Origin of the sequence: Streptomyces sp. HB132, assembly GCF_016909575.1 — a bacterium.
GTDB lineage: Bacteria > Actinomycetota > Actinomycetes > Streptomycetales > Streptomycetaceae > Streptomyces.
Map to the genome: position 1 here is coordinate 570,883 of NZ_JAFBGA010000002.1, position 56,717 is coordinate 627,599.

Here is a 56,717-nt window from a genome sequence, read left to right on the forward strand (position 1 = left end):
CGCCGCCCCGGCCGCCGCCCACGAGCAGCACCCGTACACGCCGCCGTCGCCGCAGCAGCCCCCGGCCGGCTCGGCCGGATGGCCGCCGCCCCCTCCGGCGGTCCCCTCGTACGCGGACGGCGGCGGCTCCTCTCCGACCTGGGGAGCCCCGGTGCCCTCCGATCCCGAGCCTCCGCGCAAGCGCCGGGCGAGCGGTCTGGTCGCCGCAGTGGCGGTGGCCGCGCTGGTGGCGGGCGGCGTCGGCGGGGCCCTCGGCTACTGGGCCGCCGACAGCAACGACTCCGGCTCCTCGTCCGGGTCGACCACCGTCGCGGCCTCCAACAGTCCGAAGGACTTCAAGCGCGAGGCGGGCACGGTCGCGGGTGTGGCGGCGAGCGCGCTGCCCAGCGTGGTCACCATCGACGCGCAGTCCGGTGACGGCGAGGGCGGTACGGGCACCGGCTTCGTGTACGACAAGGAAGGCCACATCCTCACGAACAACCACGTGGTGGCTTCCGCGGCGGACAGCGGCCAGCTGACCGCGACGTTCTCCAACGGCAAGAAGTACGACGCCGAGGTGGTCGGCCGGGCCCAGGGCTACGACGTGGCCGTGCTGAAGCTGAAGAACGCTCCGGACGGACTGACCCCGCTCGCCCTCGGCGACTCCGACAAGGTCGCGGTGGGTGACTCCACGATCGCGATCGGCGCACCGTTCGGTCTGTCCAACACGGTCACCACCGGCATCATCAGCGCGAAGGACCGCCCGGTCGCCTCCGGTGACGGCTCCAGCAACAAGAACTCCTACATGAGCGCCCTGCAGACCGACGCCTCGATCAACCCGGGCAACTCGGGCGGACCGCTGTTGGACGCGGGCGGTGCCGTCATCGGCATCAACTCGGCCATCCAGTCCACCAGCGGCGGCGGCGTCGGCCAGTCCCAGGCGGGCTCCATCGGCCTGGGCTTCGCCATCCCGGTCAACCAGGCGAAGAACGTCGCCGAGCAGCTGATCAGGACGGGCCAGCCCGTCTACCCGGTGATCGGTGCGACGGTGACGATGGAGGAGAAGACGGGCGGCGCGGTGATCTCGGAAGAGGGCGCGGGCGGCACCCCCGCCGTCACTCCGGACGGCCCTGCGGCCGATGCAGGGCTGAAGGCGGGCGACGTGATCACCAAGTTCAACGACACGGTGGTCGAGAGCGGCCCGACGCTGATCGGCGAGATCTGGACCCACAAGCCGGGTGACAAGGTGACGCTCACCTACAAGCGCGACGGCAAGACGGCGACAGCCGAACTCACCCTGGGCGAGCGCAAGGGCGACAGCTGACCGGCTAGGCTGTTCCACGCATCGAGCCGTCCCCGGGCCACCGGGGCGCGGCGCCGACGCGGGGTGGGTTGCCCGAGCGGCCTAAGGGAACGGTCTTGAAAACCGTCGTGGCGCGAGTCACCGTGGGTTCAAATCCCACACCCACCGCAGCAGAACGGCCCCTGACCAGCGATTCCGGTCAGGGGCCGTTCGCGTCTTCTGGGTCATCTGCTCCGCGGGTCCCGGTCAGATCCCGCGTGATCCGGCACGTGAAGGGCACGTCCGGGTCAGCCCCGAGACACCAGCTCGATCGTCACGGGTGCCGCTGAATCGAGGTAGATCGTGTCCACGTCGTCCTCGGAAAGAGCCTCGCCGGGGTAGTCGGCCGGCACTACGCCGAGCATCGTGTGAGGGCGGGGGAGCCAGCCCACATCCTGTGGAGGCTCGCAGCGGTGGATACCGGTGATCCGCACCAGCGTCTCGGGCATGCCCACGAGGCAGCTGTCACCGGCGTGCAGTTTCCATGGCTCAGGGTCGGTTTTGAACAGACTCGTGGTCCAGTCCGGGGAGTCGGGGTCCGTCGCGAAGGCCCTCTGGCCGTTCCACCTGAACTGAGACTGTGGATCGATCTGGGCCCATGGCCACTCGACGGCGACGTCGAATGGGAACACGTCGACCACTCGGCCCTGCGCCGGCGGGCAGCTCACTCGTAGAACGTCGCCAACCCGGAAGTCTTGATGCAGCCCGTTCTTGCCCATGCTGCCCCTTGCCGTTGTTCGCTCCGAGAGCTGCACGGTACCGACTGCCTCAACCGCGGCTCGCACCGGCGGACATCTCGGCTACAGACTTAGCCGCACATTCCGACTCTGCTGGAAGCCCGGCGCATCGTTCAGGGGGCTCCGCACCGAGTGATCTCCCCATCGAGCTCCTCGCCTCTGCGGGAATTCGGACCGGCGGGGCATTCGGACCGGCGAGGCCTTCGGGCTTCGGCTTAGCCAGGTGTACGTAGACAGGTGTCTCGCTGTGCGTGGATGAGAACCTGGCCGAGCAAATGAGGGCGCTTCTCTTCGGCGCCTCGACCCTCTCTGGTCTCCTCGAATCTCCTCGAACCAGAAAGACGAATCCGACAACTGGAATCCACGACTTGTTTTCCGGTGTGTCCTTGAGGGGCACATATTCGAATGGGTGATATGGGCGTGCGATAACATGCGACCCTGCTGGTCTACAGAGGGGGAATTTGTGAAGAAGGCGTACATATATCTCGTAGCGGCATGTGTTCTTGTGACAGTCTCATGTGGAGGGAGTGGTCCGATCGAAACTTCCCGTCTGACGGATCGGGAGAGAGAGTGGGTCGAGTTCTCCTATACGCGCGAGAAGAATGAGGACACCAAACGGATGTGGGAACAGTTGCCGGCCGAAGGGGGCGAGTCTCATGTCAAGCAGCAGCGTCTCAGGCTGTGTGGTGACACGGCGGCGGTGATGCGGAGCCTGAAGGAGGCGGGCACCACGGCAGAAGAAATGCAGGAATACGAGGCGAATCTTGGGGAACTCCTCTGCTGACTAAGGCCGCCCGGACGTGTGGCAGCCACCCTCCAGCCGCGGCAACCCGGAGATGAGTGAAGGCCCCGCCGATATCAGTAGGGGCCTTCACGAAAACAGTTCTGCTCCAGGCCGCTGCGTCTCCGAGTATTCTCAGCGGGAATGTGTCACGGGATCGGTGTGGGGCCATCGTCACCAGCCCGATGTGAACACCCTGCTGACAACACCATCCTTCTGGTTTTCCCGGCATCCACCGCTTCTCACGGCCCCCGATCGGCTGTCCGGCGCGGGCGTCGTTATCGTCAGCGTCGCCCGTAAAGCGCCCGAGGTTATCCGCCGAGCGGTGTGCGGTCCATACGGCCAGGTCGAAACGGCCCTCTGCGGGTCGGCTTCTCGAACTCGGCCGCCGACTCAGCCCCTTCTCAATCAGATCGTCCCCCGGAGCTGCTGACCTTTTCGTGAGCCTTGCGTAGAAGCGGAGAAGTGCTGTGAGGCCGTGGCCCACCTTCGTCGGGTCCACGCCGGAGCTGCTCCACGGGAGACTCCGTCATGCCCCACCGAGGGAAGGGGCGACGAGGAGCGCGGGGTCAGGGTGTCCGGCGCGGGGTGGTCAGGCGTGCCGCGGAGGCGATCGCGGCGCGGGCCTCCTGTTCGGTGAGGCCGGTGCGCATCGCCGCGTCGGTGAGCGCCTCCGCGAGGTCGTCGCCGAAGCCGTGTTCGTACGCGCGACAGGCGGCCCAGAACAGGCGGGTGTTGCGCTGGCCCTCGTGTGCCTCCCGTACGAACTGGACCAGTCCCTGACCCTGCCGGGCGGGGGGCGTCCGGCCGGCGGGGTGGGCGGGGTGTTGCCGGGGCGTCAGCAGGCGCAGGAGGCCGCGGGGGCAGGGAGCCGGTATCAGGTGGGCCGTACCGGGGGCGAGCCGGTAACGGCCGTGGGTCGTGACCGATCCGGGGCCGACGAGGTAGCCGCCCGCCCCGCGCACGTCGATTCCGGGAGCGAGGCGGCCTGCGGAGTTGGACACGGAGGCGCCGGACGGGCCGGTCAGCCAGAGGTGTCGGCCTCCGCTGGGCGTGAGCACCGTGACGGTGGCGGGGATGGTGAACAGGTGCTGGAGGGCCAGGTGTTGGAGCGCGGCCACGGAGTCGTTGCCGTGATCGGTGTCGATGTCCAGATCGATGCCGATCAGACGGTGCGGCGGTCGGCCGCAGGCGATGCCGTAGCCGGTTGCCCTGGGTGCTGCGGCGAAGAGGGCGCGGACCGCGGCCGGGTCGGTGGTGGCGTCGTGGACCCCGTGACCGGGCAGCCCGCAGGCGCCCCGGCAGTGCACGGGCGCCCTCTCGTCGCGGTGAGGTGAGCGCAGGGCGGGGAGCTTGGTGGCGGACAGCGGGAAGACGGGGAGCCCGCGTTCGGCGGCGGAGAGCGCGTGGGCCAGGGCCAGGGTGGCGGTCTGCCTGTCGGTGGTGGCCATGGAGCTATTTTCGTACAGATGTTCGAGAAAGGGAAGGGGGGAGGTCTGCTCGGGGTGGAGTGCCCCTTCTCTGCGGGGTTTACCGGGGGTTCGTCATACGTGCGAGGGAATCGCGCAGCATGGGCGGTTCGCCGGGGATGCGAGGGGAAGTTTTGCTCCCGCGACGTCGTGACCAGCACCGAGGCGGTCGGCCAACTGCTTCGGAACCAGCCGTACCAAGCCGCATCTTCGGTTCCTGGAGGAAATTGACATGGCAAGTATCCGTACCGCTCGCGCCCTCGCCGTCGTCGCCGCTCTGCCTCTTGCCGCCGCCTTGTTCGGAGGGGTCGCGATGGCCGACAACGGTTCGTTCGCGAAGGACGGATCGAACGCGGCGGTGGCGACCATCGGGTCCGGTGGTGTCGGTGGGAACAACTCCGGCAATTCGTCCACGTCGCAGCAGCAGGCCGTCGGTCTCGGCGCGTCCAACCACAGCAACTCCGCCCAGGTGACCGGATCGGCCTTCACGGTGATCGACCAGTCCACGGACATCATCGCGGTCAACTTCACACCGCTCTGGTGAGCTGAGAGGGGTGGGCCCGTGCGGCGGTGGCCACGGCCGCTCCCGCGCGGGCCGCTCCCGCGCCGTGCCGGGTTGTTTCCCGGAGCGGGGCCCTGAGGTGCGGACCCTGAGGCGGGTGCGCTGTTCCTCCACCTTCAGGAGGTCGGCCCCGCCGGGCGCCTACAACCTGAGGCGGACGTGGCTTCGGGACCTGGGGCCGATCCCCTCGTCCGCGCCCGCTCCTAGCGTGGAGGAATGACCACGCCAGTCTGCACCGGCGCCTCCAGGGCGGTCGCTGCCACCGCCGGACACCGCCGTTATCCGTCGTTCTCGTCGTACGTGCGGGCCAGGGGCCCCGTGCTGCTGCGCACCGCGCGGTCACTCACCGCGAATCCGAGCGACGCCGAGGACCTGCTGCAGACCGCCCTCACCAAGACCTACGTCGCCTGGGAGCGGATCGAGGACCACCGGGCGCTGGACGGGTACGTCCGCCGCGCACTGGTGAACACCCGGACCTCGCAGTGGCGCAAGCGCAAGGTCGACGAGTTCGCCTGCGGGGAGCTCCCCGAGAAGGAGGCCCCGCCCGCGCCGGACCCGGCCGAGCGGCAGTCGCTGCACGACGCGATGTGGCGGGCCGTGCTCAAGCTCCCGGACCGGCAGCGTGCGATGGTCGTCCTGAGGTACTACGAAGACCTCAGCGAGGTCCAGACTGCCGAGGTGCTGGGGGTGACCGTCGGGACGGTCAAGAGCGCGGTGTCGCGTGCGCTCGGGAAGCTCCGCGAGGATCCGGAGCTCACCCCGGTCCGGTGACCGAGGCCCCCGCTACCGGCGGCCCGGCCCCGGGAGCCCGGTGACCAGGCCCCTTCGGGCACCGCCCCGCAGTCGCCCCTCAGTCCGTCCTGCGCCCGGATCTGCCGGCCGACATCGATTCGTACTCCCGGGAGTAGTGACATACCGCTTGGTATGTGAGCAGAATCAACGCACCCTTACTGCCGCGTAGCGCCCACCGGGAGGACGCCGTGCTGAGCACCATGCAGGACGTACCGCTGACTGTGACCCGCATCCTGACCCATGGGATGACCATCCACGGGAAGTCGCAGGTGACGACCTGGACCGGCGAGCCGGAGCCGCAACGGCGCACTTTCGCCGAGATCGGCGGGCGCGCCTCGCAGCTGGCGCACGCTCTGCGTGACGAGTTGGGCGTCGTGGGCGACCAGCGCGTCGCGACCCTCATGTGGAACAACGCCGAGCACGTCGAGGCGTATCTGGCGATTCCCTCCATGGGCGCCGTACTGCACACGCTCAACCTACGGCTCCCCGCCGAGCAGCTGGTCTGGATCGTCAACCACGCCGACGACAAGGTCGTCCTCGTCAACGGTTCCCTGCTCCCGCTGCTGGCACCGCTGCTTCCCCACCTGCCCTCCGTCGAGCACGTGGTGGTGGCAGGCCCCGGCGACCGCTCCGCGCTCGACGGCATCACGCCCCGGGTGCACGAGTACGAGGAGCTGATCGCGGGCCGTCCCACCTCCTACGCCTGGCCCGAGCTGGACGAACGCCAGGCGGCGGCCATGTGTTACACGTCCGGGACCACCGGGGACCCCAAGGGCGTCGTCTACTCCCACCGCTCCATCTACCTGCACTCCATGCAGGTCAACATGGCCGAGTCGATGGGTCTGACCGACAAGGACACGACCCTTGTCGTGGTGCCGCAGTTCCACGTGAACGCGTGGGGGCTGCCGCACGCGACGTTCATGACCGGCGTCAACATGCTCATGCCCGATCGCTTCCTGCAGCCGGCCCCGCTCGCCGACATGATCGAGAAGGAGCGCCCGACGCACGCCGCCGCCGTCCCCACGATCTGGCAGGGGCTGCTGGCCGAGGTCACCGCCAACCCGCGCGACCTCTCCTCCATGGCCAGTGTCACCATCGGCGGCGCCGCCTGTCCGCCCTCCCTGATGGAGGCGTACGACAAGCTAGGTGTCCGCCTCTGTCACGCCTGGGGCATGACGGAGACGTCGCCGCTCGGCACCATGTCCAACCCGCCCGCAGGGCTGACCGAGGAGCAGGAGTGGCCGTACCGCATCACCCAGGGCCGCTTCCCGGCCGGTGTCGAGGCGCGGCTGACCGGCCCCGGAGGCGAACACCTGCCGTGGGACAACGAGTCGGCGGGGGAGCTGGAGGTCCGCGGCCCCTGGATCGCCGGTGCGTACTACGGCGGTGCGCACGGCGAGGACCTGCGTCCCGAGGACAAGTTCAGCGAGGACGGCTGGCTGCGGACGGGGGACGTCGGCGTGATCAGCGGGGAGGGGTACCTCACGCTGACCGACCGTGCCAAGGACGTCATCAAGTCCGGCGGTGAGTGGATCTCCAGTGTCGACCTGGAGAACGCGATCATGGCGCACCCGGATGTGGCCGAGGCCGCGGTCGTCGCGGTCCCCGACGAGAAGTGGGGCGAGCGTCCCCTCGCGACCGTCGTCCTCAAGGAGGGCGCCACCGCCGACTACGCGGCGCTCAGGACCTTCCTCGCCCAGTCCGTCGCCAAGTGGCAGCTGCCCGAGCGCTGGACGATCGTCCCGGCGGTGCCGAAGACGAGCGTGGGCAAGTTCGACAAGAAGGTGATCCGCAGGCAGTACGCCGACGGCGAGCTGGACATCACACAGCTCTGAGCCGCGACGCCCCGGAGGGGCCCTGCCCCGTGCCGACGGCGGCCGGGCAGGGCGTCCGAGGGCTGGGTTCGGGCGGCACACGACGAGGGCGGTACGGGAACACCCGTACCGCCCTCGTCGTAGGCGCCCGCCCCCTTCGTCGGGGAGCGTCAGTTCGTCCCTATCTTCGCCAGCAGATCCACGATCCGGGACTGCACCTCGTCGCTCGTCGAGCGCTCGGCGAGGAAGAGCACCGTCTCGCCGGAAGCGAGCCTCGGAAGGTCCGCCTCCTCCATGCCTGCCGAGGTGTAGACGACCAGCGGCGTGTGGTTCAGCGAGCCGTTCGCACGGAGCCAGTCGATGATTCCGGCGCGGCGGCGGCGTACCTGCATCAGGTCCATCACCACCAGATTCGGACGCATCCGGGTGGCGAGGTCGACCGCCTCGCTGTCACCCGCCGCCCGTGCCACCTGCATGCCGCGCCGCTCCAGCGTCTCCGTCAGCGCCAGGGCGATCTCCTCGTGTTCCTCGATCACCAGCACCCTCGGCGGATGCTGGTCGCTGTCGCGCGGGGCGAGCGCCTTGAGGAGCACGGCCGGGTCGGCACCGTAGGCCGCTTCCCTGGTCGCCTGCCCCAGACCGGCCGTCACCAGCACCGGGACCTCTGCCGCAACCGCCGCCTGACGCAGCGACTGCAGCGCCGTACGGGTGATCGGCCCGGTCAGCGGGTCGACGAACAGCGCGGCGGGGAACGCCGCGATCTGGGCATCGACCTCCTCGCGGGAGTGCACGATCACCGGACGGTAGCCGCGGTCGCTGAGGGCCTGCTGCGTCGAGACGTCCGGCGCCGGCCAGACGAGCAGCCGGCGCGGGTTGTCCAGCGGCTCCGGAGGCAGTTCGTCGTCGACGGGCTGCGGCTGCGGCCGGTTGGCCACCTCTACGGCGCCCCCGGGCCCGTCCAGCGGCTCAGGCCCCTCGGCTCCCTCGTCGGGGGCCCCTATCGCGTACGAACGGCCCTCGGACGCGGGAGCAGACATCAGCCGGCCGGACCCGCTGCCCTGCACCGTGTTTCCCTGCGCCTGCGCCGTGGGCTGCGGAGGCGCGGGGACCGGAGCGGGCTGCGGAGGCGCGGGAGCCATGGCGGGCGGGGCCGGGTGCTCGGCCTCGGGCGGGGCAGTGAGCTTACGGCGCCGGCCGGCACCCCCGAGCGTCTGGTTCTGCTGGTGCGCGAGGTGTTGCGCGAAGGGCACGCCCTGACCCAGCGTCCGCACGCTGAACGCGCGGCCCTGGGTCGAGTCCGAGGATGCCGGCATGGGCGCCTCGGCGGGCAACGGCTGGCGCCGTGCGTCAGGGACGGGTGCCGGCGCGTCGGTGTCGGCCGGGTGCGGCTCCGGCGCGGAGGCGGAAGCCGGCGCGGACGCGGGGCCGGCCGGAGCGGCGATGGTGCCCGTGGTGTGGGTGGTGCCGGCCGATCCGGCCCAGGGCCCGTCACCGGCCGGATCCGTGTCGTCCTCATGAGCCGGTGCGGCCTGTTCCTGCGCCGGGCCACCGCTCTGCGCCCAGTCGGGCTGCGGAGGAACGGCGGGCAGCGGCTGGCCCGGAACGGGGTGGCCCGGGCGGGCCACCGGCTCCGGAGCATCCGAGGGCCGTGCCCGTCGGCGGCCGGACGGCGCGGGGTGCGGTTGCGGCGGGGTGTGATCCGCGTCCGGCACGGTCCGTACGGCGTCGTGGCGCTCGGGCAGCGAATCGTCCCCGGCCGTGACCGGCTGCGCGCCCGAGGGCACGGGCCGGGGCGGGGCCGGTGCGGGGACGGGTTGCGGGGCGGATGCGGCCGGGCTGCCCGCGGACGGTGCCACGACAGGTGAACCCGGAGCCACCGGCGGGATCCGGTCCGCCGCCGCGGGCGGCAGCGCGAAGGCCGTACGCGGCCCCGTGGGCTCGGCCGCCGCGGCGCGTTCCTGCGCCGCGGCGAGAGCCCGGCGGGCCCGTCGCCCTCCGGGCTGCTGCGCCTGCTGACCCGGAGCCTCGGGTGAGGCGAGGGCGGGCAGCGCGGGCCGGCCGCCGCCCTGCTGACCGGTCCGTCCGGAGGCGTTCTGCGGAACGCCCTGGGGCGGCACCGTCTGTCCGCGCTGAGGGCGTCCGCCACCCCCCTGCGCACCCTCGGCCGCCGTGACCACGGATCCCTCCGAGGGGGCGGAGGCCGCCGCGGGGAGCGCCAGCGCCTGCCGGGGCTGCTCCGCCGGGGCTGTCGCGCCCGACTCCGCGGGGCTGGGCCGGCCGCGCCTGCGACCGGAGCCCTCGCTCCGCTGAGGCTGGGTCAGCTCCTCCTCCTGCTGCTTTTCCTGCGGGGGTGTGGAATCACGGCGTGCCCGGCGCCGTCCGGTCGGCTCCGCCGCCGCGGTGTCGCCGGACTCCGGAGCGTCCGCCTCCGCGTCGGCGGGGCCGTCCAGGAACGCGTCCGTCGACGCCCGGCGCGCGCGGCGGCGGCCGCCCTGGGGAGCGGGCTCCGGTACGGCGACCTCCTCGGCCCCCGGTACGGCGATCTCCTCGGCCACCGGTACGGCGGTTCCCTCGGCCACCGGGAGCGGCTGGGGCGCGACGGTCCCGGAGCCCGTGCCGAGCGGCACCTCCAGGACGTACGCGCTGCCGCTCATGCCGGGCATCTCGTGGGTCTGGAGCACACCGCCGTGCGCGCGTACGATCCCGCGGACGATCGGCACATGCACCGGGTCGCCCCCGGCGAACGGCCCACGCACCTCGATGCGTACGACGTCACCGCGCTGCGCCGCGGCCACGACGACCGTGGAGTCGACGTAACCGCCGCCGGGCACCGGCCGGGCCTTGCCGGTCGAGTCGACACCGGCCACGTCGGCGACGAGGTGGGCGAGTGCCGTGATCAGCCGGCTCGCATCGACCTCGGCCTCGATCGGCGGTGCGTGCACCGCGAACTGCGCACGCCCGGGGCCGATCAGCTCGACCGCGCCGTCGATGCCCGCGGTCACCACGGCGTCGAGCAGCACCGGCTGCTTGACGAGATCCTCGGCGCCGGTGTCCAGGCGCTGGTAGCTCAGCACGTTGTCGACGAGCGTCGTCATGCGCGCGTAGCCGGCAGCCAGGTGGTGCAGGATCTGGTTGGCCTCGGGCCAGAGCTGACCGGCCGGGTCCGCCGCGAGGGCCGAGAGTTCGCCGCGCAGTTCCTCCAGCGGCCCACGCAAGGACTCGCCCAGCACGGCCGTCAGCTGGGTGTGCCGCGCGTCGAGGCCGGTGAGGCGCTCCCTCTGCTCCTCCAGCTCGGAGGCGTACCGCTCGGTCCGGTCCGCGCTCTCGGCCGCGTGCTGTTCGGTGAGCTCGGCGACCTCCGCACGGTGGTTCTCGGTGAGCGCGGCGACCTCGCTCCGGTGGCTCTCCGTGAGCTCGGCGATCTCGGCGGCGTGCCGTTCGGCCAGCCCGGAGACCTCACCGGTGTGCTGCTGTGTCAGTTCCTCGAACGGCCTGCGGTCGGTGAACGTCATGACGGCGCCGACCAGCTGGTCCCCGTCGCGCACCGGCGCGGTCGTCAGGTCCACCGGCACCTGGGCACCGCTCTTGGACCAGAGCACCTGCCCGCGCACCCGGTGCTTGCGGCCGGACCTCAGGGTGTCGGCGAGCGGCGACTCCTCGTACGGGAACGGGCCGCCCTCCGCGCGGGAGTGCAGGATCAGCGGGTGCAGCTCCTGGCCGCCGAGGTCGCTGGCGCGGAAACCGAGGATCTGTGCGGCGGCGGGATTGACCAGGACGACCCGGCCGTCCGTGTCGGTGCCGACGACACCCTCCGAGGCGGCCCGCAGGATCATCTCGGTCTGGCGCTGCGAACGGGCCAGCTCGGCCTCCGTGTCGACCGTGCCGGAGAGATCCCGTACGACGAGCATGAGCAGCTCGTCGCCGGTGAAGCTGGAGTGGATGTCGTTGTATCCGGCCTGACCGCTGTCCAGGGAGGCACTGGTGACCTCGACGGGATAGTCGGTGCCGTCCGTCCGGCGCGCGATCATCCGCGTCGGCTTCGTCCTGCCCTGCTCGTCCGCGGCGTCCGGCGTGCGCATCGACCCCGGGATCAGCCGCGAGTCGAACTCGGGAAGCAGATCGAGCAGTCCACGTCCCACGAGAGCGGTGCCCGGGGTCTCGAACATCTCGAGCGCGATGGTGTTGGCGTTGACGACCGTGCCGTTGCAGTTGACGAGCAGGAGCCCGTCCGGGAGGGCGTCGAGGATGGCTGCGAGGCGAGCAGCGCCTCGGGATGGCCTGCTGCTCACGAGACGCTTCCTCCCTGAATACCGCACCTTGCCGACAGCGGGCCCCATCCTGCCCCTCGGGCCTCAGGCTGTCACTGGAGGAGTCTAAAGGCAGGGAGCGCGTGGCGGGCGGCGGATGAGGGGGAGCTCTCACCAAGGTTCTGTGCACACGGTGTACGCCGGGGGCCCATGTCGTGAGCGTGAGCGCCCCCTCTGACGTGCGTCGATGCGCCGCGACAGGGGTTCGCAGACGGCCCGAAGTGCCCCTGGAGCGTGGTTGAACGGGCGCCGGAGGCGGCCTGCGCGCGCCCCCGGGTGCGCCGTCCCACCCGGGCAGAGTCCCGGCGCACGCCGCGGCCGAACCGGTTACCTCGCGGAGGGGAGCACCGGCACCAGATCGTTCCACCGAGAGATCTCGCAGCCGTTGGCCCGGCTGAACCGGGCGTCGATGTCGGTCCCCTGCCAGGTGCCCTGCACCCGGGCTGCGGCCGGTCCGCCGGCCTGCTGGGTGCACATGGCGTTGCGGTCCGTGGCCACGAAGGGGTTGTCCCCCGCCTCCGCGGCCTCGTCCAGCAGGTCGCAGGCACGCTGCGCGGCGGGGTGGCTGCCGCCCGCCGGGCCGCACTCCAGCTCGAAGGTCCCGTCGGCCGCCGGGTTCCCGGACTCCGAGACCGTCACGGTGAGCCGGGTCCTCGCGTCCTGCGCCGCCGGCCAGTCCCCCTGGAGCAGGGGGAGAGGGGGCAGCGGTACGAGGGGGGACGCGGCCGTGGCGAAGGGCGCGGCGGCGGACAGCGCGGCGAGGGACGCGACGGCGGTGAGGGTGAGACGGCGCAGCATGCGGGGCTCCTGTTGTTCTGGCGCGCCCTGGAGCGCGCCGGCCTGTTCCGGTGCGCGCCGGGTGAGGGCGAGCGCGCCGGGGACATGGGTGTCGGGGCGGAGGGCGGAGCCCTCGTTCTCTCTAACGCTCCTTACGCCCGCACGTTGCGCAACTCATGGGGGGCCGACCGGAAAAGCGGCTTCCGAACGTCTGACCGGGTCTGCGGTGGAAGCCCGCGCGGCGTGGTCGGCTGAGGACGAGGTGGAAGCCCGGAACCGTGCCCGGCCGGGTGCGCAGGGGAGGACTGGCGGTGCCTGGTGGCCGGAGCACTCGCCGCAGGGCGCTTTGCCTCGCCGCCCACCTGCCTAGTACCGTGGGCGGCGATTGGTGACAGCGCGCTCGACTGTGTCATCATCTGCACGCACCACTCGCGCTTGCGCGAGGTGTGCTGGAGGCGTCGCCTAGTCCGGTCTATGGCGCCGCACTGCTAATGCGGTTTGGGTCTTAAAGCCCATCGAGGGTTCAAATCCCTCCGCCTCCGCAGGATCCCGAAGCCCCGTGCCCCCGGCACGGGGCTTCGGTCTTCCCTGGCTGCGCGAACTTGCTCCAGAGTGGCGTTTTCGCAGCTCAGACCCGGTTTGGCTAATGGATTTCGCGTCACGGCACAGGTCATGTAATGTTGTTCTCGCAACGCCGACCGGGGAGAAAAAAACCGGGAAGCGGGACCGAGGCCCAGGCCGAGGACACGCACTCGTAGCTTAACGGATAGAGCATCTGACTACGGATCAGAAGGTTGCAGGTTCGAATCCTGCCGAGTGCACAGCAGGCCAGAGGCCCCCAGGAGAAATCCTGGGGGCCTCTCGCGTTTTCCGCCTTCGCCGTGGCGGTACCTGTACCGCTCCTCTCCGGGGAACCGGCCGAGTGAGGCTGACGGGTGAGGGGGCATCACGCCCGATGGCCAGGGCCGGGACGGCCGGGCCGGCTCACTTCGACCGCGGGGCGACGGAGCCTCGGGGCCGGCCGGGTCAGGCCGACTCCTTGGCGGGCGCAGTCGCTCCGGCTCGCTCCCGCACCACGCGGCGGCGCCGGACCGGAAGTCCGAACGTCGGGTTGCCGACCCCCCAGGCCGCGCCTTTGCAGACCAGCTCCTTGTAGACGGCGGCGAGCCGTCCGGTCAGGGCCGCACGGACGGCGCGGTCGTCGGCGGTGACGTACTGGATCAGGCCTTCCCTGCGTCCCAGGGAGATGCACTGGTTGAAGTAGCGGATCGGCACGGTCGGAAGCTTCGCGCCGGTCAGGCGTGCCGCGATGGCGTCGGAGGCCTGCAGCGCGGTGAAGCCGCCTGAGGCGCACGACATCCGTAGCGGCTTGTCTCCGGGGCCCATCGCCATGGCGGCGTCGCCGATGGCGTAGACGTCCGGGTGCGAGGGCGAGCGCATGGTTCCGTCGACCACGATCTGGCCCGTGCCGGTGACTTCCAGGGTGGTCGCCCGTGCGATCGGGTGGACCGCGAAGCCGGTCGTCCACACGGTGGCCGCGGCCGGGATGTTCTCGCCGTCGGCCGTGGTGACGTGTCCCGCCTCGACGGCGGTGACTGCCGTGTGTTCGTGCACGGTGATGCCGAGCCCGGCGAACACCTTCCGCACGTGCCCGCGGCCTCTGGGTGAGAGCCAGTCGCCGAGCGTGCCGCGGGCGACGAGGGCGACATCGAGGTCCGGGCGGGCCTCGGCGATCTCGGTCGCTGCCTCCAGGCCCGTGAGGCCGCCGCCCACGACGACCACGGGTTGACCAGCGTCCAGACCGGCGAGACGCTCGCGCAGGCGGAGCGCTCCGGGACGCCCGGTGATGTCGTGGGCGTGCTCGTCGGTGCCGGGGACGCCCTGGGTGTTCCAGCCGCTGCCGAGGGCGTACACGAGGCTGTCGTACTCCAGGTCCTCTGTGTCGGTCGCGCCGGGGGCGCTGACGGTGACGGTCCTGCGGTCGACGTCGACGCCGGTGACCTTCGCGAGCTTCAGTTCGACGCCGGTGCCGGCGAACATCTCCGCGAAGGTCCGCGGTTCGAGGTCCTGGCCGACCGCCAGCTGGTGCATCCGCACACGCTCGACGAAGTCGGGTTCGGCGTTGACGAGGGTGATCGAGACGTCCTCGCGGTGGAGGCGCCTGGCGAGGCGGCCGGCGGCTACGGCTCCCGTGTATCCGGCTCCGAGGACGATGATGCGGTGCTTCATTTTCCTGCTCCTGTCTCGCGGGTTCGCCACTTGAACCGGACAGGTCCCCGTTTCCTGACAGAGCCACGATGTGAAGCACGTCACGTCGTGGTCAGAAGGGGATGAGCAGGGGTTCCCCGTGATCGGAGGTCGCCCACTGCCGAGTCGCGCGCTCGAGCTTGTCGGGGTTGACCTGGCTGCGGAACGCGGCGATGCCGTCGGCGGTGATCTCCAGGCACATGACGGCGATGACCCGGCCGTCGAAGACCACCACGAGGGCGGGGGTGTTGTTGGCGGACGCGGCGTAGACCGAGGGGGAGCCCCCCACGAGGGCCCGCTTGGCCTTTCCGGGCGTGAACATGCCCCGCATGAACCTGGCCACCGCGAGTGCGCCCTCGAACGGTGTGGCGCGGGCCGGTACCTTTCCGCCGCCGTCGCCGATCGAGACGGCGTCATCGGTGAGCAGCCGTAGGAGGGGCTCTGTCCGGCCGCCGGCGGCGGCCGTGAGGAACTCGGCGACGATCCGGCGGGCGGCGGTCTCGTCGATCTCGGTGCGGGTCCTGCCCTCCGCGACGTGCTTCTTGGCGCGGTGGAAGATCTGCTGGCAGGCGGCCTCTGTGATGTCGAGGATCTCCGCGATCCTCCGGTGCGGGTAGTCGAAGGCCTCCCGCAGCACGTACACGACCCGCTCGTTCGGTGTGAGGCGTTCCATGAGGGTGAGGACCGCGTACGACACGGACTCGCGCTGCTCAGCGGTGTCGGCGGGGCCGAGCATCGGGTCCCCGGCGAGCAGGGGCTCGGGCAGCCACTGGCCCACATAGGTCTCGCGCCGGGCGCGGGCCGAGGTGAGCTGGTTGAGGCACAGGTTGGTCAGGACCTTGGTCAGCCAGGCCTCGGGGACCTCGATGCGGCCGGTGTCGGCGGCCTGCCAGCGCAGGTACGTGTCCTGGACGGCGTCCTCGGCATCGCTCGCGGAGCCGAGGAAGCGGTAGGCGATGGCCTTCAGGCGGGGCATGGAGGCCTCGAACCGCTCCATGTCGTTCATGGTCGGAGCCATGGCCCGGATCCTAGCCCTCGTGGCGGGTGACCGGCCGCGCGGTGCGCGGTGCGCGGTGCGGGCGCCCGACCGGGCTGGAGGCTTTTTCTGGAAATTCATTCTAGAAAAAGTTCGCCCCGCGACGTGGCCGCGTCTGTGATGGCGTGGCGTCGGCCGGAAGTCCTCGTCCGTTAGGGTCTCCACGCGTCTCGTGGCGCGAGCTGAGAGGGGCGGCATGGGTGGCTGGCGGTGTACCGGGCTGCGCTGGCCCCACGGTGAGCCCGTGCTCGGCTGGGCGCGGAGCGACGGGTCCGGGCGGGGGCGGGCGAGCGTCCTCGCGTACGGCAGGGAGCTCGGGTTCCGGGCCGGGGCGGAGCGGACCTGCCTGGGCGCGCGCGGGAACCCGTGCCCGGTCGCGGCTGCGGTGCCCGCACGGAGCACGGGGGCGCGGTGCGCGGAGTGCGCGCGGCTGGACCGGGCGCACTCGGTGGCCGCCGACACGATCGCCGACGACCCGCGGACGTACCGCGTCTATCTGGCCTGGTTCGGTCCGGGCATGGTCAAGGTCGGGATCACCGGTGAGGCACGGGAGGCCGCCCGGCTGCGGGAGCAGGGTGCCGTGGTCTTCAGCTGGCTGGGGCGTGGGCCGCTGATGGCCGCGCGGCGTACGGAGGAACTGCTGCGCTCGGCGCTCGGGGTGCCCGACCGGATCCCGTACGGGCGCAAGCGTGCCGCGCGGGACGTGCTGCCTGGGCCGGCGGAACGGGCCGCCGAGATCGAAGCGCTGTACGGGCGGGCGGCGGCGCTGGAGGGCGCCGGGTGGCCCGAGGCGCTGGAGCGGCTGCCGTTCGAGGCGGTCGACCACGCCGGGGTGTTCGGGCTCGACGGAGCGGGGCCCGCGGCGGGCGTGGTGACGGAGCTGGTGGGCGGCGGTGCGGTGGCCGGGAGACTGGTGGCGGCGGCCGGGCCCGACCTGCATCTGGAGACCGCCGACAACGGGATCGTCGTGCTGGACACGCGGCTGGTCACCGGCTGGGACCTGGTGGGCGCCGACGCGCGGGCGGGGCTGAGCGTGCCGGTCGCGGCCGTGGGGGCCGGTGGGGTGCAGGACGGGCTGTTCTGACATCGTCACCGGAGATCGTTCCGGGTGACGCGAGGCAGGTGGGGCGGATGAGCAGCGACGACCGTGACCGTGACGACGTCGTGCGGTTCTGGCAGCGGCTCGGGCTGCCCGGGATCATCGACGTCCACACGCACTTCATGCCGGAGCGGGTGCTCAGCAAGGTGTGGGCGTACTTCGACGCCGCGGGACCGCTGACCGGGCTGGAGTGGCCGATCACCTACCGGCGGGACGAGGACGAGCGCCTCGCGTTGCTCCGCTCGTTCGGCGTGCTCCGGTTCACCTCGATGCTCTACCCGCACAAGCCCGGCATGGCGGGATGGCTCAACGGCTGGGCCGAGGCGTTCGCGGCCCGGGTGCCCGACTGTCTGCACACCGCGACGTTCTTCCCGGAGGAGGGCGCGGAGCGGTATGTGCGCGAGGCGGTCGAGGCAGGCGCGCGTGTCTTCAAGGCCCATCTCCAGGTGGGTGGCTACGACCCGAACGATCCGCTGCTGGAGCCCGTGTGGGGGCTCTTGGCGGAGGCAGGTGTCCCGGTGGTGACGCACTGCGGTTCCGGGCCGGCTCCCGGCGCGTACACGGGCCCCGAACCGATCGGACGGCTGCTGTCCCGCCATCCCCGGCTGAAGCTGGTGGTGGCGCACATGGGGATGCCGGAGTACGGGGAGTTCCTGGAGTTGGCGGCGGCCTACCCCGGGGTGCGGCTCGACACGACGATGACGTTCACGGACTTCACCGAGGGCCTCGCACCGTTCCCGGCGGGTGAGCGCGGTCGCCTCGCCGATCTGGGGGACCGGATACTGCTCGGCACGGACTTTCCGAACATCCCGTATCCGTACGCCCATCAGCTGCACGCCCTGGAACGGCTCGGCCTGGGCGACACGTGGCTGCGGGCGGTCTGCCACGGGAACGCGAGCGAGCTGTTCCGCCAGGCATGAGGGCCCTCCGACGCGTTTCTCAGGAAATTCACAGGTAGGCGAAAGCTCATTCTCACGGCCGTCTCACAGGCTTGAGGCCATGACGACGACCTCGCCCCAGGGGCGTACAGAACTCCTCAGGCCCGACCACAGCCCCGTCCGCGTACTGGTCGTGGACGACGAGGCTCCGCTCGCCGAGCTGCTCTCGATGGCCCTGCGCTACGAGGGGTGGGAGGTGCGCAGTGCCGGGGACGGTGCGGGCGCCGTCCGTACGGCACGCGACTTCCGCCCCGACGCGGTGATCCTCGACGTGATGCTCCCCGACATGGACGGGCTGGCCGTGCTGGGCCGGCTGCGGCGCGAGATCTCCGACGTACCGGTGCTGTTCCTGACCGCGCGTGACGCGGTGGAGGACCGGATCGCCGGGCTCACGGCGGGCGGCGACGACTACGTCACCAAGCCGTTCAGCCTGGAGGAGGTCGTGGCGCGGCTGCGCGGACTGATCCGCCGCTCCGGCACGGCGGCGGTCCGCAGTGAGTCGACGCTCGTCGTGGGTGATCTGGTGCTGGACGAGGACAGCCACGAGGTGAGCCGGGGCGACCACTCGATCCACCTCACGGCGACCGAGTTCGAGCTGCTGCGTTTCCTGATGCGCAACCCGCGCCGGGTGCTGAGCAAGGCACAGATACTCGACCGGGTCTGGAACTACGACTTCGGCGGCCAGGCCAACGTCGTCGAGCTGTACATCTCCTACCTGCGCAAGAAGATCGACGCGGGGCGCACCCCGATGATCCACACCCGTCGCGGGGCCGGGTACCTGATCAAGCCCGGGGAGTAGCCGCGTGAGCAGGAGGAGCGCACACCGCCCCTGGACGCTGCGGACCCGGCTCGTCGTGTACGCGGTCACGCTCATCGCGGTCGTCGCCGCCGTGATCGGTTCGGTCACCGCGATCGCGTTCCAGAGCTACATGTACGGGAAGCTGGACGGCCAGCTGCGCGACATCACCAGACTGGCCGAGGGCCGTCCACCAGGCGGAGGCAAGATCACACCGGGTGGCCCGGAGAGCCAGGATCCGCTGGACTTCGTCGGCAGGGGCGGCCCCGACACGTTCGGTGCCGTGGTGACCGACGGTTCCGTCACCGCCTCGAAGGTGATGAACGGTCCGAACGCCCGGCAGAGCACCGAGGAGTTGTCGGACGCGCAGGAGGAGGCCCTCGAAGCCTCGGGGGTGACCCCGGACGGCGAACCCCATGACGTCGACCTTCCGGGGCTCGGCAGTCACCGCGTGCAGGTCGTCCCGGCGAGCGGCGGTACGTCCGTCCTGGTCGGCATCCCCACGGCGGAGGTGGACAAGGCCGTCACCACTCTCGTCCTCGTCGAGGTCTGCGTCACCGGCGCCGGGCTCATCGCCGCCGGGATCGCGGGCGCCGCCATGGTCGGCGTCGCCCTGCGACCGCTGCGCAGGGTGGCGGCCACCGCGACCCGGGTCTCCGAACTCCCGCTGCACAGCGGCGAGGTAGCCCTGCTCGAACGGGTCCCGGAGGCCGAGGCGGATCCGCGTACCGAGGTCGGCCAGGTCGGCGCGGCCCTCAACCGGATGCTCGGACACGTCGGTTCGGCCCTGGAGGCGCGGCAGAAGAGCGAGACGCGGGTTCGGCAGTTCGTCGCGGACGCCAGCCACGAGCTGCGCACACCGCTCGCCTCGATCCGCGGGTACGCCGAACTGACCCGCCGGGGCCGGGAGAACGCCGGACCCGACACCCGGCACGCCCTGGGACGGATCGAGTCCGAGGCGGAGCGGATGACGGGCATGGTCGAGGACCTGCTCCTCCTGGCACGTCTCGACGCCGGACGGCCGCTCTCGTACGAGAGCACCGACCTCTCGCCACTGGTCATCGACGCGGTGAGCGACGCCCGCGCCGCGGACCGCACCCCCGGCGGTGCCCCGGGGGCCACGCATCACTGGCGGCTCGAGCTCCCCGAAGTGCCCGCGACGGTGCGCGCCGATCCGACGAGGTTCCAGCAGGTTCTGGTCAACCTGCTGGCGAACGCCCGTACGCACACACCGTCTGGAACAACCGTCACGGTCCGCGTGCGGCAGGCGAGCAGGGAGGTCCCCTGGGTGACGCTGGAGGTCCAGGACAACGGGCCCGGCATCCCGGCCGACCTGCAGCCGCGTGTCTTCGAGAGGTTCGCCCGTGGCGACGCCTCGCGCTCCCGGCACGCCGGGTCGACGGGGCTCGGCCTCGCCATCGTTCAAGCCGTCGTGGCCGCGCACGGCGGCGTGGCCGAGGTGCGGTCGGTGCCGGGCGACACGGTGTTCGCCGTCCACCTGCCGGCGGACGCGGTGCACGCGGGAGACCGGGAGAACGGAGCCGGGAGCACCGGAGCCGGGAGCACCTCCCCGGCCGGTGCGGACCACACCCCCGGCGGCGATCGTCCGGCGCGGTCCGGCGCTCCTGCTCCCGTCCCCCACGCTCCCGTGACGCACTCACAGGCGGACCACAGGCTCAGCACACGGATGTGACAGCGCGGTTGGCGAGTGTCGATGTCATGCGAACCGACACTCCCTGGAGCACCCTGCCGGCCCGGGACCATCTCGTGGCCGCAGCGGTCGGCGCTCCCGTACTCGATGTGGTGATCCCCGTGTTCAACGAGGAGAAGGACCTCGAAACGTGTGTGCTGCGCCTGCACGACCACCTGGCGCGGACGTTCCCCTACGGTTTCCGGATCACCGTGGCGGACAACGCGAGCACCGACCGTACGCCCCAGGTGGCGGCGCGGCTCGCGGACCTCATTCCCGAGGTGCGGTCGTACCGGCTGGAGGAGAAGGGCCGGGGGCGGGCGCTGCGAACGGTCTGGTCCCACTCCGACTCCCCGGTCCTCGCCTACATGGACGTGGACCTCTCGACCGACCTGAACGCCCTGCTCCCGCTGGTCGCCCCGCTGATCTCCGGGCACTCCGACCTCGCCATCGGCTCACGGCTGGCCCGCAGTTCGCGGGTGGTGCGGGGCTCGAAGCGGGAGTTCATCTCGCGGGCCTACAACCTGATCCTGCGGTCCTCGCTGGCCGCGCGGTTCAGTGACGCACAGTGCGGCTTCAAGGCCATACGGCGAGAGGTCGCGCAGCGGCTGCTGCCCATGGTCGAGGACACCGGCTGGTTCTTCGACACCGAGATGCTGGTGCTCGCCGAGCGGGCCGGGCTGCGGATCCACGAGGTGCCGGTCGACTGGGTCGACGACCCCGACTCCACCGTGCACATCGTGAGGACCGCGACCGAGGACCTCAAGGGGGTCTGGCGGGTGGGCCGGGCCCTGGCCACCGGGGCGCTGCCCCTGGACCGGCTCGCACGGCCCTTCGGCGACGATCCGCGCGACCGGGCCGTGCCCGGGGTGCCGCGCGGACTCGCCCGGCAACTGGTCGGCTTCTGTGTCGTGGGCGCACTGTCCACCCTCGTCTACCTCGCCCTGTACTCCCTCTTCCGATGGGGCGTCGGCCCGCAGCTCGCCAACGCGGCGGCCCTCCTCGTGTCCGCCGTCGCCAACACGGCGGCGAACCGGAGGCTCACCTTCGGGGTACGCGGCCGGGGCGGCGCCGTGCGCCACCAGGCGCAGGGGCTCGTCGTCTTCGCGATCGGGCTCGCCCTCACCAGCGGTTCGCTCGCCGCGCTGGGCACGGCGTCCGGATCGGCGTCGCACGGCACGGAACTCGCCGTGCTGATCGCGGCCAACCTCGCGGCGACGGTGCTGCGGTTTCTGCTCTTCCGCGCCTGGGTCTTCCCCGACCGGCGCACCGATCACCAGGACCCCCGCACGGGTGCCGCACACGAACTGAGGAACGTCCGATGACCGCCGCCGCCACGCACCCGGACCACCACCAGGCCCCGCCCGACACCCCGGGTGCGCCCGCGCACGCCGCGTGCGGGCGGGAGCCGTTGGCGCGGCGCATCCGCCGGGGCAGGCCCGAGGACCCGCGCTGGGCCAGGCCCGCCTTCCTCGGTCTGCTGCTGGTCATCGCGTTCGCGTACCTGTGGAACCTGAGCGCTTCCGGGTACGCCAACTCGTTCTACTCCGCGGCGGTTCAGGCCGGGAGCCAGAGCTGGAAGGCCTTCTTCTTCGGCTCGCTGGACTCCGCCAACGCGATCACCGTCGACAAGCCCCCGGCCACGCTCTGGCCGATGGCCCTGTCGGTGCGGATCTTCGGCCTGAGCTCCTGGGCGATCCTCGCGCCCCAGGTGCTGATGGGCGTCGCCACGGCAGGCGTCCTGTACGCGGCCGTGCGCCGGCGCTTCAGCGCAGCCGCCGGGCTGATCACGATGGCGGTCTTCGCGCTGACGCCGGTGGCCGCGCTGATGTTCCGCTTCAACAATCCGGACGCGCTGCTCGCGCTCCTGATGACCGTCACCGTCTACTGCGTCCTGCGTGCCCTGGAGGGCGGCCGGACGAAGTGGCTGGTCTGGGCCGGCGTGGCGGTGGGCCTCGCGTTCCTCTCGAAGACGCTGCAGGCCTTCCTGATCCTGCCGCCCCTCGCCGTGCTGTACGCGGTGTTCGCGCCGGTCCCCGTACGGAAGCGGTTCGGCCAGCTGGGGCTGGCCGCGGTGGCGCTGACCGTGTCCGGCGGCTGGTGGGTGGCGATGGTCGAGCTGTGGCCCGCCTCCTCGCGCCCGTACATCGGCGGATCGCAGAACAACTCGTTCCTGGAACTCACCTTCGGCTACAACGGACTCGGCCGGATCAACGGCGAGGAGACCGGAAGCGTCGGCGGTGGGGGCCAGGGCGGCGGCTGGGGTGAGACCGGTGTCGGCCGGATGTTCAACTCCGAGATCGGCGGCCAGATCTCGTGGCTGCTGCCCGCCGCGCTGATCCTGCTGGCCGCGGGCATCTGGCTGACCTGGCGGGCGAAGCGGACCGACACGGCCCGTGCCGCGTTCCTCGCCTGGGGCGGGCCGCTGCTGATGACGGCCTTCGTCTTCAGCTTCATGGCCGGCATCTTCCACCAGTACTACACGGTGGCCCTGGCGCCCTACGTCGCGGCGCTGGCGGGCATGGGCGTAACGGTCCTCTGGGAGGAACGGGGCAGGTGGTGGGCGGGCGCGACGCTCGGAGCGACCGTCGCGGTGACGGCCGTATGGTCGTACGTCCTGCTGGGGCGCACGCCGGACTACTTTCCGTGGCTGCGCTGGGCCGTGTTGATCGGCGGTCTCGTCGGCGCGCTGGGGCTGCTGTGCGCGGCGCGACTGGGCCGGGTGCTGGTGCTCGGCGTGGTGGGCCTCGGTCTCGCCGCCTCGCTGGCCGGCCCGGCGGCGTACACGGTCAGCACGCTGAACACCGGGCACCAGGGCTCGATCGTCACCGCGGGTCCGTCTGGCTCGAGCATGGGCGGGCCCGGCGGGCCCGGCGGGGGCCGGGGCGGCGGTCCCGGCGGTGGTGAGGGCGGCGGTATGCGGCCCCCCGGCCAGGGCACGCGGCAGGGCGGCGGTCAGGCACCGGGCAACACGCAGGGCAACGCGCAGGCCGGCGGCTTCCCGGGCGGCGGGACACCTGGCCAGGGTCAACAGGGCCAGGGCCGGGCTCCCGGCGGTCAGCAGGGCGGTATGCCCGGCGGCGCCGGTGAGGGCGGTGGCGGCGGCATGGGCGGTCTGCTCGGCGGAGCCTCGGTCGACTCCGAGGCCGAGACGCTGCTGAAGCAGGATGCCGACGCCTACACCTGGACCGCCGCGGCCGTCGGTTCGCAGAACGCCGCGAGTTACCAGCTCGCCACCGGTGCCCCGGTGATGGCGATCGGCGGATTCAACGGCAGCGACCCGTCCCCGACGCTCGCGCAGTTCAAGGAGTACGTGGAGGACGGCAGGATCCACTACCTCGTCTCCGGCGGTACGGGCGGCGGCATGGGCGGCGAGGGCACCTCGTCACAGATCTCGGCGTGGGTGGAGGAGAACTTCAAGGAGGTCACCGCGGGGAGCGCGACCTTCTACGACCTCACCCGGCCGAAGAGCTGAACCGCGGGGACGGAGCGTCGGCGTAGGGGCGGCGGCGACAGAGCGCACGGCAGGGCGGTGGCCCCGGAGCGGTACGGCTCCGGGGCCACCGCCCTGCCGTGCCGGGGAGCGGTTCCGCTATTGCGTTGTACGGCGTACAGGAAGTGCCATACGCTGTATGGCGACCCGCTCCACACACCGTACGAGTGCACCGGAACCAGGAGTTCGCATGACGGCGACCGCCGCCGAGGAGAACGACCTCGCACCCCGGACCGGCCACGCCCGGCGCTGGCTGATCCTCGGAGTCATCTGCCTCGCCCAGCTCACCGTGCTGCTCGACAACACCGTCCTGAACGTCGCGATCCCCTCCCTCACCGCCGATCTCCACGCCTCCACCGCGGACGTGCAGTGGATGATCAACGCCTACGCGCTGGTCCAGGCAGGCCTCGTGCTCACCGCGGGCAGTTCCGCCGACCGCTACGGCCGAAAGAAGATGCTGGTCACGGGTCTCGCGCTGTTCGGCGTCGGTTCGCTGGCAGCGGGTCTCGCCCAGTCCTCCGGACAGCTGATCGCCGCCCGCGCGGGCATGGGCGTCGGAGGAGCCCTGCTGATGACGACCACCCTCGCGGTGGTGGTGCAGATCTTCGACGACACCGAGCGCGTCAAGGCGATCGGCATCTGGTCCACCGTCAACTCCCTGGGCTTCGCGGCCGGTCCGCTGATCGGCGGGGCGATGCTCAACCACTTCTGGTGGGGCGCGATCTTCCTGATCAACATCCCCGTGGCGGTCATCGGCCTCATCGCGGTCCTCAGGCTCGTACCGGAGACGAAGAACCCCAGCGGCGACCGCCCCGACCTGGTGGGCGCGCTGCTGTCCACCCTCGGCATGACCTCCGTCGTGTACGCGATCATCTCCGGCCCGGAGCACGGCTGGGGGTCCGGTCCGGTGCTGCTGACCGCCTTCGCCGGGGTCGCGGTCCTCACCGGTTTCGTCCTGTGGGAGCTGCATGTCCCGCACCCCATGCTGGACATGCACTTCTTCCGCAACCAGAGGTTCACCGGCGCGGTCGCGGGCACGATCCTCGTCGCCTTCGGGATGACGGGTTCGCTCTTCCTCCTGACCCAGCACCTCCAGTTCGTCCTCGGCTACGAGCCGCTGGAGGCCGGGCTGCGCACGGCTCCGCTCGCCCTCACCGTCGTCGCGCTCAACCTCACGGGGCTCGGTGCCCGGCTCGTGGTGAGGATGGGGACGCCGGCCGTCATCGCCACGGGGATGAGCCTGCTGGCCGCCGGGCTCGGGGCGATCGCCCTGCTCGGCGGGCGGGACTACGGCGGGATGCTGCTCGGCCTGGTCGTGATGGGGGCGGGCGTCGCGCTCGCCATGCCCGCGATGGCCAACGCGATCATGAGTGCCATCCCGCCGGAGAAGGCGGGTGTGGGAGCCGGGGTGAACGGCACACTCGCCGAGTTCGGCAACGGGCTCGGGGTCGCCGTGCTCGGCGCCGTACTCAACTCCCGCTTCGCCGCGCTCGTTCCGGGTGCCGTCGGGGCCGCCTCACTGCCCGCCGCGCTCGCCGCCGCGGACGGAGCGGCGGACCGCGAGCGCATCACCGACGCCTTCGCCTCGGGTCTGGGGACCAGCCAACTGGTCGGCGCGGCAGCCGTCCTGGCCGGCGGACTGCTGGCCGCGGTCCTGCTGCGGAGGGCGGAGCGAACGGAGAAGTCCTGAGAGGCCCAGGTGACGGGCATAGCATCGGACGGGGGTGCCGGTACGCAGGAGTGCCACCGCAAGACGAGGAGCGTGCGCCATGGGGTCCGCGGCAGACCGTGTGAACAACCCGTCCCGGGTCAGTGTGTGGCTGGACCGGCGGACACCCTCGCGCACCCGCAAGGCGGATCAGCCGGCCGGCCTCGACCGCGACAGGATCACGGCGGCGACCGTCAGGCTGCTGGACGCCGACGGCCTCGCGAAGTTCTCCATGCGGCGCCTCGCAGCCGAGCTCGACGTCACGGCGATGTCCCTCTACTGGTACGTCGACACCAAGGACGACCTGCTGGAACTCGCCCTGGACACGGTCTTCGGCGAGATCCCGGCCGCACCCGAGGACGCCGACTGGCGGGACCGGCTCCGTGAACTGGCCACCAGCTACCGCAGGATGCTGGTCCGCCACCCCTGGGTGTCGACGCTGATCGGCGGCTTCCTGAACATCGGACCGCACTCGATGCTGTTCTCGTACGCCGTCCAGGACGTCATCCGGGCCACCGGACTGCCGCCCGGGAACCGCACGGGGGCGATGTCGGCCGTCTTCCAGTTCGTGTACGGCTTCGGGGCGGTCGAAGGCCACTTCGTGCAGCGCACGGTGGAGGCCGGACTCAGCCAGGACGAGTACTTCCGGCGGGCGATGGGCACGATCCGCGCGGACCCCGAGTTCCAACGGCTCATGGAGCCCTCGGAGAGCCTGATGGACGCGCGCGGCGGGGACACGGTGGAGGAGATGCGGGAGCGGGACTTCGTGTTCGCGCTGGACCTCCTGATCGCGGGCGTCGAGGCGATGTGCGCCCGCGCGGCGCGCCACCCGTAAGCGGCGCGCCCCCCCCCTGGACCGCGTGCGCCGGTCGCCTCAGTAGCCGCGCCGGGTGTCCACGGCCAGCGGGGGCGTACGCCCCCCGGCCACCGCCTCCCAGCAGGCCTCGAAGTCGGCGACGACGTCCTCCTCGGCCGTGATGCCCGCCGAGTGCGACGTGATCACCGTGCGCGGCAGCCGCCAGACGCGGTCACCGGGCGCGGCGGGTTCGTCGGGCAGTACGTCGAGTACGGCGCGGCTCACCGAACCGCTGTGCAGTGCGGTCTCCAGTGCCGCCATGTCCACGGTCGCGCCACGGCCCACGTTGACGAAGGTGGCGCCCCGCATCGCGCCGAACCTGGCCGCGCCGAAGAAGTGCTCAGTGGCGCCGGTCAGGGGAAGTGCGGAAACCACCCACCGGGCGTCCGCGAGTGCCGAGGTCTCCTCCCGCGACCCGGCCCGGACCATCCGGTCGAAGCCCGCCGCCCCGGCACGGGGGGTGCGACTCACCCCGACCGTGCGCACGGAACAGGCCCGCAGCAGTCCCGCGACCTCGGAGCCGATGCGACCCGTTCCGTGCACGACGGCGGTCTGCCCGGCGGCGAGCTCGGACGGGAGGCGGCGCCACTCGGACCTGGCGTGCTGCGCGGTGTGCTCCGGCACGGACTGGCACTCGGAGAGGACCCAGGCCAGCGTGTACTGGGCGATCCGCTCGCCCATCCGCCCCACGGTCCGCGTCAGCAGGGCCCCTTCGGGCCAGGGCCCTGCGGCGAGCAGCGCGTCCGTGCCCGCGTTGACGCTGTGGAACCACAGGAGCCGCGTGGTCCGCAGCGCTTCGGGCAGCGTGTCCCCCACGTACAGGAACGGCCCGTCGGGCTCCTCGGCGTGCGCGGGCCCGGCCAGCCGGCCGGTGATCCGTTCCAGCTCGTGGATCACGGCGGGGCCCACGGAAGGGGAGGCGAGCAGTCGGGCCCGCGCGAGCGAGTCCGGGTGGGGCGGCTTCATCGGTACGGTCAGCTGCCGGCTGCCAGGTGGGCGGGGAAGCCCCCGGTGGCCACAGGGCTCCAGCGCTCCGGAGTGATCCGGATGATGGACTTCCCCTGCTTGAGCATCGCCGCCCGGTACTCGTCCCAGTCCGGGTGCTCGCCGGAGATGTTGCGGAAGTACTCGACGAGGGGCTCGACCGAGTCCGGCGAGTCGATCACCTCGGCCGAACCGTCGACCTGGACCCACGGCCCGTTCCAGTCGTCCGACAGGACGATCACGCTCACCCGCTCGTCCCGCTTGGCGTTACGGGTCTTGGCCCGTTCGGGGTATGTCGAGACGACGATCCGTCCGGCGTCGTCGACGCCGCAGGTGAGCGGCGAGCCCTGGGGCCTGCCGTCGGCCCGGGTGGTGAGCAGGATCGCCCGGTGCCTGGGCCGCACGAAGTCCAGCAGTTCCCCGAGCTCCACTGCGGTGTTGGTCGCGATGTTGGGTGCCATACGGCCAACCCTAGGGGGTGTCCGCGGAGTCCCGCCGTACGCCCGGGCGGGACGCCGGCACCCCCCAGGGCCTGCGGCCGGTCTCAGCCGGGGACGGAGTCGCCCTGGACCGCCTGGATGTCGAGTTCCACCCGCAGGGTCGTGCCGATCGCGGAGATACCGGCCTGCAGCACCTGGTTGTAGTTCATGGCGAAGTCGTCACGACGAAGCTCCGCCGAGGCGTGGAAGGCGGCGCGCACCCCGCCCCACGGGTCGGGGCCGGTGCCCAGGTAGCTGAGGTCGAGGTCGACGTCCCGCGCGATGCCGTGCATGGTGAGCACGCCGTGCACCGTCCAGCGGTCGGGTCCTGCCGGGGTCAGCGCACGGGAGCGGTAGGTGAGCTCCGGGAACGTGTCCACGTCCAGGAAGTCCGCCGAGCGCAGGTGCTTGTCCCGCATGGCGTTGCCCGTGTCGATGCTGGAGGAGGCGATGAACGCGTCCACCCGGGAGTGCTGGACGTTCTCGGCGATCTGGATGCGGCCGCCGAATTCCGTGAACCGGCCGTGCACGCTGGAGATCCCGAGGTGCTGTGCGACCGCCGCCACCGAGGAGTGGACCGGGTCCAGCGACCAGGTGCCCGGAGGCGGAAGTTCCACGCCGCCCTGACGGGCCAGCACCACGGCGCCGGCCTCGACCCGGCCGCTGGCCGTGACGAGTGCGGTGGACGCGGCGGGGGCGTAACCCACCGCCGTGACGATGACCGTGTACGCGCCGGCCTGCAGCAGGCCCTCGGTGCGGACCGCCCCGTTCTCGTCGGCTGCGGCCCGGAGCACCTGGGTGCCCGTCATGTCGGTCACGGTCACGACCGCGTGCTGGACCGCCCAGCCGTCCCGCGTGCGTACCTGTGCGCGAAGTCCCATCCCGTGTTCTCTCCTTGCTCAAATCACTCGTGAAGCCGCGACTCGATGAGTCGGGCCCCGGGGCGGGACCGGCAGGCCGTCCCCTGCCTGCCGTTCCCGCCCCGGGGCCCATTTCCGCCGACGGCCACAGCCTCTCCGCTCGAAGCGCTGTACCGCCAGGGGTCTTTGTGAATCTTCCGGTTCTCAGCTGCCCGGGTGGGCGAGCTCGATGTCGTGACCGTCGACTCCGCCGCCGCTCACGGTCAGCGAGCCGGCCACCGGCGGGTAGCCGGTCGCGATCACGGAGTACTCACCTGCGTCCAGGTCGGTGAAGGCGTACACGCCGTCCTCCCCGGTCGTCGACGTGGCGACCACGTTGCCCGCCGCGTCGATCAGCGTCACCCGGGCGTCGTTCAGCGCCACCCGGCCGGAGCCGGCCCTGACGACGCCCTTGACCAGCGCACCGGACCGCAGGGCCACGTCGACCCGGGTGACACCCTGGCCGCCGACCTCCACCGGCAGGGCCAGCGGACGGAAGCCCGCAGCCGTGACGGCGACGGTCACCGAACCGGGGATCAGCTCACCGAAGGTGAAGTCACCCGCGTCACCCGAGACGCCCGTGGCCAGCACGTCGCCGCGCACATCGGTCACGACGACCATGGCTCCCCGGACGGGGGCGCTGCCCTCGGCGGTCCGCACGGTCCCGGCGAGACCGCTCGTACCCGCGAGCAGGATGTCGAAGGACAGCGGCTCGTCACCGACGACCACGGTGGACGCCTGCGGCTGGAAGCCGTCGGCGGAGGCGATCAGGACGTAGCTGCCGGCGCCCGGCGCGTCCAGTACGTAGCCGCCCTCGGCCTGGGCGACGGAGCGCCCCAGCTGCCGGCCGCCCAGCGAGATCAGCGTGACGGCGGCGCGGGCGACGGGTGCACCCTCGGCGCCCCGCACCACACCGCGTACGGGCGTGCCCTGGACGGCCGGCAGGCCGGTGGCGGGTGTCTCGTCGGAGGTGTCGACCGAGGTGACCCCGGCCGTTCCCTCGGCGATCAGCGCGGTTTTGGTGGTGGCCTCGACGGACTCGGTCGCGGCGGACACCTCGGCCGGGGTGTCGTCGTTGCCGGCCCTCGTCTTCAGGGCGACCTCCTTGATGAAGAGGGTCAGGACGAAGGCGACCAGCGCGGCGGGCGCGGCGTACAGGAAGACGTCGGCGACACCGTGGCCGTAGGCGACCTCCATGACCGTGCGGAACGGGGCGGGGAGCTTGTCCAGGTCGGGGATGCCCCCGCCGCCCGTACCGCCGTGGCCGAAGGCTGCGCCCTCGGGGCCGAGGTCGGCGAGGCCGTCCTTGACGTAGTGGGTCACGCGGTTGCCCAGGACGGCGCCCAGCGCCGAGACGCCGATCGCACCACCGAGGGAACGGAAGAACGTCACGACGGAGCTGGCCGCGCCCAGGTCGGCGGGAGCCACCTGGTTCTGCGTGGCGAGCACCAGGTTCTGCATCATCATGCCGATGCCGAGGCCCATGACGAACATGAAGATCGCGATGTGCCAGTACTCGGTGTCGTACCGGATGGTGCCCAGGAACCCGAGACCCGCGGTGAGCAGGAAGCCACCGGAAACGAGCCAGGCCTTCCAGCGGCCCGTCTTGGTGATGATCTGGCCCGACACGGTCGAGGACAGGAACAGTCCGGCGATCATCGGGATGGTCATGACGCCGGACATCGTCGGCGACTTGTCCCGCGCCAGCTGGAAGTACTGGCTGAAGAAGACGGTGCCCGCGAACATCCCGATGCCGACGAACAGCGAGGCCGCCGAGGCCAGCGTGATCGTGCGGTTACGGAAGAGGCGCAGCGGGATGATCGGTTCGCGAGCCTTGGACTCGATCAGCAGGAACAGCGCGGCGAGGACGACGGTGCCGCCGAGCATCGTCCAGGTCTGCCAGGAGACCCAGTCGTACTTGTCGCCCGCGAAGGTCACCCAGAGCAGCAGCAGCGAGACCGCGGCGCTGATGAAGAACGCGCCGGACCAGTCGATCTTGACTCCCTCGCGCTTGACCACGGGGAGCTTCAGGGTCTTCTGGAGCACGATCAGGGCGATGATCGCGAACGGGACACCCACGTAGAAGCACCAGCGCCAGCCCATCCAGCTGGTGTCGGTGATGACGCCGCCGAGCAGCGGGCCGCCGACGGTGGCGACGGCGAAGACCGCGCCGAGGTAGCCGCTGTAGCGCCCGCGCTCGCGCGGGGAGATCATCGCGGCCATCACGATCTGGGCGAGGGCGGAGAGTCCGCCGACGCCGATGCCCTGGACCACACGGCAGATGATGAGCATGCCGCTGCTGGTCGACAGGCCGGCGACTATGGAGCCGCCCACGTAGATGAGCAGGGCGATCTGGACCAGCAGCTTCTTGCTGAACAGGTCCGCGAGCTTGCCCCACAGCGGGGTGGTGGCCGTCATGGCCAGGAGCGAGGCCGTCACGACCCAGGTGTAGGCACTCTGGCCGCCACCGAGGTCGGAGATGATCTCCGGCAGGGCGTTGGAGACCACGGTCGACGACAGGATCGCGACGAACATGCCGAGCAGCAGCCCGGTCAGCGCTTCCATGATCTGCCGGTGTGTCATCGGCGCGCCGGAGGGGGCTTCGGCAGCCCCGTGCTTGGCGTGGCCGCCCCGCACACCGGATGGTGTGGTCGTAGCCATTGAATTCCTTGTCTTTGCTTCTGTTACAGGGGTGTACGGGTGTGTGCGTCGTCGGCGTGCCCGACGCGGCAGTCGCCGCTGTGCTTTCCGGGGACGCACCCTCCGGAGCCGCGGCAGGAGAAGCTGTCGCGCAGCCGGGACAACAACGTGTTGAGCTGTCCGACCTCGTCGTCGGACCAGTCGATGAGGTTGTGGGCGAACATCTCGGTTGTCCGCCGGGTCAGATCGTCGAGCAGTTCGTTGCCCGCGGGGGTCAGCCGCAGGATGCGGGACCGCTTGTCCTCCGGGTCCGGAAGCCGTTCGACCCAGCCGTTCTCCACCGCGTGGGTCACATGACGGCTGGTCACCGACATGTTCACGGACAGGAGCTCGGCAAGCCGGGTGATCCGCATCTCGCCGTACTTCGCCAGTAGCGTCAGCACGGTGGCCGAGCCCCCGGGACACTCGGCGGGCAGGATGCGGGCGAGGCCCCGTTTGACGGCTCCGACGGCGCTGAGCTGCCGGGCCAGTTCCTCGTACTGGCTCCGTGCTGCCACTGGCCCTCCATGCGTCTCGCGGGGTCATCTTGTTGCTTAGGGCAACGATAGAAGCAGTTGGTTGCCGCAGGCAAACGAAATGGGACTTGCAGAAGTAAAGGAACGCCAAAGGCTGTGTAGGCGTCGGGTCAAGCCCGCAGCGCACGGCAGGTGAGCCCCGGTGGATGTGTTCCTCGTCACGAGGTGAGGGCGGGGAGGGGGCGCGTGAAGACGGTGCGGAGCGCTCCGGCGGACGGGTGGAGAGGCGGTGTGGGGGGTGGAGGCGCATCGCCCCCTGTGGACCCGGGGGTTGGGCGGAAGGCCTGCGTTCGCTAGGGTCCTGGGCCATGGCACACAACCCCCACGCCCCGCAGCCGGGCCCCGAGGGCACTCACGACCCGGCGGGCAGCACGCAGATGTTCCGCGCGTTCGTCGACGACGGCGAGCCGCAGGGCAGGCAGCAGCCTGCCGTGACCTCGTCCGGCCCGAAGACCGGGGTGATCTTCGCGATCGTCGCGGTGGTCCTCGTCCTCGGCGGGGTCGCCTGGCTCGCGCTCGGCTGACCGTTCCCGCCCCGGCCGGCCCCGTCGCCCCTGTCGGGGCCCGGAGGTCTGCCCGGCGTCCACGTGCGCGTGGGCGCCGCCTTCCCGCACCGCTCCCGCGCCGACACGTCGACGCGGGAGCGTTCGCTTTTCCGCGCGGCGTACACCGTCCCGGACAGGGCGAGGCCGCCGGGGAGGCGGTCGTGCCGCCCTGCCCCGGCGGCCGGTGAGCCCTGGTGTGGCCGCCGTACGGACCCGCCGAGGGGTCAGTCGGCGATGAGCCCTTCCCTGAGCTGGGTGAGCGTCCGGGTCAGCAGCCGGGAGACGTGCATCTGCGAGATGCCGACCTCCTCACCGATCTGCGACTGCGTCATGTTGGCGAAGAAGCGCAGCATGATGATCTGCCGCTCGCGCGGGGCGAGCTTGGCCAGCAGCGGCTTCAGGGACTCGCGGTACTCGACGCCTTCCAGTGCCGCGTCCTCGTACCCCAGGCGGTCCGCCAGCGAGCCCTCGCCGCCGTCGTCCTCGGGGGACGGTGAGTCCAGCGAGGAGGCCGTGTAGGCGTTGCCCACGGCCAGGCCGTCGACCACGTCCTCCTCGGAGACCCCGAGCGCCTTGGCCAGCTCCGGCACCGTCGGCGAGCGGTCGAGCTTCTGGGCGAGCTCGTCGCTGGTCTTGGTGAGGGCGAGCCGCAGCTCCTGGAGACGGCGCGGGACCCGCACCGACCACGAGGTGTCGCGGAAGAAGCGCTTGATCTCCCCCACGACGGTCGGCATCGCGAACGTGGGGAACTCCACGCCCCGTTCGCAGTCGAAGCGGTCGATCGCCTTGATCAGGCCGATCGTCCCCACCTGGACGATGTCCTCCATGGGTTCGTTGCGGCTCCGGAACCGCGCCGCCGCGTACCGCACCAGCGGGAGGTTGAGCTCGATGAGTGTGTCCCGCACATAGGCCCGCTCCGGGGTGTCCGTTCCGTCGGGGCCCGAGGCGGGACCCAGCGCGGCGAGCCGCAGGAACAGGGAGCGGGACAGAGTGCGGGTGTCGATGGCTTCCGGCGAGCTGGTGAGCACGGCGGGTGCCGGCGCGCTCTTCGTGAGCGTGAGCACCTTCGAGCTGCCCTGTTCTGTGGACATGCCACCCCCTTGAGGTCGCGGACGGTCGCGGTGGCCACGACCATCGGAGGAACGCAGCCTCCACCTGAATACCGGAGGTGGGGCTGCGGCAAACGCGGTTCCAGCAGAATGTCACATGTCGGCAACACGCTGTAGTGACATGTCGACAAGTCAGCGCCGAAACTGCGCAGGAAACAGGGGGTGTGAGGCTTTTACGCCCCCCGATCCGGCCTTCCAGGGGTCTACCCGTTCCGGTTACGCTTCGATCCTGTTTGCTGATCGAAGTCGGGCGAAACTTCTGGCCAGAAGCCTTGACACATGCATCTGGGAGACGCCCAGTTCGGCGCTGATCTGTGACTGCGTCAGGTTGTTGTAGTAGCGCAGCAGCAGGATCCGCTGTTCGCGCTCGGGCAGCTGTACGAGCAGGTGCCGCACCAGGTCGCGGTGCTCGACCCCGGCGAGCGCCGGGTCCTCGTAGCCGAGCCGGTCGAGCAGTCCTGGCAGCCCGTCACCCTCCTGGGCGGCCTCCAGTGAGGTCGCGTGGTACGAGCGGCCCGCCTCGATGCAGGCGAGCACCTCGTCCTCGGAGATCTTCAGGAGCTCGGCGATCTCGGCGGTGGTCGGTGAACGCCCGTGTGCGGTCGTCAGGTCCTCCGTGGCCCCGGTGACCTGGACCCAGAGTTCGTGCAGCCGCCGCGGGACGTGCACGGTCCGTACGTTGTCCCGGAAGTAGCGTTTGATCTCGCCGACCACGGTGGGCATGGCGAACGTGGGGAACTGCACGCCGCGCTCCGGGTCGAAGCGGTCGATGGCGTTGATCAGGCCGATGGTGCCGACCTGGACCACGTCCTCCATCGGCTCGTTGCGGCTCCGGAAGCGGGCCGCCGCGTACCGCACGAGCGGCAGGTTCGCCTCGATCAGCGCGGTGCGCACCCTGTGGTGCTCCGCGGTGCCGGGGTCGAGGTCCTTGAGCCTCCCGAACAGCACCTGGGTCAGTGCCCTGGTGTCCGCGCCCCGGGTTCTGGTGGGCGCCGCGGGGTCGGGTGTCTCGGTCTGGACGTCGTCCGTCTGGACGTTCTGGGGCGGGACTTGAGGCGCTGTACTGGCCGGCACGGTGTCGCCACCCCTTTGCGGTCAACTACGGTCAACTCATCCGTCAAAAGCGGTCATAGCATCACAAGACATGTCCACTGTGTGCAAGCACCGCATGGAGTCGTGTTGAAGGGTATTTGGTTTAAACATGCCGAAAAGCCCCTCTCCTGTACGGGAGGGGCCGGCGGGACCGGAGGCCCGAAAGAGTCAGAAGGGGTAGTCGGCGATCACCCAAGTGGCGAACGCGCGCCACTGGCCGGCCGCCGCCTGGTGCTCGGGGTGCTCGATGTACCGCTTGAGCGCGTCCTCGTCGGCGACCGCCGAGTTGATGGCGAAGTCGTAGGCGATCGGCCGGTCGGTCACGTTCCAGGCGCACTCCCAGAACGTCAGCTCGGGGATCTTCCCGCCGAGCTCCCGGAAGGCCTCCGCGCCCGCGACGACCCGCGGGTCGTCGCGCTCGACGCCTTCGTTCAGCTTGAACAGGACCAGGTGGCGGATCATGGGGTTCCCCTAGTTCACGAGCTCGGACATGAAGTCTCCGACGCTCTCGGCGGCGCTCGAAATACCCTCGAACCCTATTTGGACGAGGTCGGCGCTCCGCTTGGGAGAGGTGATGATCGTGTACAGCACGAAGACCACAATCATGTAGAGCGCGATCTTCCTTGCTTGCGCCACGGCCCCGGTCCCTCCCCTTCGATCACCTGTGCAGTCGGGTGAGTCTAGCCGTACACATGGCCGTACAGGCTGGCCGTTTCCGATCACTGATGACGCTTTTAGGGTCGAAGGACCTGCTGATTCGGGCCCTTTGTCAGCGGCCGCGGCATACGCCGGGGAGGAGGATGGGGAGCGGGCCCGTCGCGCAGGCAGGATTGCGCGGGCCGAGGAACGGGACCTCCACGAGGTCCCCACCGCGTGACTTCCCCCCGACCGCGGCGAGGGCCTACGGCGCCCGTTCTCACCGGGGGAAGCGGCTTGTCCCCCCGATGCCGCTTCCCCCGACCTGACGACCGAAGGGCCCGGCGCATCGCCGGGCCCTTCGGTCGTCCGTCCGTGCGGGTCAGTCCTTCTTCAGGCCGACCGGGCCGGGAGCGGCGTCCTCGACGCCGGCTGCGGCACCGTTGCGCGGCGACGGGACGGTCACGGCCGTGACCACGGCGGCGTCCTCGGCGGCGAGGCGTTCCATGCCGCTCGTCGTCTTGAGGGGCTTCTCCTTGATGAAGAGCACCGCGACGAGTCCCAGGAAGGCGAACGGGGTGGCGATGAGGAAGAGGTCGCCGGTCGCGACGCCGTACGCGTGCTCGACGATGTTCTTCATCGGCTCGGGCAGCTTGGTCATGTCGGGCACGGCGCTGCCGTGGCCGCCGCCGGTCGCCGGGATCCCGTTCTCCGCGAGGCCCTTGGTCATCTCACTGGCCACCCGGTTGGCGAGGATCGCGCCGAGCACGCTGGTGCCGATGGTGCCACCGAGGCTGCGGAAGAAGGACAGCACGGAGGTGGCGGCACCGAGTTCGTGCGCGGGAACGTCGTTCTGCGCGGCGAGCACGAGGTTCTGCATCAGCATGCCGACGCCGATGCCCATGAACGCCATGTAGACGCTGAGCAGACCGAAGTGCGTGTCGGCGTCGATGGTCGAGAGCAGACCGAGGCCGGCCGTCATCACGACGGCGCCCGAGACGAGGTAGACCTTCCACTTGCCCGTCGCGGAGATGATCTGTCCGGCGACCGTCGAGGACACCAGCAGACCGCCGATCAGCGGAAGGCTCATGAGCCCCGCGACGGTCGGGGTCTTGCCCAGAGAGATCTGGAAGTACTGGGAGAGGAACACGGTCCCGGCGAACATCGCGATACCGACGAAGAAGCTCGCCAGGGTCGTGAGCGTCACCGTGCGGTTGCGGAAGATGTCCAGCGGGATGATCGGCTCCGCGGCCCTGGACTCGACGAAGACCGCCGCCACCAGGAGCAGCACGCCGACGGTCACCAGAACGACCGTCTGCCAGGATGCCCAGTCGAAGCTGTTGCCCGCGAGGGACGTCCAGATGAGCAGCGCGCAGACGCCGGCCACGATCAGGAAGGCACCCAGCCAGTCGATCCTGACCTGACGGCGCACGGTCGGCAGCTTCAGGGTGCGCTGGAGCAGCACGATCCCGGCCAGTGCGAACGGTACGCCGATGAAGAAGCACCAGCGCCAGCCGAGCCACGAGGTGTCCACGAGGACACCACCGATCAGCGGACCGGCGACCGTGCCCACGGCGAAGACCGCACCGAAGATCCCGGCGTACTTGCCGAGCCGGCGCGGCGGGATGATGGCGGCCATGACGATCTGGGCCAGCGCCGTCAGACCACCGGCGCCGATGCCCTGGATGACGCGGCTGATGATCAGTGTCACGACGTCCTGCGAGAAGCCGGCCACGAGGGAGCCGACCACGAACATGCCGAGCGAGAGCTGGAGCAGCAGCTTCTGGTTGAACAGGTCGGCGAGCTTGCCCCACAGCGGCACGGTGGCCGTCATGGCGAGCAGCTCGGAGGTCACGACCCAGGTGTACGAGGACTGGCTCGCGCCGAGGTCGGCGATGATCCTCGGCAGGGCGTTGGCGACGACCGTACCCGCGAGGATGGCGACGAACATGCCTGCCATCAGGCCGGACATCGCTTGGAGTATCTGCTTGTTCGACATGGAGGTGGGCGCCTGCTCAGGCGCCTCGGTAGCGGTCACGGTGTCCTTCTTCGGTACTGGAGCAGCAACAGGATCGGTGGTGCGCGGGGGTTGCGCCTACGGCCGGGGGAGGCCTTGCGACAACTGGGCGAAGACGTCCCTGAAGACCTCCGCCAGCACGGTCTCGCCAGGGCGGTCGCACCAGTGCTCGATGGCGACCCGCAGGGCGGTCTGGGTGACGGCGGCGAGGAGCTGGGGGAAGACGTCGGCCCCGGGCGGCCCGGTCGCGCCGGGGCGGGTGGCGTCGAGCCAGTCGGTGATGGCGACGGCGAGGGCCCGCTCTTCCGCCACGTGCGCCTTCAGACCGCGGTGGATGAGGTGGGGCGAGCGCTGGAGCACCTTGCACTGCAGGGTCCACAGCTCCTTGCGTGCCTCGAATCCGTCGAGTTCGGCGACGAGGGCGTCTCGTACGACGTCGAGCGGCGGCCGGTCCGCGGGGGCACGGCGCACGGACTCCCTGATCCGCTCGCCCACCTCGTCGTCGACCATGACGAACGCGTCGTCATGGCTGGGGAAGTAGTTGAAGAACGTCCTGGGTGAGACCCCGGCAGCCTCACTGATCGCTTCGACGGTGACGTTCTCGACACCGTGTTCGGCGGCGAGCCGCACGGCCGCTTCGGCGATGGCCCGGCGCGTGGCCTGCTTCTTGCGCTCCCGCAGCCCGGGTACGGATGTCGTCGTCTTCGCCACATCGTGCATAGTAGGCAAAGATGCACATCCTGCAAAATTATTTGCCGCTGGTCCGAACAGACCGCGGACCGGCCCGGAACGCAGAGAAGGGGCAGACCCTTTCGGGTCTGCCCCTTCATCCATCTGCGGTAGCGGAGGGATTTGAACCCTCGGTGAGTTTCCCCACACTCGCTTTCGAGGCGAGCTCCTTCGGCCGCTCGGACACGCTACCGAGAGAGAGCTTAGACCATGCCGGGCCCTGGTTCGAAATCCGTATCCCGCAGACGGGCCGGAGCGCCCGGACAGGGCCTCAGCGTTCCCGGAAGAACGCCGTCAGCAGGTCCGCGCAGAGGTCCTCGAGGACGCCGTGGATCACCTCGGGGCGATGGTTGAGCCTGCGGTCACGTACGACGTCCCAGAGCGAACCGGCGGCACCGGCCTTCTCGTCCCGTGCCCCGTAGACCACCCGGCCGATCCGCGACTGGACGAGCGCGCCCGCGCACATCGTGCAGGGCTCCAGGGTGACGACCAGCGTGCAGCCGGTCAGCCGCCAGGAGCCGAGGGCGGCGGCGGCCCGGCGCAGGGCGAGCACCTCGGCGTGGGCCGTCGGGTCGTGGGTCGCCTCGCGCTCGTTGTGGCCGACGGCGAGCAGCGCTCCGTCAGGGCCCAGTACGACGGCGCCGACCGGCACATCGCCGGCCGACGCCGCCTGCGCGGCCTCGTCCAGGGCCCGGCGCATGGGTGCCTGCCACGGGTCCCGTACGGGATCGGGGGAAGGCGGTGACTGGGGTGTGGGCGGTCGTGCGTTCACCCGCGGACCCTAACGGACGGCCTCCAGCACCTCGGCCGCTCCGAGCGCGTCCGCGATCTCCACCAGAGCGTCGGTGCGCAGGGTCAGCAGAACCTTCTCGGACAGGCCGAGGTCGGCGAGGACCCCGACTTCGCCGAGCGGCCCCGCCGGTACGGCGTCGGGGTCGTGGTCCGGATCGGGTTCGGTGGCATCGGTGTCGGCGCCGTCCCTCGGGCCCTCGTCCGGATCTCCGTCCTCCGTACCGTCGAGGCCGACGAGCTCCTCGAGTGCGGCGATCTCGTCCTCGGCCCCCGGTTCGCGGCCGAGCAGTTCATCGGTGAGCAGGATCTCCCCGTACGAGGAGCGGGCGGCGGCGGACGCGTCCGAGACGTAGATACGGGGGTCCTCCTCACCGTCCACCCGGACGACGCCGAACCAGGCGCCCTCCTGCTCGATGTAGACGATGACCGTGTCCTCGTCCACCGAGGCCTCACGAGCCAGATCCGTCAGGTCGGACAGGGTTTCCACATCGTCGAGCTCCGTGTCGCTCGCTTCCCACCCGTCTTCGGTGCGCGCGAGCAGTGCGGCGAAGTACACCGTGACTCTCCCACTGGTCTTAGGCGAATCGGTCCGACGGGAGGGCAGACGTTCATCCGGCTGCTCTGGGCCCCGCCCAATCGGCATCGTGGCAGAAACGAGCGCGCCGCGAGACCTCTTCGGCCGTTGCGTCGGCATCAGTTACCCGAGTGCGTGTCCGCCGATGGTGTTCTTACGGCCCCCGCGGCGGCCCTGCCGATCGTTCAGGGAACCGCCTCACCAGCGGAACGTACGCATCCGCATCTGTTGGCGCATACGGGCTGCGCGGGCGCGGCGCGGTTGGACCCGGTCCCGCAACTGCTTCGCCTCGTGGAGCTCACGGAGGAATTGGGCCCTGCGCCTCCGGCGCGCCGCGTCACTCTCCTGCGTGTCGGGCACGCTCTCCTGAGCGTCGGGCAGGTCGCGCACGTCGCGTCCGGCCTGCCGCTGACTCCGCCGCTCACCGTCGGGCACTCGACACACCACCCCAAGCCTGGGTCCGTATCCCCCACCTTCCCCCCGAACTGGTGACTGATGCCAGTGCGGACCGGCGGGAAGCCCGTCCGGGGCCCGGTTACTGTTGACGGCATGCGGATCCACGTCGTCGACCACCCGCTGGTCGCGCACAAACTCACCACGCTGCGCGACAAGCGCACCGACTCCCCGACCTTCCGGCGGCTCGCCGATGAGCTGGTCACCCTCCTCGCGTACGAGGCCACCAGGGATGTGCGGACCGAGCAGGTCGACATCGAGACCCCGGTGACGCCCACGACCGGTGTGAAGCTGTCGTACCCGCGCCCCCTGGTCGTCCCGATCCTGCGCGCCGGTCTCGGCATGCTGGACGGCATGGTGCGACTGCTCCCGACCGCCGAGGTCGGCTTCCTCGGCATGATCCGCAACGAGGAGACGCTTCAGGCGGAGACGTACGCCACGCGTATGCCCGAGGACCTCTCCGGCCGTCAGGTCTACGTCCTGGACCCGATGCTGGCCACGGGCGGCACGCTCGTCGCGGCCATCCGGGAGCTGATCAAGCGCGGGGCGGACGACGTCACCGCGGTCGTGCTCCTCGCCGCGCCCGAGGGCGTCGAGGTGATGGAGCGCGAGCTCGCCGGCACGCCGGTCACGGTGGTCACGGCTTCGGTCGACGAGCGGCTCAACGAGAACGGCTACATCGTGCCGGGGCTCGGCGACGCCGGTGACCGGATGTACGGCACCGCCGACTGACCTGGGCGGGTTCGGCCGGCCGGACCGGCCGGCCGCGTCAGCAGGAGGACGGTGCCGGGGACGGCTTCGTCAGGGCCGTGAGCGCCGATGCGGCCGCCGCGGGGGTGCTGAACGCCTTGAACTTCGTACCGATGATCAGATCGACGTCCGCCGTCCTGCGGGCGTCGGTCTTCTGCGCGGCCCCCGGCAGCTGAGTGCCGAGCACCGGGAACGAGCCGTTCATGGCCGTCGGGCCGCCGAGCAGCATCCCGGTGCCGGGCACCTTCTTGTCGTACGAGGCCGGGGCGTTGTCCACCTTGCCGATGACGAAGCCGCGCTTCTTGAGCTCGTCCGCGGCGGCCTTGGCCAGTCCGCTGCGAGGCGTGGCGTTGTAGATGTTGACCTTGATGGCCGCCGGTTTCGGCAATGCCTTGGCCGCCGTCGTCGCACTCGGCGTGGGGCAGACCTTCGGGCGGTCGGCCGCGTTGGCCTGCCCGTCACCGCCGGTGAAGACGTCGACGATCTGGAGTGTGCCCCAACCGGCCAGCCCGAGGGCCACCACGGCGGCCGCGGCCGAGAGGGCCAGTTTGCGGCGATGACGGGGGCGGCGCATACGGGGGTAGGTGTTACCCGTGATGCGGTACTTTCCGCCCATGCCGGGAGGGGTCAGCATGCTCATGGGCGCAGCGTAGTGCGACCTGGTGATGATGCCTACTAAACGATCAACCTATGGCACCCGTACGTGCATAAAAGCACCCGAAAGGCCCGAAATACTCCACGGGTGGGAGTGGCGGGGGCTCAGCCCATCTCGAGTACGCGGGCGTGCAGGACCTGGCGCTGCTGCAGTGCGGCGCGCACGGCGCGGTGCAGGCCGTCCTCGAGGTAGAGGTCGCCCTGCCACTTCACGACGTGGGCGAACAGGTCGCCGTAGAACGTGGAGTCCTCGGCGAGCAGGGTTTCGAGGTCCAGCTGCCCCTTGGTGGTCACCAACTGGTCCAGGCGGACCGGACGCGGCGCCACATCCGCCCACTGTCGGGTGCTTTCCCGGCCGTGGTCGGGATATGGCCGCCCATTTCCGATGCGCTTGAAGATCACACGGAAAGCCTACCGGGCAAGGGCCTCCGGGCGCAGCCAGGGAACAGGACTGCCGTGTCGTTGGAAACATCGCAAAAGCCGTGAAGTGCCGCCGGTCCGGCATGTGCGCGGGGGCGTCTCCGTGAGGCCGCCCGGGTGGCCGCGCGATGACAGGCCGGTGTCCGGGGCGCCGGCGGTCCCACGACGCCCGGTGCGTCGCTGCGCGGGCGGGGGCTGGCTCGACGCCCATCCGCCCGCGCGGCGGCGGCGCGCTACTCGGGGACGCCGTGCGCGTGGCCCTCGCGCAGGCCGCCGCTGCGGCGCTCGCCGGTGTCGGAGGCGGCCGGGACCGGGCGGGTCAGGGAGCCCAGGTCATGGGCGTAGGTGCCCACCGCGTGGGCGATCACATCGATGTTGGTGTCGAAGTGCCCCATGTCGACGTTGTCCAGGTCGTCGCAGGCCGCGTGGTAGCAGGGGTCGTAGGCGACACCGGCCGTACCGCCGTACGTCGCGGCCTGCGCGGCCGTCTTGATGCCCTCCGCGCCCGTGTCGGTGCCGCCCGCCGGGATGCCGGCCTCGATGAACGGCCCGTAGTCGGAGCGTCCGTTGAAGTCCGTGCCGGTGTGCGGCTTGTCCTCGCGGTCCAGGAACGCGTTGATGTCGTGCTCCAGTTGGGCCGAGCCCTCTGGGCCCGGGCCTTCGCCGACGCCGTCGGAGTTGTCGCCGTCGAAGACGAACTGCGCGCCGTTGGGGGAGGCGATCATGTCGAAGTTGAGGTAGAGCGCCGTCTTCTCGCGCTGTGCCGGGGAGAGTTTCGCGACGTACGCCTCGGAGCCCAGCAGGCCGTTCTCCTCGGCCGACCACCAGGCGAAGCGCACCTTGTTGGTGGGGTCACGGTGTGTCTTCGCCAGTTCCAGGGCGACTTCGAGGAGGCCGGCCGATCCGGAGGCGTTGTCGTTGATGCCCGGGCCGTCGGAGACCGAGTCGAGGTGTGCGCCGAGCATGACCGCCTTCGCCGCGTTCCCTCCGCGGGTCTCGGCCACGACGTTGCGGGTGGTGCGCTCCTCCTGGAGCTCACGGACCTCGAAGGCGACCTTCACCTCGCCCTCGGCCAGGTCCGCGACGAGCTTCTCGCCCTCGGCCAGGGTGAGTCCGCCGGTGGGGATCTTCCCCGATCCGACGTCGCCCAGGGTCCCGGAGAGGACTCCTTCGGTGTTGTTGTAGACCACCGCGCCCGCGGCGCCGGCCACGGAGGCGGCGGCCTGCTTCTCGGCGAACGAGCAGCCGCCCCGCTTGATGAGGGCGATCGTTCCGGTGAAATCGGCCGAGGCGTAGTCGGCTGCCTCGCAGCCGGTGGTGTCGTCGGCGGGGACGGCGACGAGAGCCGCGGTGATGCCGCCCTCCGGTGTGGAGGGGGTGTAGGTCATCGCCTTGATGCCGACGTCGCGGGGTGTGGGGGAGACCACGGAGAGTTTCTCGGCGAGGGTCTCGGTGTAGACGAAGTCGAATGTCTGGTAGCCGACGCGGTAACCGGCCTTGCGGAGCAGCTGGTGGACGTAGGCGGCGGAGGCGTCGTGGCCGGGCGAGCCGGCCGCGCGGTGGCCGTCCGCCGCGTCGGCTATCGCCTGGAAGCGTTCCAGGTGCCGGAACGCGTCCTTGGCGGACGAGCGGTCGACCAGCTTCCGCGCGAGCTCGGAGGCGTTCTTCGACGGGTCGTGCGGGGAGTGTCCGTGGTGCGGGGACGCGGCGAGGAGAAGCGGTGCGGCCAGGGCGGTGGCGGCCACAACAGCCATGGCTCTGCGACGTGTTGCGTGCACAGGAGTCCTTCCGGTCTGAACGGATGTGCAGGAAAGCTAGCGAGCCCGCCACCGTCTGTGAACAGCTGAGGCAGTTCCTGACCGGCCGCGTGGCCCGCCGCTGCTCGTGCGGGTGCAGGTTCCCGGCCGTCCGCCGGGTCCGTCCGTGATCACTTGGACCGCCCCGCAGCCTTGGCCGCCGCCTTCGCCTGCTGCTTGTACGCCCGGACCTCGGCGAGCGAGTCGGGCCCGGTGATGTCGGCCACCGAGCGGTGCGAGCCCTGTTCCCCGTACGCCCCGGCGGCCTCCCGCCAGCCGGGCGGGCGTACGTCGAACTGCTTGCCCAGCAGGGCTAGGAAGATCTGCGCCTTCTGGGTGCCGAATCCGGGCAGCGCGTTGAGCCGTTCCAGCAGTTCCGCCCCGGTGGAGGCGTCCTCCCAGACGGCTTCGGCGCGCCCGTCGTACTCGGCCACCAGGTACCGGCAGAGCTGCTGCACCCGCTTTCCCATGGCACCCGGGTAGCGGTGCAGGGCGGGCTTCTCGATGAACAGGCCGGTGAAGGCCTCCGGGTCGTACGCGGCGATCTCGCGGGCGTCCAGGTCGTCCGACCCCAGGCGCTGAGCCAGCGTGAACGGGCCGGTGAACGCCCATTCCATCGGGACCTGCTGGTCCAGCAGCATGCCGACGAGGGCGGCCAGCGGGCTGCGGGCCAGCAGCGCGTCCGCGGCGGGCTCCTGGGCGATCCGCACGCTGCGGGCCTTGCCGTTCCCACTCTTGGTCATGCAACCGATGATCGCGAGAGTGCCCGGAATCGGCGACTCGGTGGCCGGCGTGCGGTGCCCCCGCCTATCCGGCGGGCGGCGGCGGCAGCCGGGCCGCCCGCATCCGCAGATAGTGGGCCTCGGGTGCGCTGAGCGTGTGGTCCGCCGCCCGCAGGTAGGCGGAGCGGGCCGGTCCGGTGTCCCCGGCCTCGTCCAGCAGATGGGCTCGTACGGCATCCAGCCGGTGGTGGCCCGCCAGCCGGTCCTCCAGGGCCGTCACGGCGTCCAGCCCGGCCCGGGGGCCCTCCACCATGGCGAGAGCCACCGCCCGGCCGAGTTCCGCCATCGGGTCCGGCCCACGACGCACGAGCAGGTCGTACAGGGCGAGGATCTGCGGCCAGTCGGTGTCCTCGGCGCGGGCCGCCTCGTCGTGCAGTGCGGCGATGGCCGCCTGCAGCTGGTACGCCCCGGCGGGGCCCTGGGACAGGGCCTCCTCCACCAGCGCCGTGCCCTCGCCGATCGCCGCCCCGTCCCAGAGGGCGCGGTCCTGCTCGTCCAGCGGGACCAGCTCGCCGTGCGGTCCGCTGCGGGCGCCGCTGCGCGCCTCGGTGAGCAGCATCAGTGCCAGCAGCCCGGTCACCCGCCCGTCCCGGGGCAGGAGCCCGCGCACGGCACGGGTCAGCCGGATCGCCTCCCCGGCCAGGTCGGCGCGGTGCAGATCGCTGCCGGACGTCGCGGTGTACCCCTCGTTGAAGATCAGGTAGAGCACCTGCAGCACCGCGGCCAGCCTGCTGTCGTGGTCGTCGGGGCCCGGCCGCCGGAACGGCACGCCCCGCACCTTGTGCTTGGCCCGGCTGATTCTCTGCGCCATCGTCGCCTCCGGCACCAGATGGGCCCGGGCGATCTCGGCCGTCGTCAGACCGCCGACCGCGCGCAGGGTCAGCGCGATCTGCGCGGCGGGGGACAGCTCGGGGCGGCAGCAGAGGAAGAGCAGGGTGAGCGTGTCGTCGGCGGCCGGTGCACGGCTCTCCCCGGGCGGCGGGGCCGTGAACGCGTCACGGGGGGTGAGGGCGGCGGCCGTCTCCTCACGGCGCTGCCGAGCGGTGTCCCTGCGCAGCTGGTCCGTCAGCCGCCTGGAGGCGGTCCGGATGAGCCAGCCGCGCGGATTGTCCGGCAGCCCTTCGGCCGGCCACTGCCGGTAGGCGGCGATCAGCGCTTCCTGTACGGCGTCCTCCGCCGTGTCGAAGTGGCCGTAGCGGCGTACGAGCGCGCCGAGGACCTGCGGCGCGTGGTGGCGCAGCAGATCCTCGATTCCGGTCGGTCCGCCGTTCACACGTCCCCTCTCACCCGTGCACCGAGGAGGACCCGCGTCCTAGTCGGTGGCGCCCGCGGGCTCGCAGTCTCCGTCGTCGATCGGCCGGATCAGCACCGGGTAGACGGGCGCGCCCTCGGGCTGCGGACACCGGGCGACGCGCGCGGCGATCTCGGTGACCCTCTCCAGACTCTCGCAGTCGAGCACCCAGTACCCGGCGAGCTGCTCCTTCGTCTCCCCGTACGGGCCGTCCGTGATCACCGGCCGGCCGTCGGAGCCCGGCAGCACCGCGCGGGTCCTGGCGGGCTCGACCAGGCCGTTGGCGTCGACCATCTCGCCGGACTTGGCCAGATCGTTGTTGATGCCCTCCATGAAGGCGAACATCTCCTGCATGTCCTTCTTGCTCCAGGCCGGGCTCCCGTCGGACGACTCGCCGCTCATGGCCGCGTAGTCGGCCTGCGAACCCTGGACCATCACGAGGTACTTCATGGTTTCCCTCCTCGGCTCCTGCTCGCCGCCCCTCGTGGGCGACTTCCACAGGGGACGTCGAGGCCCGTGGCCGGTTCTCGACACCACGCGGGAGGATTTCCGAAATCACTCCGCCGCGCAGGCCGGGAAGCGGTCCCCGTAGAGTTCGGCTGCGTTGTCCGACCAACCCCGAGGTGCCGGCCGTGTCCCCCGCATCACCCCTGCCCGCCGTCCCTGCGCCCGCGCCCGCCGTGAGTGTCGTGGGGATCGGTGCCGACGGCTGGGCGGGCCTGCCGGAGACCGCGCGCGCGGTGCTCCTGGACGCCGAGCTCCTGATCGGTGGTGAGCGCCAGCTGGGGCTGCTCCCGCCGGAGTGCGGGGGCCGGCGTGTGTCCTGGCCCTCACCTCTGCGGCCCGCCGTACGCGGTCTGCTCGCCGATCACGCGAGGAGCAGGACCGCTGTGCTGGCCAGCGGCGACCCCATGTTCTACGGCATCGGCCGGGCGCTCACCGAGGAGTTGGGTCCCGGCGCGCTCCGCGTGCTGCCGCACCCGTCCTCGGTGTCGTACGCCTGCGCCCGGCTCGGCTGGCCGGTGGAGGACACCGCGACCGTCACCCTCGTCGGCCGTCCCACGGCCCGGCTGGCCGGAGCGCTGCACCACGGGCGTCGGCTGCTGGTGCTGTCCGCGGACGCCACCACACCCGCCGCGGTGGCCGCCCTGCTGCGGGACCACGGCTTCGGACCCAGCCGGATGCGGGTGCTCGAACAGCTCGGCGGCACGGACGAGGACTGCCTTGACGGCACCGCCGACGCCTGGGCGCATCAGCCCGGGGACCCGCTCAACATCATCGCGGTGGACTGCCGGAGCACCCCGGACGCCTTGCGCCTGGGTGCCGTACCCGGGCTGCCCGACGCGGCGTACGAACACGACGGCCAGCTCACCAAGCGCCATGTCCGGGCGGCCACGCTCGGGGTACTCGCGCCCGCCCCGGGCGAACTCCTGTGGGACGTCGGCGGCGGTTCCGGTTCGATCGCGGCGGAGTGGATGCGGACCCACCCGTCCTGCCGCGCCGTCAGCGTGGAACGCGATCCCGAACGGGCACGCCGCATCGCCCGCAACGCGGACCGGCTCGGAGTTCCCGGGCTGCGTGTGGTGACCGGCCGCGCACCGGACGTCCTGGCCGGACTGCCCGTGCCGGACGCCGTGTTCATCGGCGGAGGGCTCACCGCGCCGGGGCTGCTCGACACCTGCTGGGAGGCGCTGCCACCGGGCGGCCGGCTGGTCGCCAACACGGTGACGCTGGAGTCGGAGGCGCTGCTCACCGATTGGTACAAGCGGCTCGGCGGTGACCTGGTCCGTCTCGCGGTGGCCCACGCCGTGCCCGTCGGCGGGTTCACCGGCTGGCGGCAGGCCATGCCGGTCACCCAGTGGTCCGTTCAGAAAACCTCGCACGCTCCAGGAGACGACAGATGACCGTGTACTTCATCGGCGCGGGCCCCGGTGCCGCCGACCTGATCACGGTGCGCGGCGCCCGTGTGCTCGCCGCCAGTCCCGTATGCCTCTACGCGGGCAGCCTGGTACCGCGTGAACTGCTCGCCGAATGCCCGCCGGACGCCCGTCTCGTGGACACGGCACTGCTGGACATCGACCAGATCACCGCCGAGCTGCTGCGGGCCCACGGGGAGGGCCACGACGTGGCCCGGCTGCACTCGGGCGACCCGTCGGTCTTCAGCGCCGTGAACGAGCAGATGAGGCGGCTCGACGAGGCGGGGGTGCCCTACGAAGTGGTGCCCGGGGTACCCGCGTTCGCCGCGGCCGCCGCGGCGCTCAAGCGGGAGCTGACGGTGCCCACGGTCGGCCAGACCGTGATCCTCACCCGGATCGCCCAGCGGGCCACCGCGATGCCCGAGGGCGAGGACCTCGCCACGCTGGGCCGCAGTGGCGCCCTGATCGTGCTGCACCTCGCCGCGCGGTACGTCGACCGGGTGGTCGACGAGCTGCTGCCGCACTACGGGGCCGACTGCCCCTCCGCCGTGGTCGCCATGGCCTCGCGCCCGGACGAGATCATCCTGCGCGGCACCCTGGATTCCATCGCCGAGCAGGTGAAGGCCGCTGGGGTGATCCGAACAGCGGTGATCATGGTCGGCCGGACCCTGGGTGCGGAGCAGTTCCGCGACAGCCACCTGTACTCCCCGGAGCGGGACCGCCACACCTGCTGACGGGCGGGGGCGGGACGGGCGTGCCGTCCCGCCCTCCGTTCAGCGCGCCTCGCTGCGTCCCACGACGGCGCCCGCCCGGTCGATGCAGATGACGTCCACCGCGACCGGAGCTTCCCGGAGCACCGACAGGGCCTGGTCCCGGGCCGCGACCGCCACGAGGTCGCCCAGTGGCACGCCCGCCGCCATGCACGACTGCAGTGCCGCGAGGCCGGTGTTGGCGACCTCGATCTCAGCCGCCAGTGCCTCGCTCGCGCCGCCCTGACGTGCCAGTCGAGCCAGGAACGGCTTGTCGACCTGGGAGCGGCCCGAGTGCAGGTCCAGATGACCGGCCGCCAGCTTGGACAGCTTGGCGAAACCGCCGCAGATGGTCAGCCGCTCCACCGGATGCCGGCGTACGTACTTCAGTACCGCTCCCGCGAAGTCCCCCATGTCCAGCAGGGCGATCTCCGGCAGCCCGTACTCGGCCACCACCGTCTTCTCCGAGGTCGAGCCGGTGCACCCCGCGACATGCCGGTGCCCGGCTGCCCGGGCCACGTCCACCCCGCGGCGGATCGAGTCGATCCAGGCCGAGCAGGAGTAGGGCACCACGATGCCGGTGGTGCCCAGGATCGAGATTCCGCCCAGGATGCCCAGGCGAATGTTCCACGTGAAACGTGCGATCTCCTCGCCGTCGTCCACCGAGACCGTGATCTCGACGTCGCCGGTGCCACCGTGTTCCGCCGCCACCCGGGCGATGTGGTCCCGCATCATCTGACGGGGGACGGGGTTGATCGCGGGCTCCCCGACCTCCAGCGGCAGCCCGGGAAGCGTCACCGTTCCCACGCCGGACCCCGCTCGGAACACCACTCCGGACCCTGCCGGCAGCAGCCGTACGGTGGACCGCACCAGGGCGCCGTGGGTGACGTCGGGATCGTCGCCCGCGTCCTTGACCACGCCTGCCGTGGCCTGCCCCTCGCCGAGCTCTTCCACCGCGAGGGCGAATGCGGGGGTCTGGCCCTTGGGCAGGGTGATGGTCACCGGGTCGGGGAACTCGCCGGTCAGCAGCGCGGTGTACGCGGCCGTGGTCGCCGCCGTCGCACAGGCCCCGGTCGTCCATCCCGGCCGCAGACCGGTGTGCTTGAGTTGGGCGGCGCGCCCGCCCTGCGCCTCACTGCTCATGGATGGACCGATCGGATGCCCCTGCACGTACTCGTCCTCGGCGGCACGACGGAGGCCCGTCGAACGGCGGAGTCCCTGGTGGCCGCGGGCGGGTTCCGGGTGACCAGCTCGCTCGCCGGCCGCGTCGCCCGGCCGAAGCTGCCGCCCGGCGAGGTGCGTGTCGGAGGCTTCGGCGGAGCCGAGGGCATGGCCGGGTGGCTCCGCGCACACCATGTGGATGCGGTCATCGACGCCACCCATCCCTTCGCCGGAACGATCAGTTTCAACGCGGCCTCGGCCGCCGCCGCTGTCCATGTTCCCCTGCTGGCCCTCCGACGGCCCGGCTGGGTGCCCGTCGAGGGCGACCGGTGGCACCTCACCGACTCCCTCGACGGTGCGGCGGAGCTGCTGCCCGGGCTGGGGTCGCGCGTCTTCCTCACCACCGGGCGCATGGGCCTGGCGGCGTTCGCCGCACTGGACGCGCTGTGGTTCCTGATGCGCTCGGTGGACGCCCCCGAGGCTCCGCATCCGGCGCGGATGGAGGTCCTGCTGGACCGGGGGCCGTTCTCCCTGGAGGGCGAGCGGGAGCTGATCCGGATCCATCGCATCGATGTCCTCGTCACGAAGGACAGCGGCGGTGACGCGACCGCCCCCAAGCTCACGGCCGCCCGCGAGGCGGGGATCCCCGTGGTCGTGGTCGGACGTCCTCCGGTCCCGCCGGGCGTTCCGGTGGCGGGGACTCCGCAGGAGGCGCTCGCCCTGCTGCGGAACCTCACGAGCGCGTGAGCGCTGAGACCTCGTGACCCGACGTGCCCGTCGGCCTGCCGCCCCGCTCAGACTCCCGTACGGCCGTCGACGCGTTCCCGAAGGAGGTCGGCGTGGCCGCAGTGGCGGGCGTACTCGCCGATCATGTGCGTGTAGATCCAGCGCAGGGTGACCTGGCCGCCACCGCCGAACGGCACGGTGGCGTCGAGCGCGCGGGCCGCGCAGTGCGCCCTGGCCCGGCCGATCTCCGACTGCCACACGGCACGCGCCTGCGCGTACGTCGCGTCCTCGGCCAGGTTGAACCCGCCGTCCCTGCCCTCCGGGTCGGCCCCGGCGTCGTGGATCGGTGGGGCATCCTCCTGGGCGAGGACACGGCGGAACCAGTTCCGCTCCACCTCGGCCGCGTGCTGGACGAGCCCCAGCAGCGTGAGCTGCGACGGGGCGGCGGACGGCTCGCGGAGCTGGTCCTCCGTCAGGCCGTCGCACTTCTGGGCGAGCGTGACGCGGTAGAAGTCGAGCCAGCTCTCCAGGGAGGTCCGCTCGTCGGCGTTCAGGGGAGGCATATGGCGTACCGGATCACTCATGATCGCCATAGTGGCAGGAGGGTCCGACAACGGGCCGGGTCGTCACCCGGCACCGGCCCGTCGCCGGAACGGCTTCCTGGTCAGTCCTCCGGGTAGCGGCGTGGCGTCCAGACGATCTGACGGCCGCCACCCCGGTGCACCCACCGGGTCTGCGAGGAGCCGACGATGAGGATCGTCCGCATGTCGACCTCGGCCGGGTCCAGGTCACCCAGCCGAACCGTGCGCACGCTCTCCGCGGGACCTCCGACGTCACGGCCGAGCACCACGGGCGTGTCCGGGGAGCGGTGCTCCAGCAGCAGGTCGCGGGCCTTGCCGACCTGCCATGTCCGACTGCGTGAGCCCGGGTTGTACAGCGCCATGACGAGGTCGGCCGTGGCCGCCGCGCGCAGCCGTCCGGCGACGACCTCCCAGGGCTTGAGCCGGTCCGAGAGCGAGATGGTGGCGTAGTCGTGGCCCAGTGGCGCACCGGCCCTGGCCGCGGCGGCGTTGGCCGCGGTCACCCCGGGCAGCACCCGCACGGCGACGTCCGCGTACGCGTCCTGCGAGGCCACTTCCAGGACCGCGGTGGCCATCGCGAAGACCCCGGGGTCGCCTCCGGACACCACGGCGACACGGTGTCCGCGGCGCGCCAGGTCGAGGGCGAACTCCGCGCGCTCGGACTCCACCTTGTTGTCGGACCCGTGGCGCCGCTGGCCGGGACGGACGGGCACCCGGTCCAGGTACGTCGTGTAGCCGACCACGTCGTCGGCTGCGGCCAGCGCCCCACGGGTCTCGGGCGTCAGCCACAGCGGTCCGGCCGGCCCGGTGCCGACCACGACGACCTCGCCGGAACCGGGGCTCCGCTCGGGACGGGGCGCGTCGATCCGGCTCGGCAGCACGGCGACGGCGAAGTACGGCACGGAGCCCGCGTCGGTGTCCGCGAGGTCGCCGGTCCGCTCACCGGCCATGGTGGCGCGCTCGACGTAGCGTGCCTCGGGGAGCCGCCCGGAGGCTTCGAACGCCCGGCGCACGGCCGGGAACGTCCGGCCCAGCTTCATCACCACGGCGGAGTCCGTGGCCGCCAGACGTGCGGTCAGCTCCTCCTCCGGCAGGGTGCCCGGCAGGATCGTCAGGACCTCCTCGGCCTCGACGAGCGGGGTGCCGAGGCGGGCCGCGGCGGCACTGACCGAGGTGACGCCCGGGATGACCTCGGTGTCGTACCGGTCCGCGAGCCGCTTGTGCATGTGCTGGTACGAGCCGTAGAAGAGCGGGTCGCCCTCGGCCAGCACGGCGACGGTGCGTCCCGCGTCGAGGTGGACCGCGAGGCGGGCCGCGGCCTCGGTGTAGAACTCGTCCAGCGCGCCGCGGTAGCCGCCGGGGTGGTCCGTGGTCTCCGTCGTGACGGGGTAGACCAGCGCCTCCTCGATGTGGTCGGCGCGGATGTACTGCGCCGCGATCGAGCGGGCGATGGAGCGTCCGTGCCGGGCGGAGTGGTACGCGACGACATCGGCCTCGCCGATGATCTGCACCGCCCGCACGGTCATCAGGGCCGGGTCGCCCGGGCCGAGACCGACGCCGTACAGCCGTCCCGCGCCGCCTGTGTGCTGCTGCTCGGGCACGCTCACTCCTCCTCGCTGGCGATCGCGTTGAGAGCGGCGGCGGCGATGGCACTGCCGCCGCGCCTGCCCCGTACGACGAGGTGCTCCAGCCCGGACGGATGAGCGGCCAGGGCCTCCTTGGACTCGGCGGCCCCGATGAAACCGACGGGCACTCCGATGACGGCGGCGGGGCGCGGGGCACCCTCCTCGATCATCTCCAGCAGCCGGAAGAGGGCGGTGGGCGCGTTGCCGACGGCGACGACCGCGCCTTCCATCCGGTCCCGCCACAGCTCCAGGGCGGCCGCGCTGCGGGTGGTGCCCAGCTCCGCGGCCAGCCCGGGGACGGCCGGGTCGGAGAGGGTGCAGATCACCTCGTTGTCCGCGGGCAGCCGCTTGCGGGTGACGCCGCTGGCGACCATGGCCACGTCGCACAGGATCGGTGCGCCGGAGCGCAGGGCCGCGCGGGCGTCGGCCACCGCGTTCGGCGAGAAGGCGAGATCGCGTACGAGGTCGACCATGCCGCAGGCGTGGATCATGCGGACGGCGACCTGGCTCACGTCGGCGGGCAGCCCTGCCAGATCCGCCTCCGCGCGGATGGTGGCGAAGGACTGGCGGTAGATCGCCGGTCCGTCCTTCTCGTACTGGTGCACAGTGCCGTCGCTTTCTTCGTCTTCCTCGCCGAACAGGTCGGAGAGGGGGCCGGACAGGGGGTCATACGTGGTGGTCAGGTGCGTGCGCCCCGGGCCGTCGCCACGGCGGCGGCCAGCGCCGCCGGGTCGTCCCGTACCGTCGTCGTCGCGGTGGCCAGGTCGCCCCGGACGTGGGAGATCCGGTGTCCGCCCGGGGTGGCGACCACGTCGATCCACTCCCCGTGCGGATGGCCGCAGCGGCGTTCGCACCCGGACCAGTACACAGGGAGCCGTCCGGCAGGTCCGACGGCGGCCCCAGCCTCGGTCCGCACGTCGGCCAGCGATTTCGCGCAGCCGGGCCGGCCGATGCAGGCGCCCACCCCGGCCCACGGGGAGCCGGGCCCGGTGATCAGGCCGGCCTCGGCGAGGCCCGCCGACAGGCCCTCCGTCCGGCCGGGGCCGATGCCGGTGACGACGATGCCGCGCCACGGGGTGAGGCGCAGTTTCCCGGCGCCCGACAGCAACAGCCGCCACTGGGCCGGGACCAGCCGTCCCAGCGGTACACCGACGGACAGGGCGGACTCGCGGTGGCCGCCCACGACGGGGCCGTGGGCAGGCGGCAGGACTTCGAGGGGGCGGGGGCGGCGGCCCGTCGTGACGGTGGTGCCCGTCCGCCGCAGCCGACGGAGGACCTCGGCGGGCAGTGCGGCGGCGTCGGCGTCCGGCAGGTCCTTCACCCGCCAGGCGCCGGTCTCCCGGGCGGAGTCGAGGAAGGCTTCGGCGGCGGTCAGCGCGGCGCGGGGGCCCTCGGCGGCGGGGAGGCGGAGTACCTCGTCGACGTGCCCGACGCGCAGCAGGGCGTCGCCGTCGTCGTGGCCCAGCAGGGTGAGGTCGGCTCCGAGGGCGTCCACATCGCCGCGGCCGTCGTCGAGGGCGAACAGGAAACGTCCGGAGAGCGCCGTCGCGCCCGCGCTTTCGCACAGGAGACGGTCGAGGCCGGTCAGCCACGGTCCGACGTCGACGGACCCGAGGCCGTCGAGCCCGGAGAGCGGGGACGCGACGACGTTGCGCACGCGTTCATGACGTTCGGAGGGGAGCAGCCCGGCCTCGTCCAGCAGCCCGGCCAGCTCGGCACCGCAGTCCGGGGTGAGCCCGCGCAGCTGCACGTTCCCGCGGGAGGTGAGATGCAGCTCACCGTCACCGAAGCGCTCGGCGGCCTTCCCCAGCGCATCCGCCTGACGGGGTGTCAGCACCCCGCCGGGTATGCGGATCCGCGCCAGCGCACCGTCGTCCGCGCGGTGCAGACGCAGCGCGCCGGGGCAGGCGTCACCGCTGCTCCGGGCACACGCGTCGCCCGGCGACCGGGACGTAAGGGGGGAGGCGGACATGGCGGCGAGCATACCGACCGTGACCGTGGCGCAGCCCTACGGTCACTGTGACCTACGGGACACCCGCTGCCGCCCAGGCCCGGACGGGGGCCGTCTGGTCAGGACCCCCCTCCTCCCGCCTACTATGCCTAGCGGCGGTCCGTTCGGTCCGCCATCGCCGTACGGCGACATGGGAGGAAGCCCGGTGAGATTCCGGCGCGGTCCCGCCACTGTGAGCCCGGCCCACCGGCCGTGCGAGTCAGGAACTCCCTTTCCCAGGCTCTCGGTCCCGCCCGAGCAGCCGATCCGACACTGCCCGGGGCGTGGACACCCCGAGGAGGGCTGACGCCGCATGATCCTGCTCCTGTCGACGTCCGACACCGACCTGCTCAGCGCCCGTGCCGCGCAGGGACCGGTCAGCTACCGCTACGCCAACCCCTCCCGGCTCGCCCTCGACGACCTCCCGCAGCTGCTGGAGGGGGCCGACCTCGTCGTCGTACGCCTCCTCGGCGGTGTCCGTGCCTGGCAGGAGGGTCTGGACCAGGTGCTGGCCACCGGCAGGCCCGTCGTCGTACTGACCGGGGAACAGGCCCCCGACGCCCAGCTGATGGCCGCGTCGACCGTGCCCATCGGCATCGCGGCGGAGGCGCATGCCTACCTCGCGCACGGCGGACCCGCCAACCTGGAGCAGCTGGCCCGCTTCCTCTCCGACACCGTGCTGCTCACCGGCCACGGCTTCGAGCCGCCCGCCCCAGCCCCTGCGTGGGGCCCGCTGGAGCGGACCGCCCGTGACGTCACCGGCCCGACCGTCGCGGTGCTCTACTACCGCGCCCACCACATGAGCGGGAACACCGCGTTCGTCGAGGCGCTCTGCGCGGCCGTGGAGGACGCGGGCGCCCGCCCCCTCCCGCTGTACGTCGCCTCGCTCCGGTCGCCCGAACCGGAACTCATCGACGAACTCCGTGCAGCGGACGCCATAGTGACCACCGTCCTCGCGGCCGGTGGCACCAAGCCCGCGACCGCGTCGGCCGGCGGGGACGACGAGTCCTGGGACGCGGGCGCCCTCACCGGCCCCGACGTCCCGGTCCTCCAGGCGCTCTGCCTCACCAGCCCACGTGCCGCCTGGGAGGAGAACGACGAGGGCGTCTCCCCGCTCGACGCGGCCACCCAGATCGCGGTGCCGGAGTTCGACGGGCGTCTGATCACCGTGCCGTTCTCCTTCAAGGAGATCGACGAGGACGGTCTGCCCGCGTACGTCGCCGACACCGAGCGCGCCGCCAGGGTCGCCGGGATCGCCGTACGCCACGCGCGGCTCCGCCACATCCCGGCGGCCGAGAAGCGGATCGCGCTGGTCCTGTCGGCCTACCCGACCAAGCACTCCCGCATCGGCAACGCGGTCGGCCTCGACACCCCCGCCAGCGCCGTCGCCCTGCTGCGCAGGCTCCGCGAGGAGGGCTACGACTTCGGCCCCGAGGAGGAGATCCCTGGCCTGGTCTCCGGCGACGGCGACGAGCTGATCTACGCGCTCATCGAGGCCGGTGGTCACGACCAGGAGTGGCTCACCGAGGAGCAACTGGCCCGCAACCCGGTCAGGATCCCCGCCGCCGACTACCGCCGCTGGTTCGCCACGCTGCCCTCCGAACTGCGCGAGGCCGTGGAGGAGCACTGGGGCCCGGCACCCGGCGAGATGTTCCTCGACCGGTCCCGCAACCCCGAGGGCGACATCGTGCTCGCCGCCCTTCGCCGCGGCAACCTGCTCATCCTCATCCAGCCGCCGCGCGGCTTCGGCGAGAACCCGATCGCGATCTACCACGACCCCGATCTCCCGCCCTCGCACCACTACCTGGCCGCGTACCGCTGGATCGCCGCGTCCGCCGACGACAACGGCTTCGGCGCCGACGCGATGATCCACCTCGGCAAGCACGGCAACCTGGAGTGGCTGCCCGGCAAGAACGCCGGGCTCTCCGCCGCCTGCGGTCCCGACGCCGCGCTCGGCGACCTGCCGCTGGTCTACCCGTTCCTGGTCAACGACCCCGGGGAGGGCACCCAGGCCAAGCGCCGCGTGCACGCCACCCTCGTGGACCACCTCGTGCCGCCGATGGCGCGCGCCGACAGCTACGGCGACATCGCCCGCCTCGAACAACTCCTGGACGAGCACGCCCAGATCGCCGCGATGGACCCGGCGAAGCTCCCGGCGGTACGCGCCCAGATCTGGACCCTCATCCAGGCGGCGAAGCTCGACCACGACCTGGGCCTGGAGAACCGGCCCGAGGACGAGGGCTTCGACGAGTTCATCATGCATCTCGACGGCTGGCTCTGTGAGATCAAGGACGTCCAGATCCGCGACGGCCTGCACGTCCTGGGCGGC

General features: G+C 71.5%; 50 protein-coding genes, 4 tRNA genes and 1 riboswitch (2 of these 55 only partly in view). Of the genes, 22 read left to right on the top strand and 32 right to left on the bottom strand.

Going from position 1 to position 56,717, the window contains the following annotated elements:
* Both JOC24_RS06845 and JOC24_RS06850 read left to right on the top strand, forming a co-directional pair.
* Positions 1-1,303, top strand: the 3' portion of a protein-coding gene (locus tag JOC24_RS06845; protein WP_205019192.1) for a S1C family serine protease. 215 nt of this gene lie to the left of the window's left edge; 1,303 of the gene's 1,518 nt are visible here — the last part of the coding sequence; its start codon lies beyond the left edge, outside the window; it ends in the stop codon at positions 1,301-1,303.
* 62 nt (positions 1,304-1,365) lie between these two features.
* A tRNA-Ser gene (locus tag JOC24_RS06850) sits at positions 1,366-1,450 on the top strand.
* Positions 1,451-1,569: 119 nt separating this feature from the next.
* On the opposite strand, the gene JOC24_RS06855 is transcribed toward JOC24_RS06850, so the two are convergent.
* Positions 1,570-2,040, bottom strand: a complete 471-nt coding sequence (locus JOC24_RS06855; RefSeq protein ID WP_205019193.1) for a hypothetical protein — start codon at positions 2,038-2,040, stop codon at positions 1,570-1,572.
* 481 nt (positions 2,041-2,521) lie between these two features.
* Between JOC24_RS06855 and JOC24_RS06860 the strand changes: the two genes are divergently transcribed.
* Positions 2,522-2,842, top strand: a complete 321-nt coding sequence (locus tag JOC24_RS06860; RefSeq protein ID WP_205019194.1) for a hypothetical protein — start codon at positions 2,522-2,524, stop codon at positions 2,840-2,842.
* Positions 2,843-3,408: 566 nt separating this feature from the next.
* Here the strand turns inward: JOC24_RS06860 and JOC24_RS06865 are convergent.
* The gene (locus JOC24_RS06865) at positions 3,409-4,290 is read right to left on the bottom strand and encodes a bifunctional DNA primase/polymerase (RefSeq protein WP_205019195.1); all 882 of its coding nucleotides are present in this window, start codon (positions 4,288-4,290) and stop codon (positions 3,409-3,411) included.
* Between the two features lie 250 nt (positions 4,291-4,540).
* Between JOC24_RS06865 and JOC24_RS06870 the strand changes: the two genes are divergently transcribed.
* The 3 genes from JOC24_RS06870 (at position 4,541) to JOC24_RS06880 (ending at position 7,497) form a co-directional block, all read left to right on the top strand.
* Positions 4,541-4,852 (top strand): hypothetical protein, encoded by a 312-nt coding sequence (locus JOC24_RS06870; protein WP_205019196.1) that lies wholly within the window; start codon positions 4,541-4,543, stop codon positions 4,850-4,852.
* 234 nt (positions 4,853-5,086) lie between these two features.
* Positions 5,087-5,641, top strand: coding sequence for a SigE family RNA polymerase sigma factor (locus JOC24_RS06875; RefSeq protein WP_205019197.1), 555 nt, complete (start codon positions 5,087-5,089; stop codon positions 5,639-5,641).
* A 209-nt stretch (positions 5,642-5,850) separates the two neighbouring features.
* Complete coding sequence (locus JOC24_RS06880; protein WP_205019198.1) at positions 5,851-7,497, top strand: long-chain fatty acid--CoA ligase; 1,647 nt, start codon at positions 5,851-5,853, stop codon at positions 7,495-7,497.
* Between the two features lie 149 nt (positions 7,498-7,646).
* On the opposite strand, the gene JOC24_RS06885 is transcribed toward JOC24_RS06880, so the two are convergent.
* Both JOC24_RS06885 and JOC24_RS06890 read right to left on the bottom strand, forming a co-directional pair.
* The gene (locus JOC24_RS06885) at positions 7,647-11,765 is read right to left on the bottom strand and encodes a hybrid sensor histidine kinase/response regulator (protein WP_205019199.1); all 4,119 of its coding nucleotides are present in this window, start codon (positions 11,763-11,765) and stop codon (positions 7,647-7,649) included.
* Between the two features lie 345 nt (positions 11,766-12,110).
* Entirely contained in the window at positions 12,111-12,581 is a 471-nt protein-coding gene (locus JOC24_RS06890) for an SSI family serine proteinase inhibitor (protein ID WP_205019200.1), read from the bottom strand.
* Between the two features lie 430 nt (positions 12,582-13,011).
* Between JOC24_RS06890 and JOC24_RS06895 the strand changes: the two genes are divergently transcribed.
* Together JOC24_RS06895 and JOC24_RS06900 are read left to right on the top strand one after the other, a co-directional pair.
* Positions 13,012-13,102: transfer RNA gene (locus tag JOC24_RS06895), tRNA-Ser, on the top strand.
* Between the two features lie 206 nt (positions 13,103-13,308).
* Positions 13,309-13,381, top strand: a tRNA-Arg gene (locus JOC24_RS06900).
* 205 nt (positions 13,382-13,586) lie between these two features.
* Here the strand turns inward: JOC24_RS06900 and JOC24_RS06905 are convergent.
* Positions 13,587-14,789 carry an NAD(P)/FAD-dependent oxidoreductase gene (locus JOC24_RS06905; protein WP_205019201.1) on the bottom strand — a complete coding sequence of 401 codons (1,203 nt, stop codon included), beginning with the start codon at positions 14,787-14,789 and terminating at the stop codon, positions 13,587-13,589.
* Between the two features lie 91 nt (positions 14,790-14,880).
* A complete protein-coding gene (locus JOC24_RS06910) occupies positions 14,881-15,825 on the bottom strand; it encodes an RNA polymerase sigma-70 factor (protein WP_205019202.1) in 945 nt (314 codons plus the stop codon).
* A gap of 214 nt (positions 15,826-16,039) precedes the next feature.
* Between JOC24_RS06910 and JOC24_RS06915 the strand changes: the two genes are divergently transcribed.
* The 8 genes from JOC24_RS06915 (at position 16,040) to JOC24_RS06950 (ending at position 26,402) form a co-directional block, all read left to right on the top strand.
* The gene (locus JOC24_RS06915) at positions 16,040-16,927 is read left to right on the top strand and encodes a DUF2797 domain-containing protein (RefSeq protein ID WP_205019203.1); all 888 of its coding nucleotides are present in this window, start codon (positions 16,040-16,042) and stop codon (positions 16,925-16,927) included.
* Between the two features lie 47 nt (positions 16,928-16,974).
* On the top strand, positions 16,975-17,862 hold the full coding sequence (locus tag JOC24_RS06920; protein ID WP_205019204.1) for an amidohydrolase family protein: 888 nt from the start codon (positions 16,975-16,977) through the stop codon (positions 17,860-17,862).
* 79 nt (positions 17,863-17,941) lie between these two features.
* Complete coding sequence (locus JOC24_RS06925; protein WP_205019205.1) at positions 17,942-18,679, top strand: response regulator transcription factor; 738 nt, start codon at positions 17,942-17,944, stop codon at positions 18,677-18,679.
* Positions 18,680-18,683: 4 nt separating this feature from the next.
* Positions 18,684-20,369 (top strand): HAMP domain-containing sensor histidine kinase, encoded by a 1,686-nt coding sequence (locus tag JOC24_RS06930; protein ID WP_205019206.1) that lies wholly within the window; start codon positions 18,684-18,686, stop codon positions 20,367-20,369.
* 26 nt (positions 20,370-20,395) lie between these two features.
* Positions 20,396-21,691 (top strand): bifunctional glycosyltransferase family 2/GtrA family protein, encoded by a 1,296-nt coding sequence (locus tag JOC24_RS06935; protein WP_205019207.1) that lies wholly within the window; start codon positions 20,396-20,398, stop codon positions 21,689-21,691.
* Positions 21,688-23,841 carry an ArnT family glycosyltransferase gene (locus JOC24_RS06940; protein ID WP_205019208.1) on the top strand — a complete coding sequence of 718 codons (2,154 nt, stop codon included), beginning with the start codon at positions 21,688-21,690 and terminating at the stop codon, positions 23,839-23,841. Before JOC24_RS06935 ends, JOC24_RS06940 begins: the two co-directional genes overlap by 4 nt.
* Before the next feature lie 208 nt (positions 23,842-24,049).
* On the top strand, positions 24,050-25,549 hold the full coding sequence (locus JOC24_RS06945) for an MFS transporter (RefSeq protein ID WP_205019209.1): 1,500 nt from the start codon (positions 24,050-24,052) through the stop codon (positions 25,547-25,549).
* A gap of 79 nt (positions 25,550-25,628) precedes the next feature.
* Entirely contained in the window at positions 25,629-26,402 is a 774-nt protein-coding gene (locus JOC24_RS06950; protein ID WP_205019210.1) for a TetR/AcrR family transcriptional regulator, read from the top strand.
* Between the two features lie 39 nt (positions 26,403-26,441).
* Here the strand turns inward: JOC24_RS06950 and JOC24_RS06955 are convergent, their stop codons facing one another.
* The 5 genes from JOC24_RS06955 to JOC24_RS06975 all read right to left on the bottom strand — a co-directional run bounded on the left by JOC24_RS06955 (position 26,442) and on the right by JOC24_RS06975 (position 31,982).
* Positions 26,442-27,389, bottom strand: coding sequence for an NAD(P)-dependent oxidoreductase (locus JOC24_RS06955; RefSeq protein ID WP_205019211.1), 948 nt, complete (start codon positions 27,387-27,389; stop codon positions 26,442-26,444).
* A gap of 8 nt (positions 27,390-27,397) precedes the next feature.
* The gene (locus tag JOC24_RS06960; RefSeq protein ID WP_205019212.1) at positions 27,398-27,868 is read right to left on the bottom strand and encodes a PPOX class F420-dependent oxidoreductase; all 471 of its coding nucleotides are present in this window, start codon (positions 27,866-27,868) and stop codon (positions 27,398-27,400) included.
* Positions 27,869-27,951: 83 nt separating this feature from the next.
* Positions 27,952-28,767 carry a YceI family protein gene (locus JOC24_RS06965; RefSeq protein WP_205019213.1) on the bottom strand — a complete coding sequence of 272 codons (816 nt, stop codon included), beginning with the start codon at positions 28,765-28,767 and terminating at the stop codon, positions 27,952-27,954.
* Between the two features lie 183 nt (positions 28,768-28,950).
* Entirely contained in the window at positions 28,951-31,446 is a 2,496-nt protein-coding gene (locus JOC24_RS06970) for an MFS transporter (protein ID WP_205019214.1), read from the bottom strand.
* A 23-nt stretch (positions 31,447-31,469) separates the two neighbouring features.
* Positions 31,470-31,982: a MarR family winged helix-turn-helix transcriptional regulator gene (locus tag JOC24_RS06975; RefSeq protein ID WP_205019215.1), complete on the bottom strand. Its 513-nt coding sequence runs from the start codon at positions 31,980-31,982 to the stop codon at positions 31,470-31,472.
* 326 nt (positions 31,983-32,308) lie between these two features.
* On the opposite strand from JOC24_RS06975, the gene JOC24_RS06980 reads away from it, so the two are divergent.
* The gene (locus JOC24_RS06980; RefSeq protein WP_205019216.1) at positions 32,309-32,524 is read left to right on the top strand and encodes a hypothetical protein; all 216 of its coding nucleotides are present in this window, start codon (positions 32,309-32,311) and stop codon (positions 32,522-32,524) included.
* Positions 32,525-32,769: 245 nt separating this feature from the next.
* Here the strand turns inward: JOC24_RS06980 and JOC24_RS06985 are convergent, their stop codons facing one another.
* From JOC24_RS06985 to JOC24_RS07030, 10 genes are all read right to left on the bottom strand, one after another.
* Positions 32,770-33,636, bottom strand: coding sequence for an RNA polymerase sigma factor SigF (locus JOC24_RS06985; protein WP_205019217.1), 867 nt, complete (start codon positions 33,634-33,636; stop codon positions 32,770-32,772).
* A gap of 234 nt (positions 33,637-33,870) precedes the next feature.
* Positions 33,871-34,728, bottom strand: coding sequence for an RNA polymerase sigma factor SigF (locus JOC24_RS06990; RefSeq protein ID WP_205019218.1), 858 nt, complete (start codon positions 34,726-34,728; stop codon positions 33,871-33,873).
* Positions 34,729-34,914: 186 nt separating this feature from the next.
* Positions 34,915-35,208: a Dabb family protein gene (locus JOC24_RS06995; protein WP_205019219.1), complete on the bottom strand. Its 294-nt coding sequence runs from the start codon at positions 35,206-35,208 to the stop codon at positions 34,915-34,917.
* Positions 35,209-35,217: 9 nt separating this feature from the next.
* Entirely contained in the window at positions 35,218-35,382 is a 165-nt protein-coding gene (locus JOC24_RS07000) for a hypothetical protein (protein WP_205019220.1), read from the bottom strand.
* Between the two features lie 382 nt (positions 35,383-35,764).
* The gene (locus JOC24_RS07005; RefSeq protein WP_205019348.1) at positions 35,765-37,381 is read right to left on the bottom strand and encodes an MDR family MFS transporter; all 1,617 of its coding nucleotides are present in this window, start codon (positions 37,379-37,381) and stop codon (positions 35,765-35,767) included.
* Between the two features lie 96 nt (positions 37,382-37,477).
* Positions 37,478-38,119: a TetR family transcriptional regulator gene (locus tag JOC24_RS07010; protein WP_205019221.1), complete on the bottom strand. Its 642-nt coding sequence runs from the start codon at positions 38,117-38,119 to the stop codon at positions 37,478-37,480.
* 117 nt (positions 38,120-38,236) lie between these two features.
* Positions 38,237-38,321: transfer RNA gene (locus tag JOC24_RS07015), tRNA-Ser, on the bottom strand.
* A 78-nt stretch (positions 38,322-38,399) separates the two neighbouring features.
* Positions 38,400-38,828 (bottom strand): tRNA adenosine(34) deaminase TadA, encoded by a 429-nt coding sequence (gene tadA / locus JOC24_RS07020; protein WP_205019349.1) that lies wholly within the window; start codon positions 38,826-38,828, stop codon positions 38,400-38,402.
* A gap of 81 nt (positions 38,829-38,909) precedes the next feature.
* The gene (locus JOC24_RS07025; protein WP_205019222.1) at positions 38,910-39,476 is read right to left on the bottom strand and encodes a tRNA adenosine deaminase-associated protein; all 567 of its coding nucleotides are present in this window, start codon (positions 39,474-39,476) and stop codon (positions 38,910-38,912) included.
* Between the two features lie 216 nt (positions 39,477-39,692).
* Positions 39,693-39,929 carry a hypothetical protein gene (locus JOC24_RS07030; protein WP_374104479.1) on the bottom strand — a complete coding sequence of 79 codons (237 nt, stop codon included), beginning with the start codon at positions 39,927-39,929 and terminating at the stop codon, positions 39,693-39,695.
* A 114-nt stretch (positions 39,930-40,043) separates the two neighbouring features.
* Here JOC24_RS07030 and upp point away from each other — a divergent pair, with 114 nt between their 5' ends.
* Complete coding sequence (gene upp / locus JOC24_RS07035) at positions 40,044-40,679, top strand: uracil phosphoribosyltransferase (RefSeq protein WP_031097280.1); 636 nt, start codon at positions 40,044-40,046, stop codon at positions 40,677-40,679.
* Between the two features lie 37 nt (positions 40,680-40,716).
* Here the strand turns inward: upp and JOC24_RS07040 are convergent, their stop codons facing one another.
* The 6 genes from JOC24_RS07040 to JOC24_RS07065 form a co-directional block, all read right to left on the bottom strand.
* A complete protein-coding gene (locus JOC24_RS07040) occupies positions 40,717-41,313 on the bottom strand; it encodes a LytR C-terminal domain-containing protein (RefSeq protein WP_205019350.1) in 597 nt (198 codons plus the stop codon).
* Positions 41,314-41,456: 143 nt separating this feature from the next.
* Positions 41,457-41,753: a type II toxin-antitoxin system VapB family antitoxin gene (locus tag JOC24_RS07045; RefSeq protein WP_014155093.1), complete on the bottom strand. Its 297-nt coding sequence runs from the start codon at positions 41,751-41,753 to the stop codon at positions 41,457-41,459.
* 251 nt (positions 41,754-42,004) lie between these two features.
* Positions 42,005-43,525 (bottom strand): M28 family metallopeptidase, encoded by a 1,521-nt coding sequence (locus JOC24_RS07050; protein ID WP_205019224.1) that lies wholly within the window; start codon positions 43,523-43,525, stop codon positions 42,005-42,007.
* A gap of 173 nt (positions 43,526-43,698) precedes the next feature.
* A complete protein-coding gene (locus JOC24_RS07055) occupies positions 43,699-44,310 on the bottom strand; it encodes an HhH-GPD-type base excision DNA repair protein (protein ID WP_205019225.1) in 612 nt (203 codons plus the stop codon).
* 64 nt (positions 44,311-44,374) lie between these two features.
* Positions 44,375-45,622, bottom strand: coding sequence for a sigma-70 family RNA polymerase sigma factor (locus tag JOC24_RS07060; protein WP_307792647.1), 1,248 nt, complete (start codon positions 45,620-45,622; stop codon positions 44,375-44,377).
* Between the two features lie 39 nt (positions 45,623-45,661).
* Complete coding sequence (locus tag JOC24_RS07065) at positions 45,662-46,090, bottom strand: YciI family protein (protein WP_205019226.1); 429 nt, start codon at positions 46,088-46,090, stop codon at positions 45,662-45,664.
* A 182-nt stretch (positions 46,091-46,272) separates the two neighbouring features.
* On the opposite strand from JOC24_RS07065, the gene cbiE reads away from it, so the two are divergent.
* Together cbiE and cobM are read left to right on the top strand one after the other, a co-directional pair.
* Positions 46,273-47,544 (top strand): precorrin-6y C5,15-methyltransferase (decarboxylating) subunit CbiE, encoded by a 1,272-nt coding sequence (gene cbiE / locus JOC24_RS07070; RefSeq protein WP_205019227.1) that lies wholly within the window; start codon positions 46,273-46,275, stop codon positions 47,542-47,544.
* Positions 47,541-48,290 (top strand): precorrin-4 C(11)-methyltransferase, encoded by a 750-nt coding sequence (gene cobM / locus JOC24_RS07075; RefSeq protein ID WP_205019228.1) that lies wholly within the window; start codon positions 47,541-47,543, stop codon positions 48,288-48,290. Before cbiE ends, cobM begins: the two co-directional genes overlap by 4 nt.
* A gap of 39 nt (positions 48,291-48,329) precedes the next feature.
* Here the strand turns inward: cobM and JOC24_RS07080 are convergent, their stop codons facing one another.
* Positions 48,330-49,448, bottom strand: coding sequence for a cobalt-precorrin-5B (C(1))-methyltransferase (locus JOC24_RS07080; RefSeq protein WP_205019229.1), 1,119 nt, complete (start codon positions 49,446-49,448; stop codon positions 48,330-48,332).
* A 15-nt stretch (positions 49,449-49,463) separates the two neighbouring features.
* Between JOC24_RS07080 and JOC24_RS07085 the strand changes: the two genes are divergently transcribed.
* A complete protein-coding gene (locus JOC24_RS07085; RefSeq protein WP_205019230.1) occupies positions 49,464-50,213 on the top strand; it encodes a cobalt-precorrin-6A reductase in 750 nt (249 codons plus the stop codon).
* Positions 50,214-50,260: 47 nt separating this feature from the next.
* On the opposite strand, the gene JOC24_RS07090 is transcribed toward JOC24_RS07085, so the two are convergent.
* The 4 genes from JOC24_RS07090 to cobG form a co-directional block, all read right to left on the bottom strand.
* Positions 50,261-50,776: a DinB family protein gene (locus JOC24_RS07090; protein ID WP_239579807.1), complete on the bottom strand. Its 516-nt coding sequence runs from the start codon at positions 50,774-50,776 to the stop codon at positions 50,261-50,263.
* Positions 50,777-50,856: 80 nt separating this feature from the next.
* Positions 50,857-52,380: a precorrin-3B C(17)-methyltransferase gene (cobJ, locus tag JOC24_RS07095; RefSeq protein ID WP_205019231.1), complete on the bottom strand. Its 1,524-nt coding sequence runs from the start codon at positions 52,378-52,380 to the stop codon at positions 50,857-50,859.
* The gene (locus JOC24_RS07100) at positions 52,377-53,003 is read right to left on the bottom strand and encodes a precorrin-8X methylmutase (protein WP_205019232.1); all 627 of its coding nucleotides are present in this window, start codon (positions 53,001-53,003) and stop codon (positions 52,377-52,379) included. The genes cobJ and JOC24_RS07100 overlap by 4 nt, the downstream gene beginning before the upstream one ends.
* A gap of 74 nt (positions 53,004-53,077) precedes the next feature.
* Positions 53,078-54,382 carry a precorrin-3B synthase gene (gene cobG / locus JOC24_RS07105; RefSeq protein WP_205019233.1) on the bottom strand — a complete coding sequence of 435 codons (1,305 nt, stop codon included), beginning with the start codon at positions 54,380-54,382 and terminating at the stop codon, positions 53,078-53,080.
* Between the two features lie 161 nt (positions 54,383-54,543).
* Positions 54,544-54,618: riboswitch (cobalamin riboswitch) on the top strand.
* A gap of 83 nt (positions 54,619-54,701) precedes the next feature.
* On the opposite strand from cobG, the gene cobN reads away from it, so the two are divergent.
* Positions 54,702-56,717, top strand: the 5' portion of a protein-coding gene (cobN, locus tag JOC24_RS07110; protein WP_205019234.1) for a cobaltochelatase subunit CobN. Its footprint extends 1,584 nt past the window's final position; only the first 2,016 of its 3,600 coding nucleotides appear in the window; it begins with the start codon at positions 54,702-54,704; its stop codon lies off the right edge, out of view.

Excerpts from the sequence above, each read along its gene's own strand:
- JOC24_RS07065 (WP_205019226.1), bottom strand. The coding sequence starts at position 46,090 with ATGAAGTACCTCGTGATGGTCCAGGGTTCGCAGGCCGACTACGCGGCC.
- JOC24_RS07040 (WP_205019350.1), bottom strand. The coding sequence starts at position 41,313 with ATGGGCGGAAAGTACCGCATCACGGGTAACACCTACCCCCGTATGCGC.
- JOC24_RS07080 (WP_205019229.1), bottom strand. The coding sequence starts at position 49,448 with ATGAGCAGTGAGGCGCAGGGCGGGCGCGCCGCCCAACTCAAGCACACC.
- JOC24_RS06945 (WP_205019209.1), top strand. The coding sequence starts at position 24,050 with ATGACGGCGACCGCCGCCGAGGAGAACGACCTCGCACCCCGGACCGGC.
- upp (WP_031097280.1), top strand. The coding sequence starts at position 40,044 with ATGCGGATCCACGTCGTCGACCACCCGCTGGTCGCGCACAAACTCACC.
- JOC24_RS07050 (WP_205019224.1), bottom strand. The coding sequence starts at position 43,525 with ATGGCTGTTGTGGCCGCCACCGCCCTGGCCGCACCGCTTCTCCTCGCC.
- JOC24_RS06935 (WP_205019207.1), top strand. The coding sequence starts at position 20,396 with ATGCGAACCGACACTCCCTGGAGCACCCTGCCGGCCCGGGACCATCTC.
- cobG (WP_205019233.1), bottom strand. The coding sequence starts at position 54,382 with ATGCTCGCCGCCATGTCCGCCTCCCCCCTTACGTCCCGGTCGCCGGGC.
- JOC24_RS06940 (WP_205019208.1), top strand. The coding sequence starts at position 21,688 with ATGACCGCCGCCGCCACGCACCCGGACCACCACCAGGCCCCGCCCGAC.
- JOC24_RS06970 (WP_205019214.1), bottom strand. The coding sequence starts at position 31,446 with ATGGCTACGACCACACCATCCGGTGTGCGGGGCGGCCACGCCAAGCAC.
- cobM (WP_205019228.1), top strand. The coding sequence starts at position 47,541 with ATGACCGTGTACTTCATCGGCGCGGGCCCCGGTGCCGCCGACCTGATC.
- JOC24_RS07055 (WP_205019225.1), bottom strand. The coding sequence starts at position 44,310 with ATGACCAAGAGTGGGAACGGCAAGGCCCGCAGCGTGCGGATCGCCCAG.
- JOC24_RS06925 (WP_205019205.1), top strand. The coding sequence starts at position 17,942 with ATGACGACGACCTCGCCCCAGGGGCGTACAGAACTCCTCAGGCCCGAC.
- JOC24_RS06905 (WP_205019201.1), bottom strand. The coding sequence starts at position 14,789 with ATGAAGCACCGCATCATCGTCCTCGGAGCCGGATACACGGGAGCCGTA.
- JOC24_RS06875 (WP_205019197.1), top strand. The coding sequence starts at position 5,087 with ATGACCACGCCAGTCTGCACCGGCGCCTCCAGGGCGGTCGCTGCCACC.
- JOC24_RS07005 (WP_205019348.1), bottom strand. The coding sequence starts at position 37,381 with ATGTCGAACAAGCAGATACTCCAAGCGATGTCCGGCCTGATGGCAGGC.
- JOC24_RS06865 (WP_205019195.1), bottom strand. The coding sequence starts at position 4,290 with ATGGCCACCACCGACAGGCAGACCGCCACCCTGGCCCTGGCCCACGCG.
- JOC24_RS06890 (WP_205019200.1), bottom strand. The coding sequence starts at position 12,581 with ATGCTGCGCCGTCTCACCCTCACCGCCGTCGCGTCCCTCGCCGCGCTG.
- tadA (WP_205019349.1), bottom strand. The coding sequence starts at position 38,828 with ATGCGCCGGGCCCTGGACGAGGCCGCGCAGGCGGCGTCGGCCGGCGAT.
- JOC24_RS06980 (WP_205019216.1), top strand. The coding sequence starts at position 32,309 with ATGGCACACAACCCCCACGCCCCGCAGCCGGGCCCCGAGGGCACTCAC.
- JOC24_RS06965 (WP_205019213.1), bottom strand. The coding sequence starts at position 28,767 with ATGGGACTTCGCGCACAGGTACGCACGCGGGACGGCTGGGCGGTCCAG.
- JOC24_RS06915 (WP_205019203.1), top strand. The coding sequence starts at position 16,040 with ATGGGTGGCTGGCGGTGTACCGGGCTGCGCTGGCCCCACGGTGAGCCC.
- JOC24_RS06995 (WP_205019219.1), bottom strand. The coding sequence starts at position 35,208 with ATGATCCGCCACCTGGTCCTGTTCAAGCTGAACGAAGGCGTCGAGCGC.
- JOC24_RS07090 (WP_239579807.1), bottom strand. The coding sequence starts at position 50,776 with ATGAGTGATCCGGTACGCCATATGCCTCCCCTGAACGCCGACGAGCGG.
- JOC24_RS07085 (WP_205019230.1), top strand. The coding sequence starts at position 49,464 with ATGCCCCTGCACGTACTCGTCCTCGGCGGCACGACGGAGGCCCGTCGA.
- JOC24_RS06870 (WP_205019196.1), top strand. The coding sequence starts at position 4,541 with ATGGCAAGTATCCGTACCGCTCGCGCCCTCGCCGTCGTCGCCGCTCTG.
- JOC24_RS07010 (WP_205019221.1), bottom strand. The coding sequence starts at position 38,119 with ATGCACGATGTGGCGAAGACGACGACATCCGTACCCGGGCTGCGGGAG.
- JOC24_RS06855 (WP_205019193.1), bottom strand. The coding sequence starts at position 2,040 with ATGGGCAAGAACGGGCTGCATCAAGACTTCCGGGTTGGCGACGTTCTA.
- JOC24_RS06955 (WP_205019211.1), bottom strand. The coding sequence starts at position 27,389 with ATGAAGCCGCCCCACCCGGACTCGCTCGCGCGGGCCCGACTGCTCGCC.
- JOC24_RS06920 (WP_205019204.1), top strand. The coding sequence starts at position 16,975 with ATGAGCAGCGACGACCGTGACCGTGACGACGTCGTGCGGTTCTGGCAG.
- JOC24_RS06985 (WP_205019217.1), bottom strand. The coding sequence starts at position 33,636 with ATGTCCACAGAACAGGGCAGCTCGAAGGTGCTCACGCTCACGAAGAGC.
- JOC24_RS06960 (WP_205019212.1), bottom strand. The coding sequence starts at position 27,868 with ATGGCACCCAACATCGCGACCAACACCGCAGTGGAGCTCGGGGAACTG.
- JOC24_RS06910 (WP_205019202.1), bottom strand. The coding sequence starts at position 15,825 with ATGGCTCCGACCATGAACGACATGGAGCGGTTCGAGGCCTCCATGCCC.
- JOC24_RS06950 (WP_205019210.1), top strand. The coding sequence starts at position 25,629 with ATGGGGTCCGCGGCAGACCGTGTGAACAACCCGTCCCGGGTCAGTGTG.